At 46.3% G+C, this 57,671-nt stretch carries 56 protein-coding genes and 3 pseudogenes (1 of these 59 running past the window's edge); 15 read left to right on the forward strand and 44 right to left on the reverse strand.

Annotation, left to right across the window (positions count from 1 at the left end; genetic code table 11):
- Positions 1-105 precede the first annotated feature (105 nt).
- Together JGK16_RS20395 and JGK16_RS20400 are read left to right on the forward strand one after the other, a co-directional pair.
- Positions 106-474 carry an SDR family NAD(P)-dependent oxidoreductase gene (locus JGK16_RS20395; RefSeq protein WP_293192172.1) on the forward strand — a complete coding sequence of 123 codons (369 nt, stop codon included), beginning with the start codon at positions 106-108 and terminating at the stop codon, positions 472-474.
- 39 nt (positions 475-513) lie between these two features.
- The gene (locus JGK16_RS20400; protein ID WP_293187226.1) at positions 514-1,116 is read left to right on the forward strand and encodes a GAF domain-containing protein; all 603 of its coding nucleotides are present in this window, start codon (positions 514-516) and stop codon (positions 1,114-1,116) included.
- A gap of 89 nt (positions 1,117-1,205) precedes the next feature.
- On the opposite strand, the pseudogene JGK16_RS20405 reads toward JGK16_RS20400, so the two are convergent.
- From JGK16_RS20405 to JGK16_RS20445, 9 genes and pseudogenes are all read right to left on the reverse strand, one after another.
- Positions 1,206-1,856 (reverse strand): annotated as a pseudogene (locus JGK16_RS20405) (NADPH-dependent F420 reductase); the annotation flags it as partial.
- Positions 1,857-1,879: 23 nt separating this feature from the next.
- Entirely contained in the window at positions 1,880-2,344 is a 465-nt protein-coding gene (locus JGK16_RS20410) for a DUF6640 family protein (RefSeq protein WP_293192174.1), read from the reverse strand.
- A gap of 332 nt (positions 2,345-2,676) precedes the next feature.
- The gene (locus tag JGK16_RS20415) at positions 2,677-3,318 is read right to left on the reverse strand and encodes an isochorismatase family protein (protein ID WP_293192176.1); all 642 of its coding nucleotides are present in this window, start codon (positions 3,316-3,318) and stop codon (positions 2,677-2,679) included.
- 168 nt (positions 3,319-3,486) lie between these two features.
- Positions 3,487-3,930, reverse strand: a complete 444-nt coding sequence (locus tag JGK16_RS20420; protein WP_293187073.1) for a DUF6640 family protein — start codon at positions 3,928-3,930, stop codon at positions 3,487-3,489.
- A gap of 191 nt (positions 3,931-4,121) precedes the next feature.
- On the reverse strand, positions 4,122-5,024 hold the full coding sequence (locus JGK16_RS20425) for an AraC family transcriptional regulator (protein WP_293187074.1): 903 nt from the start codon (positions 5,022-5,024) through the stop codon (positions 4,122-4,124).
- A gap of 64 nt (positions 5,025-5,088) precedes the next feature.
- Complete coding sequence (locus JGK16_RS20430) at positions 5,089-5,559, reverse strand: SRPBCC family protein (RefSeq protein WP_293187075.1); 471 nt, start codon at positions 5,557-5,559, stop codon at positions 5,089-5,091.
- A gap of 244 nt (positions 5,560-5,803) precedes the next feature.
- Positions 5,804-6,460, reverse strand: coding sequence for an SDR family NAD(P)-dependent oxidoreductase (locus JGK16_RS20435; protein WP_293187076.1), 657 nt, complete (start codon positions 6,458-6,460; stop codon positions 5,804-5,806).
- A gap of 177 nt (positions 6,461-6,637) precedes the next feature.
- On the reverse strand, positions 6,638-7,198 hold the full coding sequence (locus JGK16_RS20440) for an antibiotic biosynthesis monooxygenase (protein ID WP_293187077.1): 561 nt from the start codon (positions 7,196-7,198) through the stop codon (positions 6,638-6,640).
- Between the two features lie 15 nt (positions 7,199-7,213).
- On the reverse strand, positions 7,214-8,131 hold the full coding sequence (locus JGK16_RS20445; RefSeq protein WP_293192178.1) for an SMP-30/gluconolactonase/LRE family protein: 918 nt from the start codon (positions 8,129-8,131) through the stop codon (positions 7,214-7,216).
- A 183-nt stretch (positions 8,132-8,314) separates the two neighbouring features.
- Here JGK16_RS20445 and JGK16_RS20450 point away from each other — a divergent pair.
- Both JGK16_RS20450 and JGK16_RS20455 read left to right on the forward strand, forming a co-directional pair.
- Positions 8,315-8,611, forward strand: a pseudogene (locus JGK16_RS20450) (helix-turn-helix domain-containing protein); the annotation flags it as partial.
- Positions 8,612-8,686: 75 nt separating this feature from the next.
- Positions 8,687-9,022: pseudogene (locus tag JGK16_RS20455) on the forward strand (response regulator); the annotation flags it as partial.
- Positions 9,023-9,084: 62 nt separating this feature from the next.
- On the opposite strand, the gene JGK16_RS20460 reads toward JGK16_RS20455, so the two are convergent.
- From JGK16_RS20460 to JGK16_RS20505, 10 genes are all read right to left on the reverse strand, one after another.
- The gene (locus JGK16_RS20460; protein ID WP_293192181.1) at positions 9,085-9,477 is read right to left on the reverse strand and encodes a VOC family protein; all 393 of its coding nucleotides are present in this window, start codon (positions 9,475-9,477) and stop codon (positions 9,085-9,087) included.
- On the reverse strand, positions 9,474-9,803 hold the full coding sequence (locus JGK16_RS20465) for a TfoX/Sxy family protein (protein WP_293192183.1): 330 nt from the start codon (positions 9,801-9,803) through the stop codon (positions 9,474-9,476). Before JGK16_RS20465 ends, JGK16_RS20460 begins: the two co-directional genes overlap by 4 nt.
- A 59-nt stretch (positions 9,804-9,862) precedes the next feature.
- The gene (locus JGK16_RS20470) at positions 9,863-10,285 is read right to left on the reverse strand and encodes an ester cyclase (protein WP_293192186.1); all 423 of its coding nucleotides are present in this window, start codon (positions 10,283-10,285) and stop codon (positions 9,863-9,865) included.
- 94 nt (positions 10,286-10,379) lie between these two features.
- Positions 10,380-10,841: a GNAT family N-acetyltransferase gene (locus tag JGK16_RS20475; RefSeq protein WP_293192189.1), complete on the reverse strand. Its 462-nt coding sequence runs from the start codon at positions 10,839-10,841 to the stop codon at positions 10,380-10,382.
- Between the two features lie 24 nt (positions 10,842-10,865).
- On the reverse strand, positions 10,866-11,342 hold the full coding sequence (locus JGK16_RS20480) for an ester cyclase (protein WP_293192192.1): 477 nt from the start codon (positions 11,340-11,342) through the stop codon (positions 10,866-10,868).
- A 74-nt stretch (positions 11,343-11,416) separates the two neighbouring features.
- Positions 11,417-11,977 carry a DM13 domain-containing protein gene (locus JGK16_RS20485; RefSeq protein WP_293182534.1) on the reverse strand — a complete coding sequence of 187 codons (561 nt, stop codon included), beginning with the start codon at positions 11,975-11,977 and terminating at the stop codon, positions 11,417-11,419.
- Positions 11,978-11,999: 22 nt separating this feature from the next.
- On the reverse strand, positions 12,000-13,046 hold the full coding sequence (locus tag JGK16_RS20490) for a DMT family transporter (protein ID WP_293192194.1): 1,047 nt from the start codon (positions 13,044-13,046) through the stop codon (positions 12,000-12,002).
- 149 nt (positions 13,047-13,195) lie between these two features.
- On the reverse strand, positions 13,196-13,549 hold the full coding sequence (locus JGK16_RS20495) for a cupin domain-containing protein (protein ID WP_293192196.1): 354 nt from the start codon (positions 13,547-13,549) through the stop codon (positions 13,196-13,198).
- Positions 13,550-13,564: 15 nt separating this feature from the next.
- On the reverse strand, positions 13,565-14,269 hold the full coding sequence (locus JGK16_RS20500) for a DUF4079 domain-containing protein (protein WP_293192198.1): 705 nt from the start codon (positions 14,267-14,269) through the stop codon (positions 13,565-13,567).
- Between the two features lie 70 nt (positions 14,270-14,339).
- Entirely contained in the window at positions 14,340-14,717 is a 378-nt protein-coding gene (locus JGK16_RS20505; RefSeq protein ID WP_293182542.1) for a hypothetical protein, read from the reverse strand.
- Positions 14,718-14,802: 85 nt separating this feature from the next.
- Here JGK16_RS20505 and JGK16_RS20510 point away from each other — a divergent pair, with 85 nt between their 5' ends.
- A complete protein-coding gene (locus tag JGK16_RS20510; RefSeq protein ID WP_293192200.1) occupies positions 14,803-15,720 on the forward strand; it encodes a LysR family transcriptional regulator in 918 nt (305 codons plus the stop codon).
- A 147-nt stretch (positions 15,721-15,867) separates the two neighbouring features.
- On the opposite strand, the gene JGK16_RS20515 is transcribed toward JGK16_RS20510, so the two are convergent.
- From JGK16_RS20515 to JGK16_RS20550, 8 genes are all read right to left on the reverse strand, one after another.
- A complete protein-coding gene (locus JGK16_RS20515) occupies positions 15,868-16,065 on the reverse strand; it encodes a hypothetical protein (protein ID WP_293192203.1) in 198 nt (65 codons plus the stop codon).
- A complete protein-coding gene (locus JGK16_RS20520; protein WP_293192206.1) occupies positions 16,049-16,216 on the reverse strand; it encodes a hypothetical protein in 168 nt (55 codons plus the stop codon). The genes JGK16_RS20515 and JGK16_RS20520 overlap by 17 nt, the downstream gene beginning before the upstream one ends.
- Positions 16,200-16,463 (reverse strand): hypothetical protein, encoded by a 264-nt coding sequence (locus JGK16_RS20525; protein WP_293192209.1) that lies wholly within the window; start codon positions 16,461-16,463, stop codon positions 16,200-16,202. The genes JGK16_RS20520 and JGK16_RS20525 overlap by 17 nt, the downstream gene beginning before the upstream one ends.
- Positions 16,464-16,510: 47 nt before the next feature.
- Entirely contained in the window at positions 16,511-17,092 is a 582-nt protein-coding gene (locus tag JGK16_RS20530) for a DUF6000 family protein (protein WP_293192211.1), read from the reverse strand.
- Positions 17,093-17,256: 164 nt separating this feature from the next.
- The gene (ndhD1, locus tag JGK16_RS20535) at positions 17,257-18,843 is read right to left on the reverse strand and encodes a photosynthetic/respiratory NAD(P)H-quinone oxidoreductase subunit D1 (protein WP_293192213.1); all 1,587 of its coding nucleotides are present in this window, start codon (positions 18,841-18,843) and stop codon (positions 17,257-17,259) included.
- A 508-nt stretch (positions 18,844-19,351) separates the two neighbouring features.
- On the reverse strand, positions 19,352-21,397 hold the full coding sequence (locus tag JGK16_RS20540) for an NAD(P)H-quinone oxidoreductase subunit 5 (protein ID WP_293192215.1): 2,046 nt from the start codon (positions 21,395-21,397) through the stop codon (positions 19,352-19,354).
- Positions 21,398-22,013: 616 nt separating this feature from the next.
- Positions 22,014-22,391, reverse strand: coding sequence for a thioredoxin domain-containing protein (locus JGK16_RS20545; RefSeq protein ID WP_293192217.1), 378 nt, complete (start codon positions 22,389-22,391; stop codon positions 22,014-22,016).
- Between the two features lie 45 nt (positions 22,392-22,436).
- Positions 22,437-23,150 (reverse strand): NnrU family protein, encoded by a 714-nt coding sequence (locus JGK16_RS20550; protein ID WP_293182568.1) that lies wholly within the window; start codon positions 23,148-23,150, stop codon positions 22,437-22,439.
- Positions 23,151-23,450: 300 nt separating this feature from the next.
- Here JGK16_RS20550 and JGK16_RS20555 point away from each other — a divergent pair, with 300 nt between their 5' ends.
- The 6 genes from JGK16_RS20555 (at position 23,451) to argJ (ending at position 28,808) form a co-directional block, all read left to right on the forward strand.
- Positions 23,451-24,455, forward strand: a complete 1,005-nt coding sequence (locus JGK16_RS20555; RefSeq protein WP_293192219.1) for a LysR family transcriptional regulator — start codon at positions 23,451-23,453, stop codon at positions 24,453-24,455.
- A 271-nt stretch (positions 24,456-24,726) separates the two neighbouring features.
- Positions 24,727-24,951, forward strand: coding sequence for a hypothetical protein (locus JGK16_RS20560; protein WP_293192221.1), 225 nt, complete (start codon positions 24,727-24,729; stop codon positions 24,949-24,951).
- A 59-nt stretch (positions 24,952-25,010) separates the two neighbouring features.
- Positions 25,011-26,453, forward strand: a complete 1,443-nt coding sequence (locus JGK16_RS20565; protein ID WP_293192223.1) for a serine/threonine-protein kinase — start codon at positions 25,011-25,013, stop codon at positions 26,451-26,453.
- Between the two features lie 161 nt (positions 26,454-26,614).
- Positions 26,615-26,809, forward strand: a complete 195-nt coding sequence (locus tag JGK16_RS20570; RefSeq protein ID WP_293183210.1) for a hypothetical protein — start codon at positions 26,615-26,617, stop codon at positions 26,807-26,809.
- A gap of 66 nt (positions 26,810-26,875) precedes the next feature.
- A complete protein-coding gene (locus tag JGK16_RS20575; RefSeq protein WP_293192263.1) occupies positions 26,876-27,016 on the forward strand; it encodes a hypothetical protein in 141 nt (46 codons plus the stop codon).
- A gap of 550 nt (positions 27,017-27,566) precedes the next feature.
- Positions 27,567-28,808 carry a bifunctional ornithine acetyltransferase/N-acetylglutamate synthase gene (gene argJ / locus JGK16_RS20580; RefSeq protein WP_293192225.1) on the forward strand — a complete coding sequence of 414 codons (1,242 nt, stop codon included), beginning with the start codon at positions 27,567-27,569 and terminating at the stop codon, positions 28,806-28,808.
- A gap of 119 nt (positions 28,809-28,927) precedes the next feature.
- Here argJ and JGK16_RS20585 read toward each other — a convergent pair whose 3' ends face one another.
- From JGK16_RS20585 to JGK16_RS20605, 5 genes are all read right to left on the reverse strand, one after another.
- Entirely contained in the window at positions 28,928-29,497 is a 570-nt protein-coding gene (locus tag JGK16_RS20585; protein WP_293183206.1) for a Uma2 family endonuclease, read from the reverse strand.
- A gap of 124 nt (positions 29,498-29,621) precedes the next feature.
- On the reverse strand, positions 29,622-30,992 hold the full coding sequence (locus tag JGK16_RS20590; RefSeq protein ID WP_293183204.1) for a hypothetical protein: 1,371 nt from the start codon (positions 30,990-30,992) through the stop codon (positions 29,622-29,624).
- Entirely contained in the window at positions 30,985-31,449 is a 465-nt protein-coding gene (locus tag JGK16_RS20595) for a hypothetical protein (protein WP_293183202.1), read from the reverse strand. Before JGK16_RS20595 ends, JGK16_RS20590 begins: the two co-directional genes overlap by 8 nt.
- On the reverse strand, positions 31,446-34,703 hold the full coding sequence (locus JGK16_RS20600; RefSeq protein WP_293192227.1) for a CHAT domain-containing protein: 3,258 nt from the start codon (positions 34,701-34,703) through the stop codon (positions 31,446-31,448). The genes JGK16_RS20595 and JGK16_RS20600 overlap by 4 nt, the downstream gene beginning before the upstream one ends.
- A gap of 489 nt (positions 34,704-35,192) precedes the next feature.
- Positions 35,193-36,200, reverse strand: a complete 1,008-nt coding sequence (locus JGK16_RS20605; RefSeq protein ID WP_293183198.1) for a zinc-dependent alcohol dehydrogenase family protein — start codon at positions 36,198-36,200, stop codon at positions 35,193-35,195.
- 172 nt (positions 36,201-36,372) lie between these two features.
- On the opposite strand from JGK16_RS20605, the gene JGK16_RS20610 reads away from it, so the two are divergent.
- Positions 36,373-36,498 carry a hypothetical protein gene (locus JGK16_RS20610; protein ID WP_293203376.1) on the forward strand — a complete coding sequence of 42 codons (126 nt, stop codon included), beginning with the start codon at positions 36,373-36,375 and terminating at the stop codon, positions 36,496-36,498.
- On the forward strand, positions 36,467-40,006 hold the full coding sequence (locus JGK16_RS20615; protein WP_293192229.1) for a GGDEF domain-containing phosphodiesterase: 3,540 nt from the start codon (positions 36,467-36,469) through the stop codon (positions 40,004-40,006). The genes JGK16_RS20610 and JGK16_RS20615 overlap by 32 nt, the downstream gene beginning before the upstream one ends.
- A 299-nt stretch (positions 40,007-40,305) precedes the next feature.
- On the opposite strand, the gene ilvN is transcribed toward JGK16_RS20615, so the two are convergent.
- From ilvN to JGK16_RS20635, 4 genes are all read right to left on the reverse strand, one after another.
- Positions 40,306-40,824, reverse strand: a complete 519-nt coding sequence (gene ilvN, locus JGK16_RS20620) for an acetolactate synthase small subunit (protein ID WP_293128958.1) — start codon at positions 40,822-40,824, stop codon at positions 40,306-40,308.
- A 426-nt stretch (positions 40,825-41,250) separates the two neighbouring features.
- Positions 41,251-42,063 (reverse strand): carbon-nitrogen hydrolase family protein, encoded by an 813-nt coding sequence (locus JGK16_RS20625; protein ID WP_293183194.1) that lies wholly within the window; start codon positions 42,061-42,063, stop codon positions 41,251-41,253.
- Between the two features lie 312 nt (positions 42,064-42,375).
- Positions 42,376-42,504, reverse strand: a complete 129-nt coding sequence (gene psaJ / locus JGK16_RS20630) for a photosystem I reaction center subunit IX (RefSeq protein WP_293183192.1) — start codon at positions 42,502-42,504, stop codon at positions 42,376-42,378.
- Positions 42,505-42,626: 122 nt separating this feature from the next.
- A complete protein-coding gene (locus tag JGK16_RS20635) occupies positions 42,627-43,115 on the reverse strand; it encodes a Photosystem I reaction center subunit III (protein WP_293183190.1) in 489 nt (162 codons plus the stop codon).
- Between the two features lie 342 nt (positions 43,116-43,457).
- Here JGK16_RS20635 and tsaD point away from each other — a divergent pair, with 342 nt between their 5' ends.
- Both tsaD and JGK16_RS20645 read left to right on the forward strand, forming a co-directional pair.
- Positions 43,458-44,540: a tRNA (adenosine(37)-N6)-threonylcarbamoyltransferase complex transferase subunit TsaD gene (tsaD, locus tag JGK16_RS20640; protein ID WP_293192231.1), complete on the forward strand. Its 1,083-nt coding sequence runs from the start codon at positions 43,458-43,460 to the stop codon at positions 44,538-44,540.
- Positions 44,541-44,935: 395 nt separating this feature from the next.
- The gene (locus JGK16_RS20645; RefSeq protein WP_293183186.1) at positions 44,936-45,427 is read left to right on the forward strand and encodes a GNAT family N-acetyltransferase; all 492 of its coding nucleotides are present in this window, start codon (positions 44,936-44,938) and stop codon (positions 45,425-45,427) included.
- 130 nt (positions 45,428-45,557) lie between these two features.
- Here the strand turns inward: JGK16_RS20645 and JGK16_RS20650 are convergent, their stop codons facing one another.
- From JGK16_RS20650 to JGK16_RS20685, 8 genes are all read right to left on the reverse strand, one after another.
- Positions 45,558-46,301, reverse strand: coding sequence for an HAD family hydrolase (locus JGK16_RS20650; RefSeq protein WP_293192233.1), 744 nt, complete (start codon positions 46,299-46,301; stop codon positions 45,558-45,560).
- 275 nt (positions 46,302-46,576) lie between these two features.
- Positions 46,577-50,779, reverse strand: a complete 4,203-nt coding sequence (locus JGK16_RS20655; RefSeq protein ID WP_293192235.1) for a chemotaxis protein CheB — start codon at positions 50,777-50,779, stop codon at positions 46,577-46,579.
- A 635-nt stretch (positions 50,780-51,414) separates the two neighbouring features.
- Positions 51,415-52,602: a 30S ribosomal protein S1 gene (locus JGK16_RS20660; RefSeq protein ID WP_293183180.1), complete on the reverse strand. Its 1,188-nt coding sequence runs from the start codon at positions 52,600-52,602 to the stop codon at positions 51,415-51,417.
- Between the two features lie 343 nt (positions 52,603-52,945).
- Positions 52,946-53,557, reverse strand: coding sequence for a transcriptional regulator NrdR (gene nrdR, locus JGK16_RS20665; RefSeq protein WP_293183214.1), 612 nt, complete (start codon positions 53,555-53,557; stop codon positions 52,946-52,948).
- 394 nt (positions 53,558-53,951) lie between these two features.
- Positions 53,952-54,047 (reverse strand): photosystem II reaction center protein T, encoded by a 96-nt coding sequence (locus JGK16_RS20670; RefSeq protein ID WP_083622085.1) that lies wholly within the window; start codon positions 54,045-54,047, stop codon positions 53,952-53,954.
- A gap of 409 nt (positions 54,048-54,456) precedes the next feature.
- Complete coding sequence (gene psbB / locus JGK16_RS20675; RefSeq protein ID WP_293183178.1) at positions 54,457-55,986, reverse strand: photosystem II chlorophyll-binding protein CP47; 1,530 nt, start codon at positions 55,984-55,986, stop codon at positions 54,457-54,459.
- A gap of 521 nt (positions 55,987-56,507) precedes the next feature.
- Complete coding sequence (locus JGK16_RS20680; protein ID WP_293143313.1) at positions 56,508-56,837, reverse strand: hypothetical protein; 330 nt, start codon at positions 56,835-56,837, stop codon at positions 56,508-56,510.
- 149 nt (positions 56,838-56,986) lie between these two features.
- Positions 56,987-57,671, reverse strand: the 3' end of a protein-coding gene (locus JGK16_RS20685; protein ID WP_293183176.1) for a PAS domain S-box protein. It continues 1,553 nt past the right edge of the window; the window shows 685 of its 2,238 coding nt (coding positions 1,554-2,238); its start codon lies beyond the right edge, outside the window — the gene reads right to left on this strand; it ends in the stop codon at positions 56,987-56,989.

Genomic DNA, 57,671 nt, shown 5'->3' on the forward strand with positions numbered 1-57,671 from the left:
CGGGTAGATTAAGCAGTCTGTCAAGATGAAGATCCATACGGTAGAAATCAATTAGTAGTATCTCATTATACACTTTTCACCAAAAAGCCAGAAGAGCCGGTTGAAGTGACTCAAGCCATGTTGCCCTTGATTCTAAAGAGCCAAAGTGGACGGATTGTCAATATGGCAAGTATCGAAGGATCGTTGACCCTTCACGCCGATCCAAGTTCGTTCATTTATGACTCCAAACCCTTTGCTTATGATGCCTCTAAAGCTGCGGTCAATTCTTTTACCGTGCATTTGGCGCACGAGTTACGAAACACACCCGTAAAGGTCAACAGTGCTCATCCCGGTTGGGTCAAAATCGAATTAGGCGGTGACGGCGCAATGATGGATATTACTGAGGGTGCGAAAACAGGTGTGCAGCTAGCAACTCTCTCTGATGATGGAGCAAGTGGGGGCTTTTTCCACCTCGGTCAGCCTGTTCCTTGGTAGTTTCGGAAACCATATTTTGCGCTTAGGAGGAATCAACCGATGTCTGACGTAAAGCCAGAAGCTCATCAAAATGTTTACCTCCAAAATATCGTTACAGGTGCAACGCCAAATCCAGTCATTCAAAACCCAGATGCGATCGACGAGGAATTCATTGAAGCGGCAAATCGAGTTTTGAAGAATGCAGTTGAACTGATCCGAGTTCTGATTGGCGCTCATCAATCTGCGATCGCCATTATTGTGCAAGAAGATTGGAGTTCTATTCGGAAGTTCTTCTCACTCTCAGAGAAGTATGCAGCGTGGGCAAAATACGATACACCTGCAACTGGATATGGCACACACGGGTGGTTATTGCGCCACAATCAACCTGTACGAATGACCCAAGCGGAACTCGAAGCTCACCCTGAGTGGAAAGGTTTTGGTAACGAGGCGGGCAAGCATCCACCGATGCGAGGTTGGCTTGCTGCCCCGATTGTCGGACAAGATGGAATGAACTGGGGATTGCTACAACTATCCGATAAGTACGAAGGGGAGTTCACGGAAGAAGATGAGAAACACTTCATCAGCTTTGCGAAGTTAGTGTCAGAGACATTAGAAACACTGTGGAACGTGCGTAATCTTCGGAAGAACGCACCAGGAAGATAATAACCGTTTTGCAGCAGACAGATCGAGACTCGAACTCAGTATCATTGACCCTCAACCGTCCGCTGCATTTGATTGGTTTATGCTGCTGCTCAACGTTGCAAAGCTTTCAACCCAAGGTTGGGAAATAGCTGACTCGCAACAGCAAACTGCACCCATGCACTTGCTAAGGTTTCTAAAGTGCGTGCTACCAGAAGATTACCTGCATTAACTGGTTTGTAACCGCAGTCTTCAATGAGACTTGCAGCGATTTGTTTTGCTTCAACGTCGTCACCACAGTAAAAAACGCTAGGAAAATCAGCACCGAATTGTCTTGAGTCTGAAGCAATAATTTCAGCAAATGTAGTATTGAATGCCTCAACAACTTTTGCATTTGGTAGAAGTTTCTGAATGGTTTCAGCAACAGAAATTTTTAAGTCAGTCGCTAGACCGATCGTCTGCCCCGTGAAGTCTGGCTGAATTCCACTCACACAAGTAATGACAATTTTTCCATCCAAAGAGCCAGCCGCATGAATGACCTCTTCCAATGCTGGCAGCCAAACAGCTAGTAAGATAATGTCTTGTGCTGCTGCCTCTTGAATCGTTCCAGCTTTCGCAGTCGCCCCTGCCACTGTTGCCAGCTCAAGCAGCTTATTTTGATCTCGTGAGTAAGAAAAGACGACTTCATGTCCTGCCTTTGCCCAAAGTTTACCTAGCCCAGCACCCATGTTGCCAGCACCAATAATGCCAATTTTCATTTCATTTTCCTTTTTTGATGTGCAAACTTTTACTTAGATCGTTCAATTGATTTTTGCTGCCCAGTTAAACAATAACCAACGACTGCGATCGCAATCGTGAGCAGTGCTGCCACAACGTTTGGATAAATCGAGATTCCACCCAATTCAGGCTCACGAACGGTTCCCAGAACCGGATCGTTGAGGAAACCATAGGATGTTCCAGGCCAAAACCCCGCGCCAATTAGCCCAACCCAGAACGCAGATCCGAGAAATGCAGCCAAACCCATTGAAAAGCGATCGCTGGTGGGACGCACTTTTAAAATTGCTAAAGCGGCACTTCCCAACGAGGCAGCCGCAAAGAAAGACATGGCACAGTGGAGTTTGGCGTGAGGCAACCAAGCCGGGTTGTTCATGTGACCGTTTGCTAACAAAACTGCATCAACTCCAATGGGTATCGTCAGGGTGGAAATAGCTGCGGTGATAAGCAACCATCTGGCGAGTTTTGCTCGATGCATACTGATATACCTCAGTTAAATTGTTAGGGAATAAGAAACGAGGCGCAACGAAACTATCGGGTTTGGCTAGAAAAAATACCTTGGTTATGGGATGAAAAGATAGACCTTTCTTGCGGAATATCTAGAATCAGTTAGGTGATTCTTGCGATTGTTCAAATCGATCGCAGCGTTCAGAATTAACTAAAGTTCTGACGCACTAAGACAGCTTCTGACCGAGCATCCTACTCGGTGCGATCGATTCCTATCGATTCTCGACCTTTTTCCAAGTCGATTGCGTATTAGCGGCGGGTCATTGACCGTGTTTCTCGGTTTCGGAGAATCGACCTCTAAAACTACTTCTGCAAGGATTTCCAGGTGTCCGACGTAAGTTGTAGCATAGACCACTCCGGCAGATGCTCGCGATAGATCTCCAGCAGTCCTTGTGCCGTCTTCTCGATCGCCCAGTCCTGTTGAAGTTCACAAGCCACACTGAGCCAGTTGGTTACCTTCACGCCGTATTGAGTCAGGTTGGCGGTTGAGGCTGCCAGCACCTGATTGCTATAGTTCCCCGAAGCGTCCATGACAAGTCGAACATCGTAGCCCTCCGCCGCCAGAGTCTTTGCGGGAATCCCAACACAGAAGTCTGCTGTGATGCCAGCCGCGATCACTTTTTTGCGACCAGTGACTTCGATCGCTTCTCGTATACGTGGATCGTGCATCGAATTGATTTTGGTGCGATAGATGGGCTGTACGTCGGGGAACAGCTCCAGTATTTCCGGTAGGAACGGACCCAGAGGCCCTGCGGGTCCGAACGCGGCAGCGGACATCACGACCGGAATGTTATGCAGTTTAAGCACTTTTGCCAGCGCGATGCAGTTGTTGCGAAGGTGAATTGGGTCAATATCACCGCAAAATAACATTAATCCTGCTTGGTGGTCAATCAGCAGCGCACAGGCATTTTGGTCGTCAAGCATCTCGAACTTTTCATAATTCATGGAGATTCTCCTTCTGTTTGAACGATCTATAAAGTCTGAAACTGAGCTTTGAAGTAGATGATTCTTGCGATTGCTCAAATCGATCGCAGCGTTTTAGAGTTCAGCCTCAGCCAAAGTTTTCCGGCTCTTTGAGAAAACCTTAGTATGTTCCATGAAATTTCACGAAATTCATGAAGATTTTTTCATTCGATTGCTTTCCGTGTAGTAGCAAATTCCCAAAATGATAAAAAATAGAAAATCCATGTGAACTTGTGTAATTGGGAAACCCCCTAATGAAAATGATTGAAGACCACCATATTCTGGGTCAGCGAATGCCGTTCCAGGATAGAGAATTGCTGGTGCCATTGCCATCCAGTAAAGAGCCGCAAATAAGCAAGACATCTTTAAGTTTTCAATGTCAGTAGAAACCTTGCGAAACCATAGAAAATAAAGCGATATAATCCCGCAAATAAGACCCAAAGTCATCGTTTGTCCGTTATGAAATTTGGCGTGTGGCGGCCAAAGTGGATTGAAAACATGAGTTTCATTGAAATCGGCTAAGAAGGGACTCAGGGAACTAATAACGGCTATGAGAGAGATGGCAAATCTACTTAAATTCAACTTTCTGCTCATTTTTGTCTCCTTTAAGCTAACCCGAATCGTTTTAGTTTGGAAGTGAAACGATAAAGTTCATCTTCCGCCGTACCTCAGTACGCAGTCAAGCCTAGCAAAGATTTCTGCTGACTCACGATCGCGTCAGAAAAAATCCGGATTAATCATTGATTCTTGCCCCATTTATTAGAATCTTGCTATGAGGCTGGACATCAAAAGTGTTTGCGATAGTTGCTAGGTGTTGTACCCGTCAAGTTCCGAAATTGGATTGTCAATTGATTTTGATTGGCAAAACCAACCCGATCGGCAATCATCGAAATTGGTAGTGGAGTTTTTTTCAATAAATGTTTTGCTGATTCGATTCTTTGCTCCATTACATATCGATAGGGTGATACACCGATCGATTGCTTAAATAACCGTGAGAAATAATATTGACTCATCTCTAATTCATCGGCGATCGCTGCAATAGTTAGATTTTCAGCTAAATGATCGTGGATATATGCGATCGCTCGTTGCATTTTCCACTTCGGCATCCCTCCCTGGTAGTCGCGCAAGGGTTTGTGCCAATCTGAATAATGCCTCAACAGATGAATTGAAAGTGCGATCTTCAAGGAGTCTACCAATAACTGACTGCCAAATCGAGCCTCTATAAGTTCTGCTGTCAGAGACTTGCCAATGCGATCGATGAATGTATCCTGCATTGCATAATGCGGAATGAGTTCGATCCGCTCCGTTGTAAATGATTCATAGGCAATTTTAGTCAAGCGATCGGGTTCAAGGGATAACACGGAAAAGGAGGCTTCTTGATTCCAACTGCTCCGATGCTGAACCATTGCCGGGACGATCGCAATATTATTTCCGCCGCCAATCTGCTCTTGCTGCCTGCGTCCATCAAACCAACGTTCTGTCTGAACCAAATCCGAACTGAGTCCGACAACCACAATATGTGTAGTGTGAGCGTATTCAGGTGATTCCCAAGCGGGTTGACAATGTTGTTGAACATGAATTTCATTCCAGCCCAAATTTTCGCTCGATCGCAGCGGCAATCGGGGGACAACTTTCATAACATCATCTTTCTGAGTAAAATCGATAGTTAAGGGCTGTTTTTCTGGCATTTTATAAACTCTGGATGTAAGGACTTGGATCGATTCCGAATGCGATCGCTGGTTAGGTCATATTCTACTCAATCAGTGCTTTCGATCGTTGCAGCGCATTATTCATATAGTTGCGCCAGAGTAAATTGGTAATCAACCAAAGGATTGGAACCGCTAAAACAGACCGTGCATTGAATGTATAACGCCACTCGATCGTAGTCTGACCTGATGAGTTGATACTAAACCACCACTCGCCATTCGCAGAAGTTGTAAGAAACCCCAGCACCCCAGTAAAACCGCTAACCGTGTAGCTAAAGTATCGCGGATGCTCATATTTTGTCAGTAGCTCTTGGACGGAGCTATTATCTGATAAATGTACAGTGCGGGTTTGCCCTGCGATGTCCCAATTTCCAACTTGGTTCTTAATCCCCGTGACAGATGGTAGCAGCCCATAACCTTTAAATATAGAAGTGAGGTCAATAGGCACAATATGCTCAAAAGCCGCTGTTTGACTAGCTGTAACGGTAGTCTTAATGGTTGCTGAAAGTAAGCTCATGAAATCTTCGCCTTTTTGTAATATCTAATATCAAATCTGTTTGCATCGGAATGATATAAACGGAGAAGACAGAGTCCAAGGCAGTGCCGTGTCCCTACAATTCATCGCGGTAGGGAAACGGCACTGCCTTGGACTCTATATCATTCCGATGCAGCCGGATTTGATATCAAACAGCTCTCCTGGACTTGTAGTATCCATCGTCTTTTGTAGTTGAAAAGTAGTTGAGGGTTGTCAGAAGAAATTATTATTTGTAAATCACTTCGACTTCAGAATCTGCTGACGATCGATTGTGTAGCGCAATATAAGATTTAGCGATCGCATCAGGATCGAAATGCGTACCGACTTCTACTGTGCCACAGATAGTCACAGTACCTACATGAATCCCAAACTCCTTCAATTCTTGAGCTAGACAAAATGTCAAACTCCTTAGCCCTGATTTGCCGATCGCCAAAGAGACTAAATCCGCATCTGGATATAATGCTAGACCTCCACCTGTGAGCAAGATTGTGCCTTTCTTACTTGTTTTCATCGCTGGAATCACCTGCTGTGCTGCAACCAAGGCACCAATGACATTCACATTAAAATCGGCGATTAACTTCTCAGGTGTTAGTTCGCTAGGCTTACCCATCGCCATCACGGCGGCATTATAAATCAATACTTCTGGATCTGCCAATTTGCGAATCTCAGTAAAAGCTTGAATTAAGGATTCTTGATTCCCGGCATCTGCTGCAAAGGTATAAACCGTATAGCCTGCCTGACGGAGTTCTTGAGCATTTACTTCTAGTTTTTCCAAATTCCGAGCCATGAGTGCCAAACTGTAGCCTTCCTTGGCAAATGCCTTGGCTACGCCCATGCTCACTCCTGCTCCAAATCCAGCGATCGCACATATCGGTTGATTCATTTTTTTACCCGAATTTACTTCAAAATTATCGGTGTGATAATGAGTGTCATCAACAGCTCAAATTCTAATGTTGCCAATCATCCTATCGTAGATAGCCTTGACATTCGATCGACTTTTGGCAATCCGTACAAAGTGGTTTCATCGTGACCTTAGTTCATGAATGAACTTAAGAGTATTCTACTTTGGATAGAGCCACTTAGCAAATAACTTTGTCACCCGTGGCATGATGATGTAGGTCATTAACGAAACCATGAAAGCTGCACCGATCGCACTGCGTAACAAAGTTGGCAATGGAAAAAGCAATTGATTTAAGAAGGGTGGAATGATGTTAATCAATGGAAAAATCACTAGCCAAGTAACGAGTACCATTTTGTAACGGGGCGGTGGCACGATCGCCCCTTGAATTGGCAAGGTAAACCATGTCTCTAACCCCGTCAGCCGTTGATACTTGGAATTAACAGTTAGCCGCTTGATTCGTTCCAAAAGCCGATGACGAATTGGAGAATTTTCCCAACTGGTCAAATTACTCAAATGGTCGAACTTGAAGACGATGCGATATTCTCGGTTGCTGCGATCGCTTGAACGGAAGATATTCACTCCCAAATGTCCTTCAAATGCCGCAGCAGCGACTAATATATCGCTCAAAACTCGATCGAATTCATCCTCACAACCAGGCTTGACTTGTTGCAGAATATCAACAGTTACTGGAGGATCGTCAGATTGATTCAATGGATTCATGCAAAAAACTTCCAACTAGATTAGCGGTAATCCTTCAGCACCAATTTCTAGACGTACAACTTTTGCCGACTCAATTCCTGATGGCAATGGATATGACATACCACCGTTGCTTACCACGTAAATACTGGTGCGATCGCGCCCAGTACGACCGAATGCTAAGGCTGTAGTTCCTGCCATTCCTTGTTCTGCTTCGGCGATCGTGGTTATTTTACCATCTGGTGTAATCTTGACCACACTGTTATAAATGTGTGTAGTGCCGTAGAGATTACCGTTGCGATCGAAGGCAAAGTCGTCAATGTTTACGCGATCGATAAAAATTGTTGGTTCCCCTGGCTCAGCATCTTCGAGAATCGGAATCCGAACAATATGCTGCTTTTGGGTATTCGATACATAAAGCACATTGTTAAAGATTTTGAGTCCATTAGCTCCGGGAATTTCTTGCTCTGCGGAGGTTCGCGCCAACAAAGGATGTTCGAGCCAAATGCGAGTGCTGACTTGGGCTACATCTAATTCCCAAATCGCACCTCGATAGGAATCAGCGATCGCATAGCGACTACCAGTCAAATGCGTGATTCCATTCAGGAAGATTGCATCTGGCATTGTTAGTAAAGTTTCTACTGAACCTTGAGATGAAACTTTAAAGATGGTGGAAATTCCGTCTTGATTCCAACCTGTCAGCAATAGTTCTGTTTCTGACAGAAAAGCTAGACCTGCTGCCTTACCTGAGATCGTGGCATGAGTTACGGGGATTCGATCTTGCCCGATGCGAACGATCTTTCCTTCAAAATGGTTGGCAATAAATAACGTATTGTCAGAGTCGATCGCAATACTTTCTAGAAATGTATTGGCAGGAAATTCAGCGATTTGTTGGCTTGGCACCAACTCTATAGGAGTGCTTTCAAAGATAGGCGGTAATCCAATTGGTGTAGACATTGCGATCGTTCCTTTTTCGAGTATAGTCAGACAATCCACAAGTTGGTCAGACACTGAAAAGAATGGACAGTGCGACGAGACTTCGATATTATTTGCGCGAAGGGCACTCACCCAACGCTGAATCGAGAGTAGCACAGTCACATCTATAGTTACCAAATGGATACTAATGGAAATGTTTTACCTATGAAATTTGGATGTCCAGTTGAGCTGACGATTGAACGCATTAGTGGAAAGTGGAAAAGTGTGATTCTGTGGTGGCTAAGGCAGCACAGGAAAAGCTTTGGAGAACTGAAACATCTTATTCCTGGAATCTCCGCAAAAATTTTGACGCAGCAATTGCGGGAGTTGGAAAAAGATGGTTTGATCGATCGAGAAGCCTATCGTGAGATGCCTCGACGAGTAGAATACTCCATCACGCCTTTAGGTGAAACTCTCAGCCCGATCATCGAGTTAATGTGTGAATGGGGAAAAAATCAACTGCCTGAATTTAAGTTTGGTTTACGGGATTTGACAGGCTTGCGCGTTCTTATTGTTAGTCCAGAAATGGGAGGTTTTTTGCGATCGGAACTGGAATCTCACGGGGTACAAGTAGCGATCGCTACCTCCACAATCGAGGCGCTACAGACTTTCGATCTAACACAACCTCAAGCCTTAGTCATTGACACAGATATGCCAGACGACCAAGTATACACGCTCGTTCATCAAATCAAAGAGCTGGAGTCAGCGCAAGGCAAGCAAATTGCCACGATCGCACTGATCGCTGTTGCAAGTTCTGGCGATCGTCGGCAAGCTCTTCGCTCTGGTTTCCAGATTTGTCTGACTCAGCCTGTGGATATCGCAGAATTAGTTTGCTCTCTAGCTAGTTTAACTGGGTCGCTAGTAGATAACTAAAGCAGCCCAATATTCCCAATCAACGCCGATTAAGTTTTTACGGTCGGTGTGCATGGGCGTTGTTATGCGCTGATCGGGGAACAAAGCTCAATTAATGACCCTTCTCTAGAACGAACATATGCAACCACTTGACCCCAAGGCTTTATGGTCGGCTCCTTGACAGAAACCGCTCCAGCAGCAATTGCCTTGGTATAGGCAGATGCTACATCATCGGCGACAAACGCCAGCTCAACTCCAAAGGGTGTAGCACTGAGATCGCTTTTTTGATAATGTCCGTCAAGATTCATTTCACCCATCGCATGGGAGGCAAAAGCAAGAACCGTTTCGCCCGTGTTCAACTCGCCATACTCGCCAGACTCATGCAAAAAGCGCGTTTCAAAGCCGAATGCCTCCTTGTAAAAGGTCAGTGCATCTGCAACCGACGAGACGTAGATAATGGTGTAACCAAATTTCATATTTTTGCCTTTTTGAACTTTGATTTCTTTGGTTTTGGGGCCGGAAGCTCACTTGCTGTCAAACGAATAAGATTCGACATCCAATGCCGATCGTCAAGCTGTTCTCCAATCAGAAAGTATGGTTTTGCACCTGGGTATGGGGGGGCTTCTACGATACTATCAATCATCGATCGCCCACCAGCAGTCGCCTTTATGAACAGTTGGTTATCGCAAACAAGCGCGACGACTTTCTCGTCGCAGTAGATCGCATATTCGCCAAACATTTTTTTGAAAGAGACTTGCCCCGCTTGGTTTATTTGATCCAGAATATATTCAACAAAGTTCAAGTCCGAGGACATATATTCTCCTAGCGAATGTAGACAACACATTCTCAAATTGCTGGAATTCAGGATTGAAGTTGTTGCATTAAACCTGCCGCATCGGAAACAGACCAATGTTCGGCAATTTTTCCGTCTCGAACGCGATCGATCCGGATTACGGATGTTGAAATAGTTTTACCTGTTGGTGGAGTGCCATAAAACGTGCCACTGTGTGTACCTTGGCTAGTGATATATGTCGCGATTCGATCGCCTTCGACAACCTGCTGCACGATCTCAATCTCGATGTCGGGGAAAGCGGAGAAAAAATCATCAAAGAATGAATCATGATAGATCCGCAGCGCATTAAGACCGCGATTGTCTGTTCCTAGCATCGCATGGTTTACACAATCTTCTGCCCAGAAATCTTTCAATGCCGAGAGATCGCGACCGTTCCAAACCACTTGGATAAAGTTCTGGACGATCTGCTTGTTTTTATCAGATTCGTTCATCGGTTTTTCTCCGGAGATTAGTCCTTAATAGGGCAGTATACAATTTCAAAAGTCTGAATGATTTTATCGACGTAGGCGTTGATTATGCAACAAGTTAGTTCAGCGCTTTACGGAAAACGATCTTGTCCTCGCCCGCCTTGTAGAACTCGCGGATTCGTGCTTCCTCGTCGTAACCGCTCTTGCGGTAGAACGATCGAACGTACTCGAAGCTCTCCAGTCCCGATGTTTCCACAAGTAGCACGCGATCGCCGCGCTGCGCTAACATCTGTTCGACGTGGGCTAGCAGTGCTGCACCGCGTCCTTGCTGCTGACGATCGGGGTGGACGGCAATTAGATATAGATTCCACGTCCCCTCGGTCATTCGTTCCGGCGCAACATAGGCGACCCCCACCAGCCCGTCGTCATCGTCGGTGAGCCAGATGTCTTGGCTATTTTTGCCGTCGAAGTGGTCTGCCAGCATGAGGGCGAGTTCTTCGGTCTCGTGCGGCTCGAATCCAATTGCCTCAACTAAGGCGATTAATGCAGTCGTGTCATCGGGCGCGATCGATCGAATCATAGCAAACTCCGTGGGTATGCAAATCTAGGCAGATTTCTGAAACAGTTTAGACACAGCACCTCTCAAAATGTGCGGTATTAGCTTTGGCCCAGGCAAGAATACAATCCCTAACTGTTGCATTAATCCCAGTGCATCGCCCTGGCCCCAATGCTCCGCGATTTTGCCGTTTTCGATGCGATCGATGTGCATAACAGCTAAGCTAATTTGTTTTCCCGTGGGTGGCAAACCTTGAAATTCTCCGAGGTGTGTTGCTGTGAATTTTCCGCACGTCACCACTTTATCACCTGCAACTATGACCTCATCAAAAACGTGTTCACCCTGACTGAAAGCTAGATAAAACGACATCCCGAACTGCTTGAACTCCTCCCCGTTTAATGGCTTTGGCATTCCGGCCATGCGAGCAATAAAATTCGGCGCTAACAGTTCTAAGGCTTGTTCCATTTTGCGATCGTCAAAAGCTTTGTAGAACTGGAGAACGATTGCTTTGTTTTGGTCAGTCATTCGACTTTTGATTTTTGATTTTTGATTGATTCCACGGATAAATCCTCTTTCTTGTAGCATCAAGAAATTATTGGTCAGAGCCTTGCGGAACTCAATCTCTGAAGTCTGGCAGCACCAAAGGTGGCATTGAACTTGCGACACCAAATTGCCGCCGAAGCAAAATCTTCTGAGTTGATGCTGGCAGGAATCACATAGCTTTGAGCACCGCTGTATGACTTGAGTGGCGCGATCGACACATAGTCCCCTTTCTTGATGGGATAGGCTGGGGGAACTGTCGAGCCAATAACATCGGGCGATTTGTGCAAAATCACGACCAAATCAGGACCAGACGTTGAGGTTTGAAATGCTCGATCGAGTTCCAGAATGCGCTCATCCCCTTTCTGGACAATGCGGGCAGTGCCTTTTGTGGGGTGTTCGCCATCGACAAAAGTGCCAGAAGTTAGAACTTTTGCGGCTTGAGCCCTTGCGGGTGTCGTCACTGGCTTAGTTGGAGGGGAAGCTGCCACAGGCGTTGGCATTGTTTCAGAAGTACCGGATGACGCAATAGCAGTTCGATCGCCAGCGGTTTTGATGCAGCCGATCGCAATTGTTGACACAAAGGTAATACTAGCAAAGTTGAAATAGCGGCGTTTCATAAAAAGCTTCCTCCTTAAAACATTAAACTCCCCGGAAACCGATCGCCGTTGACATTGCCTCGCGAGGACTGGGGTTAACTAATTCTCGATTTATTTTAGCCTCATATAGGTTGCCAATAAAACCCAAGACAATCCCCACAAACAACAAACTTCCCCCTAAATATTGAGCTAAAGTAGGAGCTTCCCCTAAAATTAAATATCCCATAACTATAGCTGCAATTGGATTCAATAAACTGGCTAAATTGAGTTCCGTTGAAGTTGCATTTTTTAAACCAGCCAACCAACATAATTGACCCAGGACGACAATAACCGCCGCATAGATTATCATCCATTGCCACAGAAAAGGAGATAACACTTCTGCAAAATGGTTTGGCCCGTAAAGGAGATTAGCCAATAGGAAAAAAATTACCGTCCCCAGAATATTGCGATAAATTGTAAAAATTCCCAAGGGAATCGATTGTAATTGCAGTTTACCAACGACGGTAGCAATGGAACCAATGATCGCTGCGATCGCCACACAAATTTCTCCTATTCCAATTTGAAATCCAGCCATCGTCATCATCGGCCCTGAACTCCCTAAAAAAGCAGTCACTATCACCCCAGCCAAGGAAACCAGAGCCCCTGCACTTGCCCAAAAATTGACCCGCGATCCCAACAGCCAAACACCCAACACCAGGGTTAAAATTGGTTCGATACGCCCAATTAACACGATATTAGTAATATTTGTCTGTCCGAGGGCTTGAAAAATTAACGCAGGAACGATCGCCCCCGACAAAATACCTGTAATGGTTAAACTAATCCAATCTTTACCAGTCAAAGCTTTCAGAGTCTGCGGTTGCCAATCTTGATGAAAAATTAGAGTCATTAACCCCAAAGCACAGATATTACCCACAAATAAAACATTGCACAGTGAGATGGGATTTCTGCCATCGATCGCATGATTTTGACCAATCTCAACTATTTTTTTAGTAACAGAATTAGAAGTTGCAAAAATCAAAACAGCTATGCCAAGATACATCGGGGCAGGAACTTTCATTAAAATTATATGCACTTTATTGGCAACTTTCATTCTTTTTATTGATGTTGATTTTATAAAATGAATTCAGGCAATAATTCAAAAATTTTAAACGAACCGCGAAGACGCGAAGAACGCGAAAAACCGAAACAGAAGAGAGTTTCACGACTCATTTAAACTATAAAACTTTACATTAAATTAGTTTAAGGTGATGCCTTTTCATAGCCAATTTGGGGAGCAGAATAAATGGAGATAAACACAGCATCTTCACTATTGTCATTCACTGCACCATGAATCTGATTTTTGTCTGCGATCGCAACTTCACCAGCATTCAAGCTTTGGCTTTGACCATTCCCTAAATAATACGTCAAAGCGCCCCGTAGCATCACCCAGGTATCTTGTCCATCCGGGTGACAATGAGCTTCTACAATTTGCCCAGGCTTGACTCCCCAAATAGCGATACTAGCATTTTTAGTCTTAATAATTTCAGTCACCGTAGCAGATTCATCCGAGAAACGCACATCAGCTTCCAGGGGAAAAACTCTTGATTTCATCATTTGAAAATTACCGTTTTATTTGGGTTGCGGACAGGTTTTATTGGTGAAATCACATTGATAAATGTATTGTGATTGCCAATGGAGGGGAATCTCTAGTAAATCTCTTGTACCAGTCATTCCCTGACCGATAAACAGCAGTAGAGCAAAACAATTGAGAATAATATGAGCGGTGCGCCAGCGATTTTGTCTATCCTGATAAATATCTTGGACGATCGCCACTGAAAAAATCATTAATAAAGCGGCTGTAATACCGTAGTAGTAATGGGAAACAAACCATTCATTATCTCGACGAAAGATTTCTGGTTGAAACCCTAAAATCATCAATCCCATTCCCGTAAAAGTGGCAAAAATGCCTCGCCATAGTTTAACTTTTGCCTTAAATATTAGCGTGAAAGAAGCAATGCTTAACAGGAAAATGGCGATCGCAAAAAAGACTCGAAAGGGTTCTTTGGTCAAGGTGTCGTTACTGAGCATTTTTGAAAAAATGGGATAGGCCATTCCCAGTAGGGCAACCCCTACAACTGAGCCGCTCAACCAACTACCGATCGCTACGTGCTCGGAACCTACTACGGGCGGAATTTTACTTTTTTCGCCACCGGCAACTTGCAGACGACGTTGACGGGTGAGTAGGGCGCGATTCACCACAATGCCGATTAAGGGAAAAACCACGATAATGGCGATCGCCGGATGTAACAATGCAAAGAAGTCTTGAAGTTCCATGTTAAATATCCATTCAATTATATATATCGCGAATTTTCCCTTACTTACACTCAGCAAGGGAACAGGCAAATTACTTCACTTCAGCGGCGGGAAAACTCGCTACTCTCCCTTGTTTCACAGCGACAACAACATCAAAGGTTGCACAGTAAGAGAAGGTAACATTGTTGGCCTTGTTGTAGAGATTGACCACCATGCCTGCCCCACCGGGTTGTACTCCTAATGGTAATAAATCACCATAGAAAAATCGTCGCAATTGGTCGCCACTACCAACTTGTCCTTTACTTTTAGTAATAATCTGGATCTTTTCCTGAACCGTTATTTCCGGGGCTGCTATTGCCGTATTTTGGAATTTTGGCAAAAAGCTATGTACAGCTACATCTCCCGCACTGATAGCGCTAGCAATAGCGAGGGTGGCGAACAGAGGACTGAGGGATTTGAGTTTTAACATCTTCGTTTTTTGGTGAGAATGGTTGATGCGAACATCATCATCTATTTCAATTTTTTTGAGAAGGAGGCATAATAGAATATACTATATGCCATTTTGGAATAGGTACGGTATGGATCGAATTGCCTGTATGCAGACTTTCGTTCGGGCGATCGAAATGAAGAGTTTTTCGGCCGTAGCGCGGGAACAACAGACGACGCAACCGACAATTAGCAAGCAAATCGCCGCTCTGGAAAAATATCTGGGGGTACAATTAATCACTCGTTCAACTACCAACTTGAGTTTGACTGAGGAGGGGAAAAGATACTATCAATACTGTCAGCAAATTTTGGAAACCGTCGCCGAAGCGGAGGCCAGTTTAACAGGAAAAGAACGAGCAACAGGTATTTTGCGATTGGGCTGTCCCGTGCTGTTTGGGGAAAAGCAGATTGTCCCCCGTTTAAAAGCCTTTATGAAACGCTATCCCGATGTCAAGATCGATCTGATGATGGCCGATAGTTTTGTGGACATTGTAGAGAATGGATTAGACCTGTTGATCCGCATTGGTAATCGTCCCGATAGTTCCCTGATTAGCCATCGCATTGGCACGACTCGCCGCGTCACAGTGGCAACAACAGGCTATTTTGAGCAAGCGGGAGAACCTCAAACACCGGATGATTTAGTGGATCGTGATTGTATTGTCTATACGCATCTGTCAACAGGCAATGAATGGCATTTTCAAGGAACAGATGGCACTATCAAGGTGCAAGTTGGGGGTTGTTTTCAAACTAATAGTTCTGTGGCGATTCGAGCAGCAGTGTTATCGGGTTTGGGGATTGCGGTAGCGCCGGTCTGGATGTTTGGTGATGAAATTTACCGGGGCGATCTCAAGGTTGTGTTGGAGGATTATCAACCAACTCCGTTACCAATTAATGGGGTATATCGTCGCAGCCGTTTTTATCCAGCAAAAATAACTTGTTTTATTGATTTTTTAGAGGCAGAATTTAAGCTCGATCCGTGGGTTTGAGATTAATTAGTATTCTATTCTCTTCTGGCAATTATAGAAACAAGAACAATTAAGACTAAAAAAGAAAAGGGCTATCCCACCGAATTTTACGGCGATCGATTGGTAATTTTGAAGTCTTGGGTATGACGATCGAGGCACGATCGGTTCCTAAAAATTCTCAACTCCACCTTCTAGTTCATTCAAGTCATCTGCCGTTAAGGGCGATCGAGCGCTATGGCGGACATACAATACATAAACCGTAGTATCTCGAATCGCAAACAAGACCCGGTAAATGTTTTTGGATTTCCCATAAAGTAACTGCCGAACTTCTTCAGGAAAAATCTCGCTTTCAACGGCTCGCGCCACAGCGCCGAGGTTTTTCTTGGAGTGTTGCGATTTCATTCATCAAACCTCGAAACCAGCGATCGGCAAAATCGGGATTGCGCTCTCGATACCAGCGGTAGACTTGCTCAATCTCAGAAGAGGCGATCGGGGTAATTTCAACCTGAAATGTCATATTTCTGCTGCATTTCTTGGACAAAATTTTCGATAGGGCGAGTAAGTCCTGCGTTGAGTTCCTCGAAGCCTTGCTGAATACCTGCAATTGTTTCCAATTGATCGATCAGTTGGCGCAGTTTAATTGGATCTATTTTGTTTGGATCGAGAAAGGTGACGAGAACTTGAGAGCGATCGCTAATATCTTGTGGTAACGAGGCTAGCTGAATCTGCCCATTATGATAAATGCCTTCAATGGTTTTTAGCATGAGTTGCAGTTTGGTTAGTGCTTCTATTTTAGCAAATGCGGAGCTATCTACGCCGTAAATTCTGGGAAATATTTGTCTACAAAGTCCATAACCTTTTGAAAGTGAAGAATTCCTTCCTCTGCGCTTAGTGTCCCATACTCTTGGTCTCGATATCTCATTTTCCAATTATCGGGGTTTTCTAGATAAACCTGTGCATAATCTGTTCCATGCCTGCTATCTAACCACCATAATGCTCCAATAGCCCATTCTTGGTCATACTTTCGATCGCCAACGGGTAAGTAGGTGTCGAGATACGATCGCAAAATTCTTACCGACTCAGCATCGTCAAAACGAGCTAATGCAAAACAATGAAATTGTCCTGCATAACAAGTTCGGCTTGGAATTAGCAAAGTTTCAATTTTATTGAGATGTTGGGAAAAGCGCCCAATTCCACAAAGCCAACTTGCAGTAATTGTATGCCTCCAACAACCGTTATACATCTGGATCAGTTCTTCGTCATTTACTTCATCTAGAGCAACTTTTGTCGAGTCCACAAATGCATCTACATCTTTGCCAATCCCTAAAAAGTTACCGTGTAAAACCTTGAGATAAAGTGGCTTGACAAAATGCTCTCTAATATAGTCTGTCATTGTGTTTGAGTAGGAAATTGTTAAGACTAAACATCTCAAAGATAACATCATCGCAAATTGACGCGAACCTCTAATAGACAAGCTCCAGCCCCAACAAAAATAGAAAACCCCCAAACCATTTTAAAAATCAAGTTTGGGGGTTTTATTCCTAAATCCAGTTCAAATTATAACTTACTCGGCTCGATCGCCGGAGCGCGCAGAGACACAGTTCGATCCGTAGCAGCCTTAGCCACTAGAGATGGCACTGAATCCCGCAACTTTGCAGTCAACTGAACAGTCGTCGCATCGTAAACCTGAGTCAGCATCTTCGGATACAAACCAATGCCAATAATCGGCACTAACAGCGCAGCAATAATAAACACTTCTCGCGGTTCTGCATCCACCAATTCTTCGTGTTCCACCAATTCCTTATTCTCAGAACCGTAGAAGATTTCCCGCAGCATCGACAGCAGGTAAATCGGAGTCAAAATTACGCCAACAGCAGCCAGAAATACCACGCAAACCTTGAACACCGGATTGTAAGCGTCGCTGGTTGCAAAGCCTACAAATACCATCAATTCTGCGACAAAACCGCTCATTCCCGGCAAAGCTAAAGATGCCATAGAGCAAGCTGTCCACATGGCGAAAACCTTACGCATTTTCTTGCCTACTCCGCCCATTTCGTCGAGCATCAGGGTGTGCGTGCGATCGTAAGTGCAACCCACCATAAAGAACAAACTCGCCCCGATCAAACCGTGGGAAACCATTTGCAGCATAGCGCCGCTCGTTCCCAAATCGGTAAACGAAGCTATCCCAATCAGCACAAACCCCATGTGCGAAATCGAAGAATAGGCAATTTTGCGCTTCAAGTTGCGCTGAGCAAAGGAGGTTAAGGCGGCGTAAACAATGTTTACTACACCCAAAATTACTAAGAGGGGTGCGAAGGTAGCGTGAGCATCGGGGAGCATTCCCGCATTCATCCGCAGTAAGGCGTAGCCGCCCATTTTCAGCAGAATTCCTGCTAGCAACATATGGGCGGGTGCGGTTGCTTCGCCGTGGGCGTCTGGGAGCCAAGTGTGCAGGGGGAAAATTGGCAGTTTGACGCCGTAGGCTATTAAGAAACCTGTGTACAAGAGCAATTCTACATTGGGGGCGAATTCTTTGGCTGCGATCGCCCGCATATCGAAAGTCACTGTATCGCCATAAAACGCCATTGTCAGGGCGCCAACCAAAATAAACAGCGAACCGCCTGCCGTGTACAAGATAAACTTAGTTGCTGCGTAGAGGCGCTTTTTGCCACCCCAGATGGACAAAATTAGGTAAATCGGGACTAATTCTAGTTCCCAAACCAGGAAAAACAGCAACATATCCTGCACGGCAAAAACTGCGATTTGCCCGCCGTACATTGTCAGCATCAAAAAGTAAAATAGCTTTGGTTTAAGTGTGACCGGCCAAGCTGCTAAAGTCGCCAGGGTAGTAATAAAACCTGTCAGCAAAATCAACGGCATTGACAAACCGTCAGCACCGACTGACCAATTTAAATCAAGTTGCTGCACCCAAGTATAACTTTCTACCAGTTGCAAGTCTGGATTGCTGAAGTCGTACTGAGTGCAAAAAGCGTAAACAAGTAGGGCAAAATCGATCAAACCCACAATTAGTGCATACCACCGCACCGTCTTGCCATCCTTATCGGGAATCAAAGGAATTAGCAATGCCGCAGCAATGGGAAACAGAATTGTTGTTGTTAACCAGGGAAAGTTAGCTGTATCCATTGCGTTTTAAAATTATCCATCAATTATTAGGTTTAAACACATTTTGGCGATTTTGGTCTAAATTTTATACTTTCTTTATACGAAACAATTCTTTTTGTAATGTTTGCGACGATTTGTGCGATCGCACAATTTGAGTTTAATCAAAGATTTATTTCTATTGGCTAATTGTAAATTCTGAGTTATTGAGCTAATACCCGTTCTTAAAATATCTTCTGGTGGGAAATGGCAATGCCCTTCTTCGTGTCAACTTAAGCTGTCAGTCCACCAGGGAATTCATATCGTTTCCGGTTGGATCGGAATGATTTAACCACAGAGAACGCAGAGAACACAGAGGGAGATAAGAGAGATGAATACAGGACGATGAAGAGTGGATATGATATCATTCCCTGTCGGACTCTCGGTTTTACCTTAAGTTGAGACTCACAGGCAATGCCGTTGCCCTACCCGGAGGAGACGGCATTGCCGTTGCCCTACCCGGAGGACACGGCAATGCCGTTTCCCTACAGATTTAACCTACTCCAGAAACGATCGCAAAACCCAGAACTGCGACAAACACAATCAGGGCATAAAATTGAGCGCGACCGTTTTCAAAGTATTTCAAACCTTCGCCCGTAACCAGGGTGAGAAACCCTGTCAGGTTGACGATACCATCGACGACTCGCAAATCCACTTCCATGACTTGCCGCGCTAAACGGCGGCTGCCTTTGACGAAGAGAACCTCGTTGATATCGTCGAGATACCACTTGTTGAGGGAGAACTCGTAAAGTGGTTTGATTTTTTGGGCGATCGCACCAGCATCGATTTTCCGGCTCAAATACATCAGAGAAGCCAAAGTAATGCCCAATAAAGCAATACCTACAGAGCTCCCACCCATGATTAGAAATTCCGTCAAATCAAACTCGGCGGCGTGTTCCAAAACTTCTTCCAGAGACTCCCCGGGCGCGCGCACAAACTGCTCGAAATAATTGGCAAACGGCGTACCGAGAAAACCGATAAACACAGAAGGTACAGCCAACAACACTAACGGCAGAGCCATTGTCAGAGGAGACTCGTGAGGAAAATGGTCGTGTGCGTCATGATTTTCGCCAGTTGATGCCAATTCCTTAACGTTCATCGCCCCAGGGCCGAAAACCAAACCCGGTTGGAGAAGTTGTTGCTTGATGGCGTTGTTATTGCCCCGGAATTCGCCCTCAAAGGTGCTGAAATACATCCGAAACATATAAAACGCGGTCATCCCCGCAGTCACCCAACTCACAGCCCACAGAGCGGGATTTGCATGGAAAGCTTGGGCGAGGATTTCGTCTTTTGACCAGAAACCTGCAAAGGGCGGAATGCCACAGATTGCTAAGTTTCCGATTAAAAAGCAAGTAGCGGTAATCGGCATATATTTCCGCAAGCCGCCCATGACTCTCATGTCTTGAGCGAGGGCGGGGTTGTGCCCGACGACATCTTCCATGCCGTGAATGACTGAACCTGAACACAGGAACAGCATTGCTTTGAAGTAAGCGTGGGTCATTAGGTGGAAGAGTCCGGCACTGTAGGCGCCGACTCCCATTGCCATCACCATGTAGCCCAATTGGGAGATGGTGGAGTAGGCTAAGCCTTTTTTGATGTCATTTTGGGTAATTGCGATCGAAGCACCCATGAATGCTGTAAAACAGCCGGTGCAGGCGATCAAATTCATGACTGCGGGCAGTCCTTCAAATACTGGGTACATCCGAGCGATCAGGAAGACGCCGGCTGCTACCATTGTCGCGGCGTGGATTAGGGCTGAAATTGGTGTCGGGCCTTCCATTGCGTCTGGAAGCCAGACGTGGAGAGGGAATTGAGCTGATTTGGCTGCTGGGCCCAAAAATATCAGGACTCCGAAGATGGTTGCGAGAGTTGCGCTCAAAGCACCGGATTCGACTAGGGAGTGCAGCCGTTCGCCCATTACGTCAAATTCAAAGCTGCCGGTGGCCCAGTAAATGCCGAGGATGCCCAACAGCAGGCCGAAGTCGCCGACTCGGTTGGTGACGAAGGCTTTTTGGCAGGCGTCCGCAGCGGGTTTGCGATCGTACCAAAATCCGACTAGCAGGTACGAACACATACCTACCAGTTCCCAGAAAATGTAAATCTGAACGATGTTCGGGCTGATTACTAGACCTAGCATTGAGGCGCTGAAGATGCTCAGGTAGGCGTAAAATCTCACGTACCCGTCATCGTGTGCCATGTAGCCGTCGGTGTAAATCATCACCAAAAAGGCGACCGTGGTGACGATCGCCAGCATTACCGACGTGAGGGGGTCGATGATATAGCCCATGTTCAGCGAGAAGTCCCCAGCAGAGGCCCACTGAATGGTTCGGGTGTAGGGTGCGTGGCCCTGTAGTTGACTCCACAGCAATGCGAAAGACATTACCGCTGACCCTCCGAGGGTCGAAAGGATTAAAATCGCATTCGCTTGTCGGAGTTTGTTGGTTGCCTGGTTAAAGGTGATTAAGCCTAAACCTACTAGCATTGCGCCTGCCAGTGGCAGGACTGGAATCAGCCAGGCGTATTGATAAAGCGGTTCCATGACTGATAGGTAGTTTAAAGTTTCTACTAGATATTGCCAAAACTGTTAATAATTGTGACACACGCTTGCGCGACTGGGCAGAAAGACTCTCTACAATTCTTAAGTATTGCCGATCGACAATCCTTAAGAATTGCTGCTTGTGTTGGCTATCGATCTAGTTCGTCTTAAATCTATGCCAAAAGATAGATAGACAAATGTCGCAGCCCTGTGATTCCAAGACTGCGACATTGATTTTGGATCGGATGGTCGATCGATAAATCGGGAATTCCCAATGCTTTCTACGCAAGAGGCGAATGCTTTGTGACGCTCCCACACTAATTGCAAGCAATATAGTTTGGGCATCTGAGTCCTGTTAAGGATATCAAGATCTTCCTTCGGGGTACTCCAATTTGTTTCCCTCTACAGCATTTTCAAGTGAGGAACACGTCCAGCCCCACTGTCTGTCTAATTATATCGAAGATTGTCCATTTCAGTGATGATGGCCTAAGAGCCCTACGGGATTGGTCAACCACCCCACCTCAATCAACCTAGCTTTCATCCCACACCAATCTGTAAACGATATAGTGTGGGGATTCCCGCCGATCTAGCTAAACAAGAGCCCAATGCTTTTGAAATGTTACCTGTTCAATGCTTCCTGAGGTTGTAAGCGTTGAGTCTGGGAAGAATTCTGAGTGGCGAGCATCCAGGAATCCAGAGTGCGTCGCAGTTCCTCGCGACCTTGATAATTTTCAAATCTAAATAGAACTCGATCGCCCTCAAACAAAATCAGTGTGGGCAGACTGCTCAGTCGGTAAGTATTTGCCAACTTCAAACTTTGATCGGCATTCACCCCTAGGAGCTTGACTTTTCCTGCCCACTGTGCTTCAAAACTTGTAAGCGTGGGGTCGATCGCGCGGCACAAACCGCACCAAGGTGCCCAAAAGTGAACTAAAACGGGGGTAGAGGCTTGAAATACCTCTTGTGCAAAAGTGCGTTCGCTAACCGACAACACCATGATCCCTCAAAATTTAATAATTTTTTTTCTATCCTAGGGATCATGCTACCAGTATATGTTCGCAGTGACACGCATCAGAAAAGGATGAATTTTCCACAGCAGGCCTGTAAAAATGACTACGCCTAGGTAGGAAGGGCGCAGGAACTCAAGCAAGTCAAGGGTTTGACGCTTTTGCAGGATTGCCAAAAATGGAATAATTGAGGTTTGAGATTTGATGGTTTCAAAGGATTCGCCAAAACGAGCCCGCAGTCGGCTGTCGCCGTGCCACACTCCGAACAGGTGGTGAAGTATCAAACCGATGGAAGTGACGAGGGTAAAGCTAGTACCAATCCAGAGGGTGTGGGCTACGCACCAAATCACCTGTCCCACCATTTGCGGGTGACGGGTAATGCGAATGATCCCGGCTTGGTAGAGGTGAACTTCCGGCTTTTGGATGGCGGCAATTTCTAGGAGGTTGAAGGTTGCTGGGTACAGAAACAGAAAGGAAATTGCCGACAGTATCCAAACCACTGGTTTAACTCCGGGCGCGCCCTGTACTTGCCAAAGTTGCACGCCGTCGTAGCGGTGGTTGAAAAAGTAGACAACCAAAATCACCGCCAGCGGCAAACTGACAAGGGCAAACAAAACGCGGTAAAGTCTCGGCCCGATCAGCTTTTCACCTTTTGGGCGGAGGGCTGCTAAACCGCTGTGGGCGATCGCAAAACCAAATAAAAGTCCGAGAATAACTAAGTGGGAGTCAAGCGCTAAGTCGATCGTCATTGCAAATATTAAGAAAAGTTATTGATTCGCGGCCAAATTGTGTCACAAAGTATCTATGGGAGCAATTGTCAGTTGACGGTTGGCAGTTGTTAGTTGTTAGTTGTTAGTTGTTAGTTGTCAGTTGTTAGTTCTCAGCAGTCAACCGTCAACTCTCAACTGCTTTCCTGACAACCGTCAACCGTCAACCGTCAACCGTCAACTCTCAACCGTCAACTCTCAACTGCCAAATGCCAACTGCCCACTGCCCACTGACAACTGCCCACTGACAACTGACAACCGCTTTCCTGACAATTTAGATATATGTCTGACCTTCCTTTCACTTTAGACCAGTTACGCATTCTCAAGGCGATCGCCTCTGAAGGAAGCTTCAAACGCGCCGCCGACAGCCTCTACGTATCCCAGCCAGCAGTTAGCTTGCAAGTGCAGAACCTAGAGAGACAGTTGGACGTGCCGCTGTTCGATCGGGGGGGGCGGCGGGCTCAACTGACCGAAGCCGGACACCTGCTGCTGAGTTACGGCGAGAAAATTTTATCGCTTTGTCAAGAAACTTGTCGAGCTCTCGAAGACTTGCAAAATCTCCAAGGCGGTACTTTGATCGTCGGCGCTTCTCAAACCACGGGGACATACTTGCTACCCCGAATGATTGGGATGTTTCGGCAAAAGTACCCCGATGTAGCGGTACAGCTTCACGTGCATTCGACCCGCCGCACGGCGTGGAGTGTGGCCAACGGGCAAATCGATTTGGCAATTGTTGGCGGAGAAATCCCTACCGAACTTGTAGAAGCTTTAGAAATTGTTCCTTACGCTGAGGACGAACTGGCTCTAATTCTCCCTCCGTCTCACCCGATGGTACAACAAGAAAGCATCGAAAAAGAAGACCTTTATAAATTGCAGTTTATTTCCCTCGATTCGCAGTCTACTATCCGCAAAGTCATCGATCAGGTACTGACTCGCTGCGGCATTGACACGCGCCGCCTGAAAATCGAGATGGAGCTCAATTCCATCGAAGCCATTAAAAATGCTGTTCAGTCCGGGTTGGGCGCTGCTTTTGTGTCGGTTTCGGCGATCGAAAAAGAGTTGATGATGGGCGTCTTGCACAAATCTAAAATGGACGAAGTTTTGGTAACTCGAATTTTGTCGCTGATTTACAACCCCAACCGCTACCGTTCTAAAGCAGCAGAGGCTTTCAGCAATGAAATTTTGCCAACATTTGCTACTTATTCTGCCATCCCGGAGAAAAAAGAACCTCTGGCGATCGATTTGGGACTCATAGAAATAGCAACTCCCAAGTCGGCGGGAAGTTAATTTATTAGGTCGCTGGCAGTTAGTAGTTCGCAGTTAGTTGAGAGATTAAAATCTGGTTTGATAATCGCTGGAAAAATTGATAAATTGGGAATCGAGAATCGGAAATCGGTAATGTCATGTCCGAGCGATGGCTTATATTTATTGCGAGTGCGAGCGAGACGCTCGCACTCGCAATGATAACTGATTAACCGGACATGATATAATTGGCTTGTTTGATGCCAAAACCTAATACCAAAACTAGATTAAAGAGGGTAAAAGAAACTGGAGTAGTATGAAAAAGTTTGACCACCTAGAATTAGGAATTAAACCAATTACCAATTACCAATTACCAATTACCAATTACCAATTACCAATTACCAATTCCCAATTACCAATTACCAATTACCAATTACCAATTACCAATTACCAATTCCCAATTACCAATTACCAATTACCAATTACCAATGCCCAATGCCCAATGCCCAATGCCCAATGCCCGATGACCAATGCCCTATGACCAATGCCCAATGCCCAATGCCCAATGCCCAATGCCCTATGACCAATTAGCAAACCAAAATGGAAGTTTACTGCACCCGCCCGGGCTGCCCGCGCCCTCAAAACGATTTTCCCGACCTCGATGATAGTTCGATGCTGAAAACAGTGCAGCAAAGGTATTGCAAGACCTGCGGAATGCCCCTGATTTTGAGCGGCCGCTATTTGCCAGTCAGGTTGTTGGGTCAAGGCGGTTTTGGGGCGGCGTTTTTGGCCAGAGACCGCTATACTCCGGCGATGCGGCAGTGCGTTGCTAAACTTTTGCAGCCGTCGGTAAATCTGACTCCGGCACAGCTAAAAATTGCTCAAACTCTGTTTGAACGGGAAGCGGCGGTGCTGGAAGAACTGGGAAACGAACATTCGCAAATTCCGAGTTTGCTGGCGTTTTTTGAGCTGACTGTTGCGAGTTTGCAGCCGGGGAAAAACGATCAGTTTTTCTATCTGGTTCAAGAATTTATTGACGGTCACAATTTGGAGGAAGAACTTGTTGTTAAAGGCAAGTTTTCGGAAGCGGAAACGATGGAGGTGCTGCGGGAAATTTTGAAGGTTCTCGATTTTGTACACTCGCGCGGTTCGATTCACCGGGATATTAAACCTGCTAATATTATGCGGGCTAAAAGTGGTCGGCTTTATTTATTAGATTTTGGGGCTGTCAAACAGGTGACGCAAACTGCGGGTGCTTCTAAGGCTTCGACTGGTATTTATTCTTTGGGTTATGCTCCGCCCGAACAGATGAACGGACAAGAGGTTTATCCCGCAACGGATTTTTATGCTTTGGCTGTGACTTGCATTACTTTGCTCAGCGGTTTGCAGCCGACGGAATTGTTTGATAGTTATGAAAATGAGTGGAATTGGCGATCGCACGTACAGGTAAGCCCGCGTTTGGCTGAAGTTCTCGATCGAATGTTGTTACCGGCTCCCAGCCAGCGCTATCAATCGGCGATCGAGGTGGAAGCGGCTCTGAAATACAATTCTCAACAGCCTACGATGGTGGTGCAGCCGCCTCCCCAACCCACTCCGACCCCCCAACCAACTCAGCAGCCTCCTGTGCCTCCTGTGGTGGCGACTCCTCCGGGAAACCTGCAATCGGGGCCGCGAAGGGCTTTTTCGATTTGGGATATTTTGGGTGGGGCTGCGTTTACGGGTTTTGAAGGGGGGTTGCTGGCGATCGCCCTGACGAGTTTGCTGCCGAATCCAAGTGTGAGTATCGGATTGTTGGGGATGATTGTCGGGGGGCTAATTTTCGGCCAGTACCGCAGGGCGATCGAGCAAACTGAGATGCTGATTATTAGTGCAGGTACTCTGGCTGTACTGTGGTTTTTCCCGGCTTTGCGCGCTGCTGTTACGATTTATCCAAATTCTCCTTTCACAGGCGTGTTGTTTGTGGGATGGTTGGCTGCTTTAGGGGCGATCGCGGCAACAGCTATTTTTCGCTTAATTTATAAGTTACTTTCTAATATTTTTTAAGCCTCGCGGTACTCCCGCATTCTCGATCGCACTTCTTGCCTTATTGTAAACTTTTATTACAATTTTAACTTTGTAGCTTTAGATACAGAAATATCTAGTATAGTTATAAATAGGAACAAAAAGCAGCCCAAGATCGATCGAGGAAAACGGAGGAACCGGATATGTCTACCGAAAATCAAGCCCGCTCTCTGATGATGCGCCACCACCAAATGGTGAAGAACCGGCAGCAATCCATGCTCAACCGCACCGCCAGCGAAGTCGGAATGGAAAATACTCACTACTGGGGCCACATTCAAGGCAAGCCGCAGCCCAGCCTTCAAGCCAGTTACGATCGCAGCAACGCCACCATGAGCTAAGGCAAAGCTCAATTAATTTCCCCAATTGCCCGCAAACCTATTACCTACATTTGGAGAAAACCAGTGATGTCTACCCAACAACAAGCGCGCAGTCTGATGATGCGCCACCAACACCTCATCAAAAACCGTCAGGAATCTATGCTCAGCCGCGCGGCTGCTGAAGTTGGTTTAGATATTGGTTCTGCGGCGAGTGTCGATCGCAAATAACTCGTTTTTTCAACAGCGAGACAGTTGAATCGAGTCTGTTGTTTGCCAGCTAAAAATTAATAATGACAGTTACAAAACCGTCGCGACTTGTTCTTGAGTTAGATCTCTACAGAATAAGTCGCGATTAGTTTTAGGGAATTGATTTAACACAAATAATGAAATATAATAGACCTCTTGCAAAAATAGTTAGGACGGGCTAGAAGCCCATCCCACAAAAATCTTTTTTCTTGTGGGATGGGCTTCTAGCCCGTCCCAAAATTTTTTTTGCAAGAGGTCTAATATTGCTCAACTATATTTTCATATCGTTTCCGGTTGCATCGGAATGATTTAACCACAGAGGCCGCAGAGAACACAGAGAGAGAATAGAGAGATTAATAATTCCAATGCTACAGGATTTGAGATCGCGCATCGGGGAAAGAACGATTAAACGACAAAAAAACAACTCATTGATTCGTCATTTGTTGGCAATCTAAAATCTAAAATCTAAAATCTAAAATCTAAAATGATATAATCCCCTCTCAATAGAATAGAACGCTCTAGGGAGGTCATCATGTCGGACTGGAAGGAAATTGGCGGCGGAGTTACAGCACCGAGAGGATATCGAGCATCGGGAATTACAGCGGGTTTGAAGCCTTCTGGCTTGCCGGATTTAAGTTTAATTTTGTCAGAGGTGGACGCGATCGCCGCGGGAGTCTTCACCACATCCACAGTCCGGGCTGCTTGCGTGGACTACTGCCGCCAGCGCTTGCAAGCTAAACCCAGCGCCAAAGCAATTTTGTGCAATGCCGGACAAGCAAATGCTGCTACTGGCGAATTAGGTTTAGCAGATGCCCTCGAAAGCGCGAAATTGTTGGGCGAAGCGCTGAATATTCCTTCAGAATCGATTCTTTTGGCATCCACTGGCGTGATCGGGCAGCGGATTAAAATGGAGCCGCTGAGGGCGGGAATTCCGCGATTGGTTGCTGAGGCCTCGGAAACTGGTTCTGATGCGGCTGCTAAGGCTATTTGTACGACTGATTTAGTGCCGAAAACGATCGCCCTGGAAACCATGTTTGGCGATCGTCCCGTGCGTATCGGCGGCATTTGCAAAGGTTCGGGAATGATTCACCCGAATATGGCAACAATGCTGGCATTTGTAACGTGTGATGCAGCAGTGTCGTCACATTTGTGGCAGGAAATGCTGACTCGGGCGGCAAACAGAAGTTTCAATCAAATTACTGTTGACGGCGATACCAGTACCAACGATTCGCTAATTGCTTTGACTAACGGCCAATCCCGCACGCCTGCGATTACAGAAATGGGGGCGGATGCTGAAAAATTAGAGGCGATGCTAACAGAAGTTTGCGTGCATTTGGCAAAGGCGATCGCCCGTGACGGCGAAGGTGCAACTTGTTTGGTGGAAGTACAAGTTAGTGGCGCCGCCGACGAAGTTTCTGCGAGTAAAATTGCCAAAACAATCGTCGGTTCTTCTTTGGTGAAAGCTGCTATTTTTGGACGCGATCCGAATTGGGGAAGAATTGCGGCGGCGGCGGGGCGCGCGGGCGTTGCTTTTGAACAAGAGAATTTGCGGATTCAATTGGGAGATTTTTTGATGATGGAAAACGGACAGCCGAAGGAGTTCGATAAATCTGCTGCGAGTAATTATATGAAGGCTGCTGCTGCTGGTGAATATCTGAAGGAAGACACGGTTTTAATTCAGGTTGCTGTCGGGAATGGCGGCGGTTTCGCGAAGGCTTGGGGATGCGATTTGAGTTACGACTACGTGAAGATTAATGCGGAGTATACGACTTAAGGGCGATCGTAATTTCAGAAGCCCGGGCGGTTGCAAACTGCGCCTGCACAGCCCGGGCGGTTGAAATCGCGGCGACACAGCCCGGGCGGTTGAAAGAGACTGATTCCTCTAATTCTCAATCAAACCATCGGCAAACTCAGCACAAATCCAGGCAACACATCTTCGCCGGACAAACTAACCGGAAACTGTACAATTTCCACCTCACGATTAGCGCGATAAATTTCCACTTGTTCGTCTTGAGGATTAATCAACCAACCCAAACGCAAACCGCTATTGATATATTCCTGCATTTTCTCCTGAAGTGGCTTTAGCGGGTCTGTACGCGATCGCAATTCTATGACAAAATCAGGACAAATCGGCGGAAACTTCTCCCTTTGTTCATCAGTTAAAGCCGACCATCTTTCCAAGCTAACCCAAGCCGCATCAGGAGATCTGTCTCCATTATTAGGCAAGCGAAAAATAGTTGAAGAACTAAACACTATCCCTAGCTGAGTTCGTTGATTCCACATCCAGACTAAGCCAATTAAATTGGCTTCTCGATTGCCGCTGACTCCGCCTACTGGTGACATAATAATGATTTCCCCTTTCGTTGTCCGTTCAAATTGCCAATCTCGATTCATCTGGCATAAACGGTAAAACTGTTCGTCTGTTAACTCGACACTATCTAAGTTTAAAGTAACGGTTGTCATTTTATTACCTCTCTTCTCTTCTCTTCTTCTCTCTTCAGTCCGCGCAGGCGGACTTTGTTTGATAAGAAGCGATTTCAATCGCCGATTGCTGCGCCGATTCCTCTAAAATCGCCGCTAATCTATTTTAGCGCCATTTCTTGCCTATCATTATCAGGACGATCGCACCTGCTACAATTCCCAAACCCATACTCAACCCAAAAACTACATTCACATTTATCGGATTTGTGGGGCTGGCAGGACTCCTAATTTGACTAGCATAAACGCTGGCGGCTACCCCGCTGGTGCCAATTCCCACACCAACAGCCCCAATCGTAACATTCAAAGTGCGATCGCTCTTAGCCCTCTCAATCTCAATAATCCCCTCAATCGTCTGAATCGCATTTTCCAACAACCTCAAACCCGCACTCAAACTCCGATTATCCGCCGCCACTTGCCAAACATACTTCTCCTTAGCAAAATCGCTGAAACTGGCCATAAACTTGAAAGCTTCAGCATCACTTCCCATATCCTCACCGATAGTTTCCAACCGTCTTTTATAATTTTTAAGATTAGTTTTGATTGTATTTTCTTGCTCTTCCAATCTGCTAATATAATTAGCATAAACCGAGAAGATTGTCAAGGAATCAACCAAACTTTGCTGCAATTCTTTCAAGTCAACTTTCGGCGCATTCACCTGTTGCGGTAATTGCTGAACAATGTCTTGAATCGTCCGCGAAGCATCTTTCAAATCAGCCTTAAGTTGGCGGCTTTGAGTGTAAGCCCAAATCACCTTATTGCGGAAGGCAAACAATCGCATTAGATGCACATAAATTTTAGCGACAGTCTTGCTAATATCGGCAATTGATTGACCATTATTGTAAGGAAACAAGCAAATTAAGACATGATAATTTTGACCAATATTGCCCCTATCTCCCGGTGGTAGCCACAATTCGTAAAAATCAGCACCTTTAAATTGCCCTGTGGCTTTTAAGTCTCTCTCCCATTTAGCATTCGGGAATAGATTGAGTTTACTATAACAATTTTTAGCAGTTGCTAAAGCATCTTGGTCATTAGCAGTCAATTGTCCCCAAACCAGCCAACTTTGACCAATTGTCGCAGGTGGATTGACACGGGAAATTACTTGTTGTTTCAGCCATTCTAAACAGTCAATTTCTTTCGGTTTAAATGTGTTTTCCTTGTCGGATTCGATTTTCCCAGACAAGTCAAATTGTGCCGCATAAGTATCGCCGATTTTCACGGGATAAGCATAGCCATCGAGGGGAGACTCAAATGCTGCTAATTTTTTGTCGCCCAGTAACTCAATATACTCAGCAGTTTCTGTTTCAGCTTGCTTGAGTTTTGCTAATTGTGGCGCAGAGATTTTGTCGCCATAAATCTTTTGCCAAAACTGTGCGCGATTTTGGCTAATCTTGTCCTCATTTTGCCCGATACCGTCTGCTAAATCGTAGACAAACAAATCGACAGTCGGGTAGATTAGCCAATTTTCCTTACTCATGGACAAAACCATCTGGGCTTAACAATAAGATTGTATCTCGACTTGCTTGCACAGAGTCCCCAGCTTGCAAAATCTTTCTGAGAAATCCTCCAAACCCGCGAGGCTCAATTTTTTCCTCGATTTTCTTGATAATTTCTGGCAAATTTGTCAAATCGCTGATGTCGCTAGCGCTGTTATCTGTTTCAATATTAGTAGTGTTGTTATTTTCAAATTCAGCATCCGGTAAAACATCTAATCCTTTGCTGCGTTCGTTGCTATGATTCACTAACCAAGTGTCAGCTTCTTCATAGGCGGCTAGCAGAGGTAGATGCAATTCGGCAAGTCTTGCAATATCGATAATCGTGAAAGCTTCACCGATTTTATTGCACTCGGATTGGACGGCTGCGGGCAAAGGTTCAGTCTGTTGGACTAGGGCGATAATAAAAGCTTTGAAAATCTCGTTTTGCGTGTCTTTCATAATCCAGTGATGGTGAAAGCAGCCCAGTAGTAGGGATGCTGATAGGGTTGATCTAATTCCATTGTAGCTAATGCTTGGCGATTCGTGTTAAAGAATCGGCTTAGCATAAATTCAACTTCAGAAGGTTCGGGGCTGTTTGCGGAAATCTTGTCAATTTCCCCTTGATACCAGGCGGCTAAATCCTCGCGGGTAGATTCTCGCAGCCATTTTTGAGCATTTGCTAAAGCCACGGGTAGAGAATCGCCGGCTTCTCGCCACCGTTGGTAAAAATAAATCATTAATAACGTACTGGCACCAGATTCTATGGGCCACAGGGTACTGACGACACAGCCAACTCCCGCGCGCATAAAACCGCTAGTCAATCCTACATATTCGGCGAGAATTGTTTGTTTGTCAGTCAATGCGGTTTCGCAGGCGGGAAGGCAGATTAATTCGTAGTTACTGAGGTTAAGTTGGATAATTTCTCTGACTGTTAATCGGTGGTTGCCACTTAGGTATAAAGTTGATTCTAAGGGATGATCAAAATTATAGCTGCCGTGGCCTGTGAAGTGAAAAATATTGTGTGGTTGTTGCAATAATGTTTCGACTTCATCGAGGGTGGCTGCGTCTTCTTCGAGTCGGGTGTAATTGTCGAACATTCGGCAAATAATTTCCGATTCGATTTCGGCGGCGGGGAGAGGGGCGAGTCTTTTTTGTTGGCCGTTTTTATCGGTAATTACGCTGTGGGGATTTTCGATACTGAGGATGGAGATGGAGGGCGGGCACGGGGGCACCGCCCCTACGGATTCGGGCGGGCAGGGCATAGAGGGCGGGCACGGGGGCACCGCCCCTACGGATGGATTATTTTGTTGTAGGGGCAATCCCCCCGTGGTTGCCCATTTCGGGGTAAACCGATGTTGCAAACTAATCCCAACGGCGGCGCTAGGCAAATAACTCACCACAAAATCCCGACTAAACAAAGCATGAATCGGAAAGCGGTGCAAGTCCCGGTGCGGAATCAAAATCAACTCCGTAATTCCCTCTAATTGCTGTTCAATCACATCAATTTTCAATATTTCCTTGAGTCGTGCAAATTTACTTGCCATTTCCGCACGCCAAGGATGATTTACTTGACTGGTTTTCTCCTTAGATTGATAATCGGTGTATTGTTGATTCCACTCCTTCACCCATTTTTCAAATTCATCGGGAAAATCGCTGAAACAGGTTTCTGGAGACAACAAGCCATCGGATTTAATGATGAATGTTGTCAGGGATGCGTCGCTGAGATGCCAGTAAATGGCGGCTGTTGTGGGATTGAGGAGTTGCTGAATTTGTGCGTGAGTGACTGTCTCTTCTGTTTTGTAATCGGGAATTGGCAAGGCATCCAGCAGCCAAGATAGGCAGACATTTTTATCGGTTTCTGCTGTGGCTAAGGCTTGGGCAAATTGCCCGGATTGGATGAATATATTTACGGTTAACTGTTCAAAGCTAACTAATTTGTCGGTGAGTTGCTGTTGGGTGATTTGGGAATAGTTTTGCTGTTTCAGCAAGCGGTGCAATAAATCCGTTGCATCTCGCTGTAATTTATTGGCTTCGTCAGTTTGTTTTAGGCTAACTAAGGTTTTGATTAAATTCTGTAATACTTGTAGATGCAGTTGCAGGAAAGTATCTTTGGTTAGAGTTTTGAGTGCTTCTTGGTAGCTGGTGGTGGCTTTATTCCAATAGGTGTTGGGAGAATTGAGTTTTCCTCGACTATAATGAGCATCTCCTAGTGCTTGATGCAGTTCTCCATATCCTTCGGGATGGGTCTTTTGTCGGCAATATTCTAAGCCTGCTTTTAATGTTAATATTTGTCCTTCGTAGCCGCGCTGTTTCAGGTTGTGAGTTATGAGAGTTCTGGTAACAGGTGGAGATTTAGGGAATTTTGCTTGTAAGATTTCATAAACTAGCAGCCTGTGTTTAGGTGCATTTTTGACTGCTATAGTTCGATTGATCCAGACTTTGTGGTCATCTGGTTTGATTTCTAAGGCTTTGTCGAAGGAGGCGATCGCATCTTCATATCTTTTGAAATTATCGCAAAGTATAGCACCCCTGCTGTTCCAGGCTTCGTGAAAATCTGGTTTGAATTCTAAGGCTTTGTCACAGGAGGCGATCGCATCTTCTAGCCTGCCTAAATTACGCAGTGCAACGCCCCGATTGTTCCAGGCTTCGTGTTGTTTATCAGGTTTGAATTCTAAGGCTTTGTCGTAGGATATGATTGCTTCTTTAAATAAGCCTAAATTACACAGTAGCTGGCCCCGATTAATCCAGGCTTCGTATAAATCTGGCTTAATTTCTATGGCTTTGTCGAAGGAGGTGATCGCTTCTTCTAGCCTGCCTAAATTATGCAGTGCAATGCTCCGATTGTACCAGGCTTCGTGAAAATCTGGTTTGAATTCTAAGCCTTTGTCGTAGGAGGCGATCGCATCTTCAAGCCTGCCTAAATCATACAGTGTCAAGCCCCGATTGTTCCAGACTTCGTGAAAATCTAGTGTGAAATATAATCCTTTATCATAGGATGGTTTTATATCACTTAGATTGAAAACCCCTTCTATTGACTGAGGAACCGAGGCTGACTCAGGATTTGCCAAATAACGATAAAGAGTAGAAGCCTTATTGTTAGAATCAATAGCACCTTGATAATCACCTAATCTTTGTAAAACCAAACCTCGTTTTTCCCACACTTCTGGCTGGTTATATTTCAATTCAATAGAGCATTCATAAAAAGCAAGTGCTTCTTGAAAATTACTTTGTTCATATTGCTCATTACCTCGCTTTTTCCATTTCTCAGCCTCTCCATCAACATCCTCACCCGCCTCACCCGAAACTAGCGGAAACCCAACCAAAATCTCCCTACCAACATTCCCCGCCACCTCTCCCAATTCCCCACCCGCAACTCCACCCAACAACTCCAACCTGCGCGCCAATTCCTGAAGCGATACCACCGCATCCGCAGACGCTGTACTCCCCTGCGCGCCCTCCAACAATCGATCGCCAAACCCCCGCAACCAAGCCGCCAAATCACCATTTTTAATTTGTTTTGCGATTAAGAATCCCGCAACATCGCCTCTTCCCCAGCCCTGATTCACCCCTTCGAGAAGTTCCATCAACTTCGCCTCGTATTCCGCATCAGTCAAAGTTGGCCCAGGTTGAGGTGGTGTCGGTTCAATCTTGGGATTGGTGCGGAATAGCCGCTGAATTAATTGTTTGAGGAATCGCCAGATTTTATCTAACATTGGTGAGATGGTGAGGCGGTTTGTTTTTGTTATTGTATAGCCTTTCTCAAAAAGATGAGGTATGACTGGTAGCTTATATAACCATTTCAACTAAGAGGGCTGAAGCCCAACAACGTACCTCTAAGAGGGCTTAAGCCCAACAACGTACCTCTAAGAGGGCTTAAGCCCAACAACGTACCTCTAAGAGGGCTTAAGCCCAACAACGTACCTCTAAGAGGGCTTAAGCCCAATAACGTACCTCTAAGAGGGCTTAAGCCCAACAACGTACCTCTAAGAGGGCTTAAGCCCAACAACGTACCTCTAAGAGGGCTTAAGCCCAACAACATACCTCTAAGAGGGCTTAAAGCCCAACAACGTACCTCTAAGAGGGCTGAAGCCCAACAACGTACCTTATGTTTCTGATAACCGCTATAGTAAGAATTTTGGGGAGCGGCGCTCTCTCAATTCATTTATTAGTCGCCCCAGGCCGAATTCGATTCGCCGGGAATCTCAATCGCCCGCAATTTCAAGCACTATTTTACCCGTTACTGAACCTGTTTCTAACAACTCATGCGCTGCTTGAGCTTGTTCTAGCGGGAAAGTTTGGCTGACGTGAATTTTGAGCAAATTACGATCGCACAAACGAGCACACTGCTGCAAAATCTTTGCCTGCTGTTGCTGTTCCTCCACCAAATTTTGCAGCATCGGAGTTAACATTAACTCCAGACTAATCCGCAGATTCCGCATTCTCGCTGTTTTCAAATTGCCCAAAGCCGGATCTGGTTCCAAAATTGTTACCAAATCTCCGTAAATCTTCACAGCCGGAATAGTTTGGTAAAAAGTTTCTCCCCCGACTGTATCAAAAGCCAAATCAACTCCTTGGCCCTCAGTCCAAGCCAAAACCCGATCGACAACATCCGTATTTTTGTATAAAATAACTGAATCTGCACCTAACTGCCGTACAAACTCGGCTTTTGCTTCGGAACTAACAGTAGTGCAAACCTCAGCACCCTGCAACGAAGCCAACTGTACCGCGACGTGGCCGACACCGCCTGCACCTGCTAGAATGAGCACTTTCTGACCGGCTTGCAAGCGCCCTCGATCGTACAGCGACTCCCATGCTGTAATTAGAACTAAGGGTGCAGCCGCCGCCTCAACAAAACTTAAAGCAGCAGGCTTGATGGCGAGAAAACGTTCGTCTACAACGGCAAACTCAGCGTAAGTACCGATCGACCCGCCTAAACCCCCGTGGCAGAAAAAAACCTCGTCTCCGACTTGGACACTCTGCACCTCAGCACCGATAGCTTCTACCACTCCAGCACCGTCGCACCCCAAAACGTGAGGAGTTTTCTCGGGGTAAAATGTGCCGCGCGATCGCAACTTAGTATCTATCGGATTGATCCCCGCCGCCCGCAACCGCACCAAAACTTCAGTTTCTGTTTGTATAGTAGGGGCTGAGATATCTTGCAGTTTCAATACGGATGGGCTTCCGGGAGTTTCAAAAACGATCGCTTTCATAGCAGGGTATTAACTCTATTTTCGCCTTCACCTCCAATCCTACCTTGTATTCGTTACTCATCCGTGACGATACTTAGTTATTTTTAATAATATAGACTGCCTTTAATTCAACTGACAATTGACAGTTGACTTGGGACAGCTACCTCTATCTCGAAGTCCGAGGATTGGAGTGATGAATAATCTGATTTTAATTTCTCCCGATCGGGATTCCGGCTTTAAACCAATTCTTTCTGCTAACTACTATAATTGTCGAGCGGTGCTAATCGATGTTCGAGCTAGATTTATTTTTTTACTTTGAGATTCTTGCATACCTTCTGGGATTATCGGCGACTTTAGTCTTCGCGATCGCGATTTATCTCAAGTGGCACCGAAGGCATCCCAGTCTGCCAACTGCCGAAGAGCAACCGCAGTTGGCAGAATTACAGCCAGATTTATCTGCGAGATTGAAAATTAGGAAAAACTTGTTGATTTTCCCCAACTCAAATCTGTTGGCGATCGCTGACAGCTTCTTGGGTAAACTGTTAGGTATTGGCTACAATCTATTCTTAGCCCAGCAACAACGCCCAACTGTGAATTCTTCGCCTCTTGTAGGGCCTTCCACCAGCAAAACCGTTAGTCTGAGCATCGAGGGTTCGATCGACCAAAATGCCGATAGCCCTCCTAACGACAACCCTCCCAAAGCCACCACTTCCCCGCAATTAGAGGAAGACTTGCTAGGTGACATCCTGGCAGGTACTAATTCGCCCGGGGGGACACAATTCTTTGATACCTTAGTTCCCCACTTAGCCTCAGCACTAGGAGTTCGCAGCGCCATTGCTGCCAAATCGATTAAATCGATCGAACGCGCCGATCTAACTCCCGATAAATTACAAGTTATCAGTTTTTGGAGCGACGGACAGCCACAGCCAAACTTTGAGTGCAACACTGCCAATACTCCCGAAGCGCTGGTGTTTGAGCAGGGAATGTACTCCTGTCCAGACCGCCTCATGGAAACCTTTCCTGAAGACCGCAGACCGATCGTTACAGGTTCGCGCAGCTTCCTGGGAATCTTGCTGAAAAACTCCTACGGCGAACCTTTGGGCATTATTTGTATTTTCCACGATCGCCCCCTACTAGAATCACATCTTGCCAAATTTCAGCTAATTATTAGCATCTTTGCCGGACGGGCGGCTGCCGAATTGGAGCGGCAGCGCCTAGAAGCAGCACTCTGCACCGTAGAAGCGAAATACTGCGCGCTTGTAGAACAAATGCCGGCTGTCACCTACATTTCTCCCCTCAACCGCAGCGCTGCCAAACTTTACATCAGCCCGCAAATTGAGACTTTTCTGGGTTATTCTGTAGCTGAATGGAAGGCAGACCCAGATCTGTGGCTGAAACTCGTTCACCCAGAAGACCGCGATCGCGTGTTAGTTGAAAACGCTACACAGAAATTTACCGAGGGAGAAGATATCTTTAGCGACGGGCCGCTGGTGTCAGAATACCGCGCGATCGCCCGCAACGGTAAAATTGTCTGGTTCCGCGATCGAGCGATCGCAGTTCGCGATCGAGCCAGCAACTCCGTCATCCTTCAAGGCGCAATGTTTGATATCACAGAGACTAAAGTAGCTGCCAGCGCCCTGCTAGAAAGCGAATACCGCTATTACACTTTAGCTAAAATACTGCCAGTCGGGATTTTCCGCGCCGACGCTGCGGGAGATTGTTTGTATGTCAACGAGCGATTTTTGGAGATGGCGGGACTGACTGCGCCAAAGGCATTGGGCGAAGGTTGGGCCCAAAGTTTGCATCCCGAAGACCGCGATCGCATTTTGAGCCAGTGGTATCGCGCTGTCAAAGATAAATTGCCTTGTAAGTTAGAGTACCGCTTCTGCAACGGCAACCTCACAACCTGGGTATTTTGGCAAGCAGTGCCGGAAATTGACAACAATGGAGCAGTTCTGGGCTATCTCGGCACGCTGACAGATATCAGCGATCGCAAGCAGGCAGAATTCGCGCTGCAACAAGCCGAAGAAAAATACCGCAGCATCTTTGAAAACGCGATCGAGGGAATTTTTCAAACGAGTGCTGACGGACGCTATATCAGTGCCAATCCGGCTTTAGCCAGAATTTACGGCTACGAGTCGGCAACCCAACTGATCGCAAACATCCACGATATCGAGCACCAACTCTACCTCGATCCCAACCGCCGCGTCGAGTTCTTGGGTGCGATCGAAAAACACGGTTCTGTGTCTGAGTTCGAGTCCCAAGTTTACCGCGCTGACGGAACTACTATCTGGGTTTCCGAAAACGGCCGGGCTGTTCGCGACGCTGGTGGCAATTTGCTTTACTACGAAGGTACTGTCGAAGATATCACTCTGCGGAAAATAGCTGAAGAGAAGTTAGTACACGATGCTTTGCACGATACGCTGACGGGTTTGCCCAACCGAGCTTTATTTATGGATCGTTTGGGACACGCGATCGAGCTTTCAAAACGCCGTCCCGAGGTTTTGTTTGCGGTGCTGTTTATCGATCTAGACCGCTTTAAGGTGGTTAATGACAGTTTGGGGCATTTAGTGGGCGATCGCTTGCTGATCGCGATCGCCCAGCGCCTGGAAATCTGTTTGCGGGCTGGAGATACTGTTGCCCGTCTCGGCGGCGACGAATTCGCTATTTTGCTGGAAAATATCAAAAACACCGATGATGCGATCCACATTGCCGAACGAGTGCAAGCGGAACTGGCACAGCCTTTTTACCTCAACGAATATCAAGTTTTTAGCAGTGCTAGCATTGGCATTGTTTGTTCCGGTTTGCCACAGGATCCCAACAATTTTTCCGAATTTTCTAGTCCAGGAAATCTCGTCCATGTCGATCGGGAAACTGCTTTGTCTTGCCTATCTCCCGACTCTCCTGTTCCCGTCCCATTCCGAATATTGTACGATCGACCAGAAGAACTGCTGCGAGATGCAGATGCTGCCATGTATCACGCAAAGGGATTGGGCAAAGCTCGCCACGAAGTTTTCGACTTAAGTATGCACACTCGCGCCGTCGCCCTTTTGCAACTGGAAAACGAATTGCGGCGCGCTCTAGACTCCCAGGAATTTCAGCTTTACTACCAGCCCATCGTCTCTCTAACTAGCGGTAGAATCAGCGGTTTTGAAGCGCTGCTGCGATGGTATCACCCCCAGCGCGGTTTAGTAGCTCCCGGTGAGTTTATTTTAGTAGCAGAAGAAACTAGATTGATTGTACCTATTGGTTGGTGGATGATGCGATCGGCTTGCTGTCAGATCCACGAGTGGCACGAAAAATTCCCCGCAAATCCGCCGTTGACAGTCAGCGTCAACCTTTCTAACGAACAATTTAAACAGCCGGATTTAATCGATCGCATTCGTGAGATTTTACAAGAAACTCACCTTGACCCCCGCACTTTAAAGTTAGAAATTACCGAAGGCGTGATCGTGGACAATGCCGAATCAGCCGCCGCTATCCTCTCCCAATTGAAAAATTTAGAAATTGAATTATATATTGACGATTTTGGCACAGGCTATTCTTCTTTGAGCCGCCTGCACACTTTTCCCACTGATGCCTTAAAGATCGATCGAGCTTTTGTGAGCCGCATGACTGAAGATGAAGGAAACGAAGCTATTGTACAGACTATTTTGATCTTAGCCAGTCATTTAGGCATGGATGCGATCGCTGAAGGAATAGAAACCATCGAACAGCTTAACTTGCTCAGAGCGCTGCAATGCGAATACGGACAGGGATACTTTTTCTCAAAGCCTGTAGACACCATCACAGCCACAGGTTTGATCGAAAGTCAACCCAAATGGTAATCGCGAATTGGGAATTGGGAATCGGGAATTGGGAATCGGGAATTGGGAATTAGAAGTTAAAACATTCTTCCTTCTTCCTGAATTTCCCCCCTTGGGGGGCATCTGACGGGTGTAGGTTTTTGGGTAAAAGCCTTATCCCATAAGAGTTTGAAATTTTAAGAGGCAAAAGCCCAAAACCTTTGCACTGTCTAGATTTGCTGGGTTTTGCCAGGGGAAAACCTACACCTGTCAGGGGGGCATGGGGGTTGACTTTTTCCTTCTTCCTTCTTCCTTCTTCCTTCTTCCTTCTTCCTTCTTCTTTAAACTTTCGCTTCCAAAGACTTGAGAAACTCCGTATTTACGCCCGACTCCCGAGTCATAGCAATTTTTCCAGTACGAGCAATTTCCTTAATCCCAAATCTATTTAGAACCTGGACGATCGCCACCATCTTACCCGGATCTCCGACAACTTCCAAAGTCAGCGTATCATCACCAATATCCACCACTCGCGCTCTAAAAATCTGAGCTAACTCAATGATCTCCGATCGCGTCCCGCTAGCCGCATTAACTTTCAGCAACATCAACTCCCGTTCCACACAGGGAATTTCCGTTATATCCTGAACTTTCAGCACGTTAATTAACTTGTACAGTTGCTTGGTCAACTGCTCGATAATCTGGTCATCTCCCGGTACAACCATCGTAATCCGAGACACACCCACTTGCTCAGCCGGGCCGACGGCTAGACTTTCAATATTAAAACCCCGACGGGCAAATAAACCAGCAATTCGAGTGAGGACACCCGCTTCATCTTCAACTAAAACCGAAAGAGTGTGTTTCATTTCTCCAAAAAAGACGCATTTTGTGCAATTCTACTGTCGCCCATTCGCCTTTTAGCAGAAGTGCACGCCCATTGAACCTGCCTTAGACATTTTATCCCGAGTTATTGGCCCTTCATGTCCGAGAAAAAAGCTCTTGATAAATTTCGCTTTTACCGCAGTCTCGATCCCCCTAAATCCCCCTTAACAAGGGGGACTTTGATAGCACTCCTGTCCCCCCCTTCTTAAGGGGGGTTAGGGGGGATCGGCTCGATCTCAACCTTAAACCCGCCCCAACCCGGTGCTGACGGCACCCGATCCAAGTTTTTTGTGTACGAACGTACACAATTACTCGATGGCAGAAAAAACTTTTCAAGTCTGGTGGCTGGCGAAAACTGCAATTTTGACACCAATTGGTGACAAAACTGCGAAGTACCAAGCCACCATAACTTACATAAAAACCCGGTGTTGCAGCGATGGCATTTGGCGGCGGACTTGTTCTAGCCGATCGGGATTAATCTCTGCGATCGCCACACCCGGTTCCTCTCCGGCATCCGCCAAAACCGCACCCCAAGGGTCTACAATCATCGCGTGACCGTGAGTTTGACGGCGGCCGTAGTGGTGTCCAGTCTGCGCCGGGGCGATCGTATAACAAGTATTCTCGATCGCCCTCGCTTGCAACAAAACCTTCCAATGATCCTTGCCAGTGTAAGCAGTAAACGCCGCCGGCACGAACAAAACATCAGCACCCTTGTGCGACAAATGCCTGTAAACTTCCGGGAACCGCACGTCATAGCACACCGAAAGTCCCAGCGTCCCCAACTCCGGCGACACATAAACCGGCGGCAAATCTTCACCAGCTTTCACCGTGTTTGATTCCCTGTAAGTAATCCCGTCTGGCACATTCACATCAAACAAATGTACTTTTTTGTACCTTGCCACTTCGCTACCGTTTGGGTCTACTAGCAAGCAAGTATTGTATACCTTCCCCCCATCCGTCGGCACGGGAAATCCGCCGCCCAGAATCGTCACCTGGAACCGCTGGGCCATGGTTTTGAGGAATTTTTCGCTTTGGAGTCCGATCGCCTCTGCTTGAGCAATCTTCTCCTCCTCTTCTCCCATAAACGAGAAATTTTCTGGTAAGGAAACTAACTCCGCACCCCGACGCACTGCCAGGTCGATTAATTCCTCTGCCTGCACCAAATTTTTTTGCAGGTCAGGCAAGCTAGTCATTTGAATTGCTGCGGCGAGATAAGACTTCATCGATTCACAATATTAGTCATTAGTCAGTTGTCAGTTGTCAGTTGTTAGTTGTTAGTTGTTATTGGTTCTTGGTTCTTGGTTCTTGGTTCTTAGTAGCTATGCCCCATGCCCCATGCCCCATGCCCCATACCCTATGCCCCATGCCCCATGCCCTATGCCCCATGCCCTATGCCCACTTCATGTTACTGAGAAAGTCTATAGAGTTTGAGAGTTTTGATGTTTGAGCTTTAAATTAACCTTTAACTCATCACTCAAAACTCAAAACTCTCAACTTTTTTGCCCTAATTTTTGAGACCTAATTCCGGTCAAATCTTAAGGCATCGGATGGAAAAGCAAGTCAGGGAAAAAGCGGTTAAATTCAATCAAACCCGCAGCTTGAATAGAGAACCAAAGTGCTGCCAATACTGGTGCGCTTGAAAGAAACTTGAGAAAATATTGCATGAATTCTGCTCCTGAAAATTCGAGACAGTTGGTAATTGCCGATCGCTCGGTAAGACACTAATTGCTAACTTGCAGTTAATCGATTAACTGTTAGCTATTAGCCTTGGCTCCATTTCCCTATTTTAGCGGGGGGAAACAGTAATTTCGTCGTCCTTGGCAAACATTTCACCAGTGGTGATTTCTTTGAGTGCTGCCAGAGGCCACAAAAAGCCAGTCAGCATACAGGAGATTGCCACAGGAACGTCGATAATAATCTCTTTTTCCTCTGGAGTTGCAGATTTTTTGGCAATTTGCAGATAAGCGCGGCCTACCCAACCAATCCAACCAGCAATATACAAGAACAGCACGCTAGGAATCAAAAAGTCGCCAGCCTTGTCCAAGCTGCCGTCTACGATTAAGTGCGGGTATCCTTCCGGGCCGCACATAGCTTGAGAATACATCTCGAATCTTGCCTTGGCAGATGCCGGATCGCCATTGGTAGAACGTGCATTTTTAGCCAGTTCCTTGAATTCGGGAGAGTCCTTGCACGGCACTAAATTGTAAGCCGAAGCAACTGGAACAAAACTGATCCACAGACTAACCACTAAAATTGCAGCAAACAATCGTCGCATGAAATTGTTTCCTTTTGTTACAAAACAATAAGTTTTTGTACAAGCATTTCAACTTGCCGATCGCGAATCCAGATTACCGCACTTGCTGAGGGTGTAAAGTCTCCATCATAGAGGCGGCAAAGCCCAAAAGAATGAGGGATTCGGGTTTCATAGGTCAGTGCGAGAGCTTAGTAATACCGCTAGGATATTCCACAGCTTGCATTATAATTCGATCGCCTCCGACCCACTCCAACGGCTGGCAAATATCCGCAAGCAATAACCTGAGAACAGATCGAGCCGGGGGACTTGCGCCGAATTCGTTAAGCTAGCAATAGCTAACCTATCAAATAAAATTACCAGTTAATGGCAACCATTTTCGCGATCGAAACAAGTTGTGACGAAACAGCAGCGGCAATTGTTAAGAATCGTCAAGTTTGCAGCAATGTTGTAGCATCACAAATTAAAATCCACGAGCAGTACGGTGGGGTAGTCCCGGAAGTGGCTTCGCGGAGTCACCTAGAAATGCTAAATCAGGTAATTGCCCAGTGTCTGAGTGAAGCCAACCTGAGTTGGTCAGAAATTGACGGCATTGCAGCGACTTGTACCCCCGGTTTAGTAGGTGCATTGTTAGTCGGGCTGACAGCGGCGAAAAGCTTGGCAATAGTCCACCAAAAACCTTTTTTAGGCGTCCACCACCTCGAAGGGCACATCTACGCTTCTTACTTAATCGAACCAGACTTGCAGCCGCCGTTTTTGTGCTTGTTAGTTTCCGGGGGACACACCAGTTTAATTTATGTTAAAGATTGCGGCGTTTACGAAACAGTCGGACAAACGCGCGACGATGCGGCGGGCGAAGCTTTTGATAAAGTCGCCAGACTGTTGCAGCTAGGATATCCCGGCGGGCCGCTGATGGACAAATTGGCCGCCCTGGGAAATCCCCAAGCATACCCCCTACCTGAAGGCAGAATTTCCCTACCTGGTGGCGGATATCATCCCTACGACAGCAGTTTTAGCGGGTTGAAAACAGCAGTTTTGCAATTAGTGCAGAAACTCAAAAAACTAGATATTAATGCCGGTGGCGAAGGCGTCTTGGCTGCCTCTACAATTAATGATATTGCGGCGAGTTTTCAGGAAACAGTAGCGAAGGGTTTAACCAAAAGAGCGATCGACTGTGCGCTAAATTTCGGACTCACTACCATAGTAGTCGGCGGCGGAGTCGCAGCCAACAGCGGACTCCGAAAACATTTACAAGCAGCCGCAGTTAAGCACAACTTGCGAGTATTGTTTCCCCCATTAAAATATTGCACGGACAACGCAGCAATGATCGGCTGTGCGGCGGCAGAACACTTTCAGCGAGGACACACATCACCGCTAACATTGGGAGCCAATTCGCGGATGGCTGTTAGCGATATCATGGAACTGTACAATCTGAATGTTGATGCTTAGATCCGACGTACAGTTGAAACCGCGTCTATATAAAGGAAGTATTTGTAGGGTGTGTCGCCCTCAAAAATGCCTAAAAGTCGATCGCAAATCTTGTAGCGACGAACCTTATACCATATTTGATGCAACAAACTCGAAAATTTATGGTAGCAAAATTTTTTATAAATTAGAACTCTTGCAAAAGTCAAATTTACCCCCCTTATCAAGGGGGGAAACAAGAATAATCTTACCCCCTCCCCTGATTCAAGGGGAGGGTTGGGGCGGAGTGCTTTGTATTTTTGCAAGAGATAAATTGTACCAAGTGCGTCGCCATAAGATTGTCGATATTTGTTTGGGAATGTTTGAGGGCGACACACCCTACGACTCTCAACTGTCAACTGTCAACTCTTTCTTAAATCATGAAAATCCGCGACGCAGTAGAAAGCGATTTATCCGCAATTGTCCAAATATACAATGCAGCAATACCGGGGAGAATGGCCACAGCAGATTTAAAACCAGTCTCAGTCGAAAGCCGCCTCGCATGGTACAGAGAACACTCGCCCTATTCTTTGCCGATTTGGGTAATGGAATCAGAAAAAAAAATCGTCGGCTGGCTGAGTTTTCAGCTTTTCTACGGACGCGCCGCCTATCAGCATACCGCAGAAATTAGCATCTACGTCGCGCCCGATCGCCAAAGCTGCGGAATTGGACAAAAATTATTGCAATCGGCAATTGCGCGGAGTCCAGAATTGAGACTTAAAACCCTGATGGCAATAATTTTTGCTCACAATCAGCCGAGTCTAACGTTGTTCCAGAAATTTGGGTTTCAGCAGTGGGGATATATGCCGCAAGTCGCCGAACTTGATGGCGTTGAAAGAGATGTGATAATTTTGGGTTTGCGTTGTTTGTAGGGACTGATATCAATTCCGGCTGCGCCGTCAGGTGACAAGCGAGGAGACGGCAGTGCCGTGTCCCTACAATTGATCGCGGTAGGGACACGGCACTGCCGTCTCCTCCGTCTCCATTGATCTGAATGTTTGCTCAATCTGCTAAAATTGTAATTTCATCCAAAGATGCGATCGCCACATCAGCCTTTTCCAAATGACTAACCTGGGCATTCCCCCAACAAATCCCGATGCAGCCAGCCGCGCCAGCATCTTTCCCCATCTGAATATCACCCGCCGAATCTCCCACCATCAAAGTTTCTGCGGGATTTACTCCCAGTCTTTCACAAGCTAACAAAAATAGTTTCGGATCGGGTTTATTCAGATGTACAGAATCTACACCCATTTCTAACTGAATATATTCGCTTAATTGGTGAGCTTTCACAAGTTTTTCTACCGCTTTTGTTGTCGCAGCCGAAAGAATTCCTAGTTTCAAGCCAGCTTCACACAGAGATTTTAATACTTCCAAACTGCCAACAAACAAAGGAGAAGGTGGACTACTTTTTAACATTTGGTCGGCTTCATCAAAAGCGCGTTGAGCAATAGTTAAAGATTCTATCCATCCTCTGCCAGTTTCCGCGATATATCCTGCCGCCACAATTTCGTTTTCCCGGCGGCTACCGACTGCTAGCAAGCCCGTGGGGTCGATTTTACCAACTTCGATGCCGAAAGCCATTTGTAATGGCTCTCCAACGCCTGGGATTTGAGCATCTACGAGGCGCGATCGTTTCAGCCCTAAATGTCTCAAAAATTCTTGAGAATCCTCTAGAGTACCATCTTTGTCAAAGATTACGGCTTGAATATTAGAGAAGCTAATGCCTCGACATTTAATAGTTACCAAGAATCAAAACTCCTTAATTTTTGTATTTTATTGTATTGTCTCATATTGTGCTATTTTTGGCAATTGTTTTTAGATCGGACGTACGGTTGCAACCGCGTCTATATCAACGATGTCTGAGATTAGACGGCGGTTGAAACCGCGTCTACACAAACGATGTCCGCCTCCGCGGACTGAAGAAAACAAGGTAATTTTAACCGGCATTCTTCAACCCGCACTAGAAGGGTTTTGTTTGTATAGACGCGGTTTCAACCGCCGACTCTTATGTCCAAGATTATTTAAGATATTCCCGCTAGCTCCGCAATGATTAATGCGAGTTGAACAGGCTTCACAGGCTTAGCAATATGCTTGTTGAAACCTGCATCGATCGCCTTTTGCCGTTCTCCATCGCTAGCATAAGCAGTAAGCGCAATGGCTGGAATATTTCCACCAGCTTCGGCATCAAGAGATCGCACTTGTTGCATCAAGGAATATCCATCTTCTTCTGGCATTCCAATATCAGATATCAGCACGTCATATTTGTCAAGGTTTTCCTTCAAAGCCGCGATCGCCTCTTTTGCAGATCCCACCGTCAACACCTCGGCCCCGGAGTCTTCCAGCACAAATTTCAATAACTCACGGGTATCGGCATCATCATCTACGCTTAAGATTTGCAAGCCTTCAAGGCAGCGGTTACTATCTTTCAATGTGTTTAGCGGTAGTCTAAATACAGTTGGCTGTAAATCACTCGGCGGTGTAGATTCCTGGGGTATTGAAACTAGCGGCAATCTCACAGTCATCGTAGTTCCTTGTCCCTCACCCGGACTATCCGCCCGCACTGTTCCCCCATGCAACTCTACTAGATGACGCACGATCGACAAACCTAATCCTAGCCCTTGATTAGCCTTGGTAGTGCTGGAATCTCCTTGATGGAAACGATCGAATATATACGGCAAAAATTCTGCCAGAATGCCTTTTCCGGTGTCGCTGACTCGAATTTGAGCATGACTGTCGATCGCCTCTAAGACAATTTCCACTCGTCCACCCGATGGGGTAAACTTAATCGAGTTAGATAGCAGATTCCATAGGACTTGTTGCAACCTGTCAGCATCGCCTAAAACAGTCGCAGAACTCAACTGAGCAACCATTTGGATGTTTTTGGCATCCGCTGATAATTGAACCCCGTCGATCGCATTTTGCGCCACCACCACCAGATCGATCGGACTAATATCGAGATGAAGCTTACCGCTCGTAATCCGGGAAATATCCAGAATATCTTCAATTAACTGATTTTGGGCGATCGCACTCCGCTCAATCACCTCTAGGGCGCGACTAGCCGTTGCTTCATTCAGCTTGCCAGAGCGCAGCAATTTTGCCCATCCCAGGATCGGAGTTAGGGGGTTACGGAGTTCATGGGAGAGATTTGCCAGAAATTCATCTTTAGCACGGTTGCTGGTTTCTGCTTGTTGACGGGCTGACTTCTCCTGCATCAATAGCTGCGATCGCTCTATCTCAAACTGTCTGCGATCGGTGATATCCTCGATCGACAACAAAATCATTAAACCTTGGTCTTCGCGTTGCAGTTTACAAGCATTCAGCAGCATAGTTTTCTGGCCAATCTGCTCAAATACGTGATCTAACTCAAAGTTTTGAAGCTGAACATCACTCACCAGAATATCTTCCAAGATCGATCGCAGTTTCGGGATATTCCATTGCCCATTTCCCAATTCAAACAGCGAAAATTCCGCTGTTTCTGGGGATGAAACCTGAAATGTTTCATAGAAACATCGATTGGCAGTGTTCACTTGTAAATTAGCATCCAGCACGACTAAAGGTATTTGAACAGTTTCGACGATCGTTTCAGCATAATTTCGGGCCAACTCTAAGGTTTTGGCACTACGTTTCAGAGCATCAATATCGATCCAAACCATTACCACACCGTCAATCAGGTTTTCCGTCGTGCGATAAGGACGAATGCGGAGGTTGTACCAATATCCCGCTAGAGTTTGGACTTCTTGTTCTTTCGTCTGGAGAGTATCAATCACCTCCAAAATCATTGCTTCCAAATTAGGAACATCAAGAGAGGAACGAATATCGCTAAAAGGTCGTCCAATATCTGTAGTAATCAGATTAAAAAGTTGCTTTGCCATTGGCGTAAAGCGTCGAATCTGTAAATCATTTGTCAGGATTAAAATCGGGATATTGATACTACCAAGCAAATTTATTAAGTCATTATTGACCTGGTGTTGTTCAATATTTCGACTGCGAAGTTCCTCATTGGTGGTGATCAGTTCCTCGTTGGTAGCTTGAATCTCTTCTTTGGCAGTTTCTAGTTCCTCGTTGGTGCTTTGCAACTCCTCGTTGCTCGATAGGATTTCTTCGTTGGCAACTTTGATATCTTGGTTGAGATTTTCCTGCTCATGAATTACCGCTTGCAGATGCGCTTGAGCCGCAAGTTTTTCTTCGTTAGCGGTGACAAGCGTCTGCCTCAGCCGCACAATCTCAGCCTCTAAATCACCAGGCTCCAAACTCTCAGAATTGACGTTATTGAGGTTAATCGCAGTGGCTAAAGCTTCTTCAAATAGAATCAACAAGTAGCGTGATTCGACTGTCGCAGGCTGGAACGGAATCACCTCAAGATTGACGAGACTCGATCGATCGCCCGTTTCCACCCCGATCCCTTCTTTTCTGACAATTACGTTCTGCATCAGTGCCTGATAAATTGCAGTGCGAAGCTCGATCAGCAAGCCTTTCCTTGCCATTGTCAGCAAGTTTAAGCTGGGAATCCCTGGTGTCAGTCTCAAGTAAGCATTGGTGTCTCCCCGCACTTGCAGAATGTTCATCTGTTCGTTGACAACCACACCTGCTGGGGCATAGCGATTCAAAATCAGTTGGTCTGTGTATCGCTGTAAGTCAAATGAATCTGGATCGTTTTCATTCATTTGCTCAGATTCATCTACTTTAGCGACGGGATAAGAACTCGTCGAAAACGAAAATATCGGACTATTTTCAGTCAATTTTTTAGCATAAATTTTGCACTTTGTGTGTACTGAATCAAATAAGGATGAGAATTTTCCGATACTCTCAGAAGTGCCTAATAGGAGAAAGCCAGTCGGGTTAAGACTGTAATGAAAAATCGGAATCACTCGTTTTTGCAACGGCTCTGCTAAGTAAATCAGCACATTGCGACAGCTAATTAGATCGAGATTGGAAAAAGGCGGGTCGCTGCCTAAGTTTTGTCTGGCAAATATACACAGCTCGCGGACTGTTTTGTTGATTTTATAGCCTCCTCCTTCCACCAGAAAGAAGCGAGCCCGGCGCTCTGCTGAAACGTCGATCATCTGGTTTTCTAAGTAGAAGCCAGACCTTGCTTTGCTAATCGCCGCTTCGCTAATATCTGTGGCAAAAATCTGGATCTGTGGTAGGGGAGCTCGATCGCTCAAAAACTCTAACAAACAAATCGCGATCGAGTAAACTTCTTCTCCCGTGGAACATCCCGCCACCCAAATCCGGATGGGAATTTCTGCCGATTTATTTTGGGTAATCGTGGGAAAAACCAGCTCTTTTAACTGTTCAAAGGCTTCTGGATCGCGAAAAAAACTGGTGACGTGGATCAGGATTTCTTGATACAGAGCATGGACTTCAGCCGGATAGTCTCGCAGATATTGGGCGTAATCTGCCAATCGTTCCAGCTTGTATAACAGCATCCGTCGCTGGATGCGTCGATCGACCGTAGCGACTTTATAGTGGGTAAAATCAACGCCTGTGGTCGATCGCAACAGTCCCAAAATAGTTGCCCGGACATCACTTTGTTCGGGTGATACTGCAACCGCGATCGTCGATATCGGGCAAGAAATCCAGGGATTGCCACTGAGATTTGCCAATTCCTGAGCAATTTGTTGAGGGGGCAGAACGAAGTCTACATCACCTGTGGCAACTGCGGTATTCGGCATACTATCGAATTTTGCCGAGGCTTCGCATTGAGCAAATGTCAAGCCACCGGCTGCTTTGATTGCCTTGATTCCCAGCGAACCGTCTCCGTCTCCCCCGGATAATATTATGGCGATCGCCTTGTGTCCGCGATCGACAGCCAAGGACACCAGAAACGCATCTCCCGGCATATATTTTCCATAAACTTTCTCGCGGGGTGTAAGTTTCAGCACCCCTTCCACGAGAGTCATCTTAGTGTTAGGCGGAATTATATATACTTGATTTGGCTCTACAGTCGTGCCGTCTTCCACCTGACTAACAGGCATTTCTGTCTTTGTGGCGAGGATTTCGCTTAACAGGCTTTTGTAATTGGGATCGAGGTGCTGAATTAGCACAAATGCCATGCCCGTATCGGCAGGTAAGTGGCCCAGAAACTCTGTGAATGCTTCTAGCCCTCCGGCTGAGGCGACAATCCCAACGATGGGAAACGGGGCTTCTACTGTGTTTTGCTCTGCCTCGTCGATCGCCGATGGTGCGATCGATTCGGGTATATTTGTCTCGGAGGTGCTCATAGAAATCTCCTGAAAAACCCCGTATTTGTCAATCAGGGCTGTTTAATTTTCTGTAGGGGCGGTGCCCCCGTGCCCGCCCTATTCCTGTAGGGGCGGTGCCCCCGTGCCCGCCCCATCCCTGAAACACCTACAAAATAGTGGATGAGGAGAGGAGGGTAGGCACGCACCGTCCACTACCCCTACAAATTTTCTCAATCTCTTTGTTAACAGAAGATCGATTGACTCATATTCTTTCTTTGTAAAAATTTACTTAAAAAAAAAGAGGGTATACCCTCCTTAATTAATAACATTGACATACTCCCCGTCGTAAACGAGCGGGGATTCTTGACACTTCATCGGATGATGCAACGCCCGGTTGTCTTACTCTTCCTCCATGTCCGTTTAGAGTCGTGGCAATGCCCTATCCCGACTATATGTATCGTTTTGTTTTAACTAACAATACTTTTGTTTTGCTTCCAGGTTGGATTATAACCATTGCCCTTCAGTCTTTCCCTATTTCTTGAGCAGTCCCGGTTTCAACTCTGATGAGTATATATCGCTGCACTATACGGCGGGGATTTCAACCACCTACATTCTGGCACAAAGCCGTCCTGGAAGGACGGGGCTTCAAACCCAATTTCTTGGTGATGCCGATATTATTCGACTGTCACCGGAGGTATTTCTGAGGATACCTCTAATGTTGCTTCGGGTGTAGCTTCCGTAACTGGTTCGGATGTAGCTTCCGTAACTGGTTCGGATGTAGCTTCCGTGACTGGTTCGGGTGTAGCTTCCGTGACTACTTCGGGTGTAGCTTCCGTGACTGCTGCGGTTGTTTCTTCCGGCAAATCTTCTTCCATTGCTGAGGGCACATCTTCGAGTATTTCATCGGAGAGTTCATCGGCATCAGTTGAATCAGCAGGAACTTCTATCCCAGCTTTAGCTTGCTTTTGGGCCAGCATTTTTTCACGGAACTTAGCAGCCATTTCCTCAGCTTTCTCGTATACCAATTCACGATTTTTGACCATCGCGCCCGGTTCCGGTTCCAACTGTTTGGTGGAGAGAGAAATCCGGCCTCTTTCGGCATCCAAGTCAATGATCATCACCTTCACTTCGTCGTTGACATTAAACACGCTATGAGGCGTATCGATGTGATCGTGCGAAATTTCCGAGATGTGTAGCAAGCCGCTGACGCCGCCGATGTCGATAAAAGCACCGTAGGGCTTGATACCGCGTACTGTACCGATGACCACTTCCCCGACTTCGAGGCGGTTCATCTTGCGCTCAACTAAGGCGCGACGATGACTTAATACTAGGCGGTTGCGGTCTTCGTCTACCTCTAAGAATTTCAAGGGTAATTCTTCGGCGACTAATTCTTCCTTCGGTTTGCGGGTGCTGATGTGAGAACCGGGAATGAAGCCTCGCAACCCTTCTATTCTCACCAGTGCGCCGCCACGGTTAGTGGCAAATACTTGCGATCGAACTGTAGCGTCTTCTGCTTGCAGTTGTCGCACTCTTTCCCAGGCGCGCATATACTCAATGCGTCGAATGGACAGGGTTAATTGTCCGTCTTCATTTTCATCGGTGAGGATGAAAAATTCTCTGGTTTCGTTTGATTGCAATACCTCTTCAGGGCTTTCGACTCGATTGATCGACATTTCCTGAATGGGAATGTACGCTGCTGTTTTAGCACCGATATCAATCAGAGCGCCCCTCGGTTCTATACTAAAAACTGTACCCGCTACTACATCGCCGGGGCTAAAGTGATAGTCATATTTATCAAGTAAGGCCGCAAAATCTTCGTGAGTAAAGCCGATGTCTTTGACTGTGGTTTTGGTATTGACCATGCGAATAGTTTCCTAGGATTTCTCTCCTTCATGTTTTTCGTTTGCAGGCAGATACTAGAGATTTTGCTGAAAAAGTGGTTAACTTCTTGCAAAATCTTTTACGAAAGTCAGTTTTTGCCAACTTTTGCCCGGTGCAACCGTACACCGGCGCTTGCCATTGCTCTTAATTCCAACTCTGTGTTAAAGCGTTTGATTTTTAACATTCAGAGTCCAGTGGATTATTATACCTTATCGGCATACTGCTTTTAAATTAATTTAGGTAGGGAAACGGCATTGCCGTGTCCTGAGTTGCCTGAGAAGCATCCGGACACGGCAGTGCCGTGTCCCTACCCGATGGATTATTTTAGGGTAGGGATACGGCATTGCCGTGTCCTGAGTCAACTGAGGGTGCAACCGGAATTGACATAACGCAGGATTCCTGGTTTGCTCGATCGCACGACTCATCCGGTTCCGACAAATCCGATTCATTTTCTGGCCCAGTTTCTGGGCACAAAGCTGCGTCAAGGGGACTCTGAAGGTGATTCAGGGTATCGACAAAATCTCGAATGCCCCGAAATTGCCGATATACAGAGGCGAAACGGACATAAGCGACTTCGCTGAGTGGCCGCAAATGTAATAATACTAATTCTCCAATGTTAGAACTCGTGACTTCCCGGAGCGATCGACCTTGCAGTTGGGCTTCGATTTCTTCTGCGAGGGTTTCGAGCTGTCCCGAAGACAAACCTGTTTTTTCGCAGGCCCGAACCAGTCCTCTGACTAATTTTGACCGATCGAAAGATTCGCGCTTCCCGTCCCGCTTAATCACCGTAATCGGCACAAATTCTATGCGTTCGTAAGTTGTGAAGCGGTGCTGACAGCTCAAACATTCGCGCCGCCGACGGATGCTTTGACCAGATTCGGCTGAACGCGATTCGAGAACGCGGCTATTTGTGTGTTGACAGGAGGAACAGCGCATGATTGCTGATTTTAACAGGTGTTGCCAGCAAATTGCCATTCATCTAACCGCCCGGGGGTCTGATGAATAGCTGGACTAGAAAAATTACTGAGGATACAGTGCTGAGGATGTGTCTCAACTTGAGCTAAAACCTAGTTCTAGACTGCTGTTTGATGGCTAGGCCCGATCCCCCCTAGCCCCCCTTAGGTCGGGGGGACAAGAGTGTCTTGCGTCCCCCCACTATCCGGGAGGACAGCAGTTTTATCTTTCGTCCCCTGACTATCGAGGGGGCGGAAATTCTCTCAAAGTCCCCCTTCTTAAGGGGGATTTAGGGGATCGAGACTCTGCTATAAACAAGAGATACAAAGGTTTTGAGGCCATTGTTGACACCCCTTGGCTGCCAGCGTATAGCTAATTATTTGCCAATCCGGGGTGGTTCCCGAAAGGCGATCGCAAAAAATAGTACACCTAAGGCTAAAGCCAGAATCAAAATGTAAGCAACGCTTTCCATGTTAAATTTTCCCTATCTTCCCTTGCCGTATTATTTTATCAGAAAATTGGGTTGAAAACCCCGTCCCGATCGGACGACTTTTTTACATTGTTAAGTAAAATAACAAATCCATCTTAACAAATGAATATGGTAGAATAACTAGATCAGACAAGATGTAAAAACCTACCCCCGGACTGGGGGAAAGTCTACGCCCAAAACATTTTTGAGGAGATATGACTACGCAGCTAGGCTGCAAATGTAGTCAGCCTGGGAACCCACGCTTGCGCGGGATATTTTGACAGAAATGTCTTAAGAATCCCCGTACCTTAAGGTCGGGGAGTGTCAATAACTAAAAAAACCCGGTTTCTTGAAGAAACCGGGTTTTTGTGCACCGGGGAAGTTTCCCGATGTACTCTTCGGCGGCAGAAAACTAGATAGATTCTTCTCTTCTTGTGCTCTTGTCGCCCAGTTTTTGGAACAAGCCCCACTCGACTTGTTCTTCCAGGTCAGCCTCAACTCCAGCAAACACGTCGCGGAAAATAGTCCGAGAACCGTGCCAGATATGGCCGAAGAAGAACAGCAAAGCAAAGCAAACGTGTCCGAAAGTAAACCAACCGCGAGTTGAAGTACGGAAAACACCGTCAGAATTCAAGGTTTCGCGATCGAATTCAAATACTTCACCCTGTTGGGCGGCGCGAGCAAACTTCTTAACATCTAAAGGATTCTTAAAAGTTTGACCGTTCAGTTCGCCACCGTAGAAGCTGACAGTAACTCCGCTTTGTTCAAAGCTGTATTTTGATTCAGCACGGCGGAAGGGGATGTCAGCGCGAACGACCCCATCTTTGTCCGTCAAAATTACTGGGAAAGTTTCAAAGAAGTTCGGGAGGCGTCGTACCGACAATACCCGACCTTCGTTGTCAGTAAATACTGCATGGCCCAACCAAGTTTTAGCAATACCGTCGCCGTTGACCATCGCGCCAGCACGGAACAAACCACCTTTAGCAGGAGAGTTGCCCACGTAGTCGTAGAAAGCCAATTTTTCGGGAATTTGCTCGTAAGCTTGTTGGAAGCTTTGACCGGCGGCCAAGCTAGCTTGAGCTCTGCGATCGATCTCTTGTTGGAAATAGTTGCCGTCCCACTGATAGCGAGTCGGGCCGAAAAGCTCGATCGGAGTAGCAGCAGAACCGTACCACATCGTACCCGCAACCACGAAAGCTGCAAAGAACACAGCAGCAATACTGCTAGAAAGTACAGTTTCGATGTTACCCATCCGCAGGGCTTTGTAAAGACGTTCCGGCGGCCGCACAGTCAAGTGGAACAAACCGGCAATTACGCCGACTACACCCGCTGCAATGTGGTGAGCGACGATGCCACCGGGATTGAACGGATCGAAGCCTTCAGGGCCCCAAGCAGGCGCCACTGGTTGGACGTGACCGGTCAAGCCGTAGGGGTCGGAAACCCACATTCCCGGGCCAAAAAGTCCGGAAAGGTGAAATGCCCCGAAGCCGAAGCACAGCAAGCCGGAGAGGAACAAGTGAATGCCAAACATTTTTGGCAAGTCGAGGGCTGGTTCGCCGGTGCGAGGATCTCTGAAGAGTTCCAAATCCCAGAATACCCAGTGCCAGACTGCTGCTAAAAACAGCAAACCGGAGAGGATGATGTGAGCAACAGCAACGCCTTCAACAGACCAGAAGCCCGGATCGACGTTAGTTTCGCCGGTGAGGCTCCAACCGCCCCAAGAACCGGTGACTCCTAAGCGAGCCATGAAGGGTAGCACGAACATCCCTTGACGCCACATCGGGTTAAGAACTGGGTCTGTGGGGTCAAAAACTGCTAGTTCGTAAAGGGCCATTGAGCCGGCCCAACCAGCCACGAGGGCAGTGTGCATTAAGTGTACAGAAATCAATCGACCTGGGTCATTTAAGACGACTGTGTGTACGCGATACCAGGGTAGTCCCATTGACTGCGGTTCTCCAAGGTGTAAGTGATGATGTCTATTTTGACGGAAAAATCAGATTCTCAATGCCGTGCAGTTACCTGCGGGCTGTAAATTCTGACGAGTGCCGAATCCTTTCTACCGCTTCTAAAAACCTACAGAAATCTGTAAATCAAACTTAGCGGTCTATGTTTAGCCTAGATCAAGTGCTATAAGCTTCCTGATTGCTCAGGTTGGCCTAATCTTCCCAGTTAGAGACTGCCCTTATTAGCAGAGGACTTCCATATTTGATTTTTTGATGATTAATTTGTGCCAAGTGTGTTTCTGTGGTTTTCATGCCCAGTCAGCTTTAGCAACCCGCACCAATCAAGCGTTTTTCCAGTTTATAACGATTTATTGCTCGGCGATCGTCAAAGTCTGAAAAATCTAGACAAGTCTAGATTTTTCGGCTACTGTTTTAAACCCTCACAGGGGTGGAGGCATAAAAATGAAAGTTATTTAAAGAAGTGTATCGAGTGTTAGAACCGATTGCAATATGTTCGGCCTTACATTAATTGCGGGTTCTCGATTTCGCAGCGGGTGGCGATCGTCCCGAGGCGTTCGAGGACTTGCTCGGCATCGATCAGTCTGGTGAGGGTGACGCTGCCGATATTTTTTGCCGGATCTGCGGGATCTGGAGGGGCACAGGGTTTGACTTCTACCATGAGCACGGCGTCTTCTACGCGGTAGAGCCACATTTTTTCGTTGCGATCCAACAGGGAGAGCTTGAGCTGTTGGATGTCTGGCTGGCGCCTCCAGCCGGCTGCTGTCCACTCGCCGCCAACTCCCCAGACGCGCCCCACTTTCCAGCCGTCGGATAAGAAGAAATATTTCATTTGCTGTGTGCGCTTGTTAATTATTTTTTTGTTATAGCATTCGGCCGAAGCAAGAAGGAAGTTATGTTAGGGTGCCGAGTGCGGGTACAATAATGTGGCGATCGCCTACTTAAGAATTTTCCCCTGCGATCGGCATCCTACTGACTGACTTACAAAGAAACCGGGTGTCGAGTTTCCCGATCGCAAGTTACCTGTTGTAAAGGAATCTTCACAACGAATTCTGTCCCTTTACCGGGAGCAGAAATACAACTAATTTGACCGCCGTGTTGTTCGACAACAATTTGGTGACTGATAGATAAACCCAATCCCGTGCCACTCCCTACAGGTTTTGTGGTAAAAAACGGGTCAAACATCTTTTTTACCACTGCTTCACTCATGCCAATACCGTTGTCAGCAATCCGAATCACTGCGAATTGACTGGGAGAATTTTCGGGAGTAATTGTCGCTGACAACTGATTGTAAGCTCTTGCTGCTTTGCCTTTGCCAACTCCCGAACATTCTGCTGTTTCCAGCTCAGTATGAATCTCTATTTTGGGGTAAGGTTGAGTTTCTAGGGCATCAATGGCATTATTTAGCAAACTGGCAAACACCTGATTCAACTGACTGCTGTAACAGGGAACTTCCGGCAGGTTGCCGTAGTTTTTTATTACTTCAATCTCTTGAGAAATAATGCTGCTTCCGCTTTTTTTGCTAACACCTTTACCTCCCGCTCGGTGCTGGACGAATAGTAAAGTGTGATCGAGATTTTGATTGATATCTACTTCTTTGATGCCGGATTCGTCGAGCTTTGTGAAAAACTTTAACGATTCAACAATTTGTTGGATGCGCGATGCT

Source organism: Microcoleus sp. PH2017_09_SFU_O_A, assembly GCF_020738625.1.
In the GTDB taxonomy this organism is placed as follows: Bacteria; Cyanobacteriota; Cyanobacteriia; order Cyanobacteriales; family Microcoleaceae; genus Microcoleus.

Bases quoted from the DNA above. Each gene is read 5' to 3' on its own strand.
- JGK16_RS20660 (WP_293183180.1), bottom strand. From the start codon at position 52,602: ATGGTCAATACCAAAACCACAGTCAAAGACATCGGCTTTACTCACGAA.
- JGK16_RS20490 (WP_293192194.1), bottom strand. From the start codon at position 13,046: ATGAAAGTTGCCAATAAAGTGCATATAATTTTAATGAAAGTTCCTGCC.
- JGK16_RS20595 (WP_293183202.1), bottom strand. From the start codon at position 31,449: ATGAAAGACACGCAAAACGAGATTTTCAAAGCTTTTATTATCGCCCTA.
- JGK16_RS20585 (WP_293183206.1), bottom strand. From the start codon at position 29,497: ATGACAACCGTTACTTTAAACTTAGATAGTGTCGAGTTAACAGACGAA.
- JGK16_RS20445 (WP_293192178.1), bottom strand. From the start codon at position 8,131: ATGTCTACACCAATTGGATTACCGCCTATCTTTGAAAGCACTCCTATA.
- JGK16_RS20470 (WP_293192186.1), bottom strand. From the start codon at position 10,285: ATGAACGAATCTGATAAAAACAAGCAGATCGTCCAGAACTTTATCCAA.
- JGK16_RS20550 (WP_293182568.1), bottom strand. From the start codon at position 23,150: ATGACGATCGACTTAGCGCTTGACTCCCACTTAGTTATTCTCGGACTT.
- JGK16_RS20625 (WP_293183194.1), bottom strand. From the start codon at position 42,063: ATGAAGTCTTATCTCGCCGCAGCAATTCAAATGACTAGCTTGCCTGAC.
- JGK16_RS20555 (WP_293192219.1), top strand. From the start codon at position 23,451: ATGTCTGACCTTCCTTTCACTTTAGACCAGTTACGCATTCTCAAGGCG.
- JGK16_RS20670 (WP_083622085.1), bottom strand. From the start codon at position 54,047: ATGGAAAGCGTTGCTTACATTTTGATTCTGGCTTTAGCCTTAGGTGTA.
- ilvN (WP_293128958.1), bottom strand. From the start codon at position 40,824: ATGAAACACACTCTTTCGGTTTTAGTTGAAGATGAAGCGGGTGTCCTC.
- JGK16_RS20520 (WP_293192206.1), bottom strand. From the start codon at position 16,216: ATGACATTTCAGGTTGAAATTACCCCGATCGCCTCTTCTGAGATTGAG.
- JGK16_RS20680 (WP_293143313.1), bottom strand. From the start codon at position 56,837: ATGAAATATTTCTTCTTATCCGACGGCTGGAAAGTGGGGCGCGTCTGG.
- JGK16_RS20540 (WP_293192215.1), bottom strand. From the start codon at position 21,397: ATGGAACCGCTTTATCAATACGCCTGGCTGATTCCAGTCCTGCCACTG.
- JGK16_RS20530 (WP_293192211.1), bottom strand. From the start codon at position 17,092: ATGACAGACTATATTAGAGAGCATTTTGTCAAGCCACTTTATCTCAAG.
- JGK16_RS20590 (WP_293183204.1), bottom strand. From the start codon at position 30,992: ATGAGTAAGGAAAATTGGCTAATCTACCCGACTGTCGATTTGTTTGTC.
- JGK16_RS20430 (WP_293187075.1), bottom strand. From the start codon at position 5,559: ATGAGCTTACTTTCAGCAACCATTAAGACTACCGTTACAGCTAGTCAA.
- tsaD (WP_293192231.1), top strand. From the start codon at position 43,458: ATGGCAACCATTTTCGCGATCGAAACAAGTTGTGACGAAACAGCAGCG.
- JGK16_RS20545 (WP_293192217.1), bottom strand. From the start codon at position 22,391: ATGGTGTTGTCGGTTAGCGAACGCACTTTTGCACAAGAGGTATTTCAA.
- argJ (WP_293192225.1), top strand. From the start codon at position 27,567: ATGTCGGACTGGAAGGAAATTGGCGGCGGAGTTACAGCACCGAGAGGA.
- JGK16_RS20615 (WP_293192229.1), top strand. From the start codon at position 36,467: ATGTTCGAGCTAGATTTATTTTTTTACTTTGAGATTCTTGCATACCTT.
- JGK16_RS20610 (WP_293203376.1), top strand. From the start codon at position 36,373: ATGAATAATCTGATTTTAATTTCTCCCGATCGGGATTCCGGCTTTAAA.
- JGK16_RS20635 (WP_293183190.1), bottom strand. From the start codon at position 43,115: ATGCGACGATTGTTTGCTGCAATTTTAGTGGTTAGTCTGTGGATCAGT.
- JGK16_RS20420 (WP_293187073.1), bottom strand. From the start codon at position 3,930: ATGAGCAGAAAGTTGAATTTAAGTAGATTTGCCATCTCTCTCATAGCC.
- JGK16_RS20480 (WP_293192192.1), bottom strand. From the start codon at position 11,342: ATGACTGACCAAAACAAAGCAATCGTTCTCCAGTTCTACAAAGCTTTT.
- JGK16_RS20645 (WP_293183186.1), top strand. From the start codon at position 44,936: ATGAAAATCCGCGACGCAGTAGAAAGCGATTTATCCGCAATTGTCCAA.
- JGK16_RS20605 (WP_293183198.1), bottom strand. From the start codon at position 36,200: ATGAAAGCGATCGTTTTTGAAACTCCCGGAAGCCCATCCGTATTGAAA.
- JGK16_RS20410 (WP_293192174.1), bottom strand. From the start codon at position 2,344: ATGCATCGAGCAAAACTCGCCAGATGGTTGCTTATCACCGCAGCTATT.
- JGK16_RS20495 (WP_293192196.1), bottom strand. From the start codon at position 13,549: ATGATGAAATCAAGAGTTTTTCCCCTGGAAGCTGATGTGCGTTTCTCG.
- JGK16_RS20525 (WP_293192209.1), bottom strand. From the start codon at position 16,463: ATGCTAAAAACCATTGAAGGCATTTATCATAATGGGCAGATTCAGCTA.
- JGK16_RS20425 (WP_293187074.1), bottom strand. From the start codon at position 5,024: ATGCCAGAAAAACAGCCCTTAACTATCGATTTTACTCAGAAAGATGAT.
- JGK16_RS20510 (WP_293192200.1), top strand. From the start codon at position 14,803: ATGCCATTTTGGAATAGGTACGGTATGGATCGAATTGCCTGTATGCAG.
- JGK16_RS20560 (WP_293192221.1), top strand. From the start codon at position 24,727: ATGAAAAAGTTTGACCACCTAGAATTAGGAATTAAACCAATTACCAAT.
- JGK16_RS20435 (WP_293187076.1), bottom strand. From the start codon at position 6,460: ATGAATCAACCGATATGTGCGATCGCTGGATTTGGAGCAGGAGTGAGC.
- JGK16_RS20500 (WP_293192198.1), bottom strand. From the start codon at position 14,269: ATGGAACTTCAAGACTTCTTTGCATTGTTACATCCGGCGATCGCCATT.
- JGK16_RS20570 (WP_293183210.1), top strand. From the start codon at position 26,615: ATGTCTACCGAAAATCAAGCCCGCTCTCTGATGATGCGCCACCACCAA.
- psbB (WP_293183178.1), bottom strand. From the start codon at position 55,986: ATGGGACTACCCTGGTATCGCGTACACACAGTCGTCTTAAATGACCCA.
- JGK16_RS20575 (WP_293192263.1), top strand. From the start codon at position 26,876: ATGTCTACCCAACAACAAGCGCGCAGTCTGATGATGCGCCACCAACAC.
- JGK16_RS20600 (WP_293192227.1), bottom strand. From the start codon at position 34,703: ATGTTAGATAAAATCTGGCGATTCCTCAAACAATTAATTCAGCGGCTA.
- JGK16_RS20655 (WP_293192235.1), bottom strand. From the start codon at position 50,779: ATGAGCACCTCCGAGACAAATATACCCGAATCGATCGCACCATCGGCG.
- psaJ (WP_293183192.1), bottom strand. From the start codon at position 42,504: ATGCAATATTTTCTCAAGTTTCTTTCAAGCGCACCAGTATTGGCAGCA.
- JGK16_RS20415 (WP_293192176.1), bottom strand. From the start codon at position 3,318: ATGAATTATGAAAAGTTCGAGATGCTTGACGACCAAAATGCCTGTGCG.
- JGK16_RS20475 (WP_293192189.1), bottom strand. From the start codon at position 10,841: ATGATTCGATCGATCGCGCCCGATGACACGACTGCATTAATCGCCTTA.
- JGK16_RS20440 (WP_293187077.1), bottom strand. From the start codon at position 7,198: ATGAATCCATTGAATCAATCTGACGATCCTCCAGTAACTGTTGATATT.
- JGK16_RS20400 (WP_293187226.1), top strand. From the start codon at position 514: ATGTCTGACGTAAAGCCAGAAGCTCATCAAAATGTTTACCTCCAAAAT.
- JGK16_RS20460 (WP_293192181.1), bottom strand. From the start codon at position 9,477: ATGAAATTTGGTTACACCATTATCTACGTCTCGTCGGTTGCAGATGCA.
- ndhD1 (WP_293192213.1), bottom strand. From the start codon at position 18,843: ATGGATACAGCTAACTTTCCCTGGTTAACAACAACAATTCTGTTTCCC.
- JGK16_RS20505 (WP_293182542.1), bottom strand. From the start codon at position 14,717: ATGTTAAAACTCAAATCCCTCAGTCCTCTGTTCGCCACCCTCGCTATT.
- JGK16_RS20485 (WP_293182534.1), bottom strand. From the start codon at position 11,977: ATGAAACGCCGCTATTTCAACTTTGCTAGTATTACCTTTGTGTCAACA.
- nrdR (WP_293183214.1), bottom strand. From the start codon at position 53,557: ATGCGCTGTTCCTCCTGTCAACACACAAATAGCCGCGTTCTCGAATCG.
- JGK16_RS20565 (WP_293192223.1), top strand. From the start codon at position 25,011: ATGGAAGTTTACTGCACCCGCCCGGGCTGCCCGCGCCCTCAAAACGAT.